The 55,293-nt window shown below is 75.2% G+C and carries 53 protein-coding genes, 1 tRNA gene and 1 pseudogene (2 of these 55 cut by a window edge); 19 read left to right on the top strand and 36 right to left on the bottom strand.

The genetic code is table 11. The annotated features are described in order from the left end of the window. From nadD to HWY08_RS05910, 7 genes are all read right to left on the bottom strand, one after another. Positions 1-198, bottom strand: partial view of a nicotinate (nicotinamide) nucleotide adenylyltransferase gene (gene nadD, locus HWY08_RS05940; RefSeq protein ID WP_263858064.1) — the beginning only. 369 nt of this gene lie to the left of the window's left edge; 198 of the gene's 567 nt are visible here — the first part of the coding sequence; the start codon lies at positions 196-198; its stop codon lies off the left edge, out of view. Next, positions 195-752 (bottom strand): hypothetical protein, encoded by a 558-nt coding sequence (locus HWY08_RS05935; protein ID WP_176063895.1) that lies wholly within the window; start codon positions 750-752, stop codon positions 195-197. The genes nadD and HWY08_RS05935 overlap by 4 nt, the downstream gene beginning before the upstream one ends. A gap of 10 nt (positions 753-762) precedes the next feature. Further along, the gene (locus HWY08_RS05930) at positions 763-1,965 is read right to left on the bottom strand and encodes an exo-beta-N-acetylmuramidase NamZ family protein (RefSeq protein ID WP_235969478.1); all 1,203 of its coding nucleotides are present in this window, start codon (positions 1,963-1,965) and stop codon (positions 763-765) included. After that, positions 1,962-3,311 carry an adenylate/guanylate cyclase domain-containing protein gene (locus tag HWY08_RS21800; RefSeq protein WP_235969477.1) on the bottom strand — a complete coding sequence of 450 codons (1,350 nt, stop codon included), beginning with the start codon at positions 3,309-3,311 and terminating at the stop codon, positions 1,962-1,964. Before HWY08_RS21800 ends, HWY08_RS05930 begins: the two co-directional genes overlap by 4 nt. 588 nt (positions 3,312-3,899) lie before the next feature. Next, complete coding sequence (locus tag HWY08_RS05920) at positions 3,900-4,484, bottom strand: hypothetical protein (RefSeq protein WP_176063893.1); 585 nt, start codon at positions 4,482-4,484, stop codon at positions 3,900-3,902. Positions 4,485-4,650: 166 nt separating this feature from the next. Next, positions 4,651-5,676 (bottom strand): hypothetical protein, encoded by a 1,026-nt coding sequence (locus HWY08_RS05915; protein WP_176063891.1) that lies wholly within the window; start codon positions 5,674-5,676, stop codon positions 4,651-4,653. A gap of 44 nt (positions 5,677-5,720) precedes the next feature. Further along, positions 5,721-7,370 (bottom strand): caspase family protein, encoded by a 1,650-nt coding sequence (locus tag HWY08_RS05910; protein WP_235969476.1) that lies wholly within the window; start codon positions 7,368-7,370, stop codon positions 5,721-5,723. A gap of 123 nt (positions 7,371-7,493) precedes the next feature. Between HWY08_RS05910 and HWY08_RS05905 the strand changes: the two genes are divergently transcribed. Beyond that, on the top strand, positions 7,494-7,895 hold the full coding sequence (locus HWY08_RS05905) for a hypothetical protein (RefSeq protein WP_176063887.1): 402 nt from the start codon (positions 7,494-7,496) through the stop codon (positions 7,893-7,895). A 109-nt stretch (positions 7,896-8,004) separates the two neighbouring features. Here the strand turns inward: HWY08_RS05905 and HWY08_RS05900 are convergent, their stop codons facing one another. From HWY08_RS05900 to HWY08_RS05880, 5 genes are all read right to left on the bottom strand, one after another. Then, complete coding sequence (locus HWY08_RS05900; RefSeq protein ID WP_176063885.1) at positions 8,005-8,811, bottom strand: hypothetical protein; 807 nt, start codon at positions 8,809-8,811, stop codon at positions 8,005-8,007. A gap of 74 nt (positions 8,812-8,885) precedes the next feature. Next, the gene (locus HWY08_RS05895) at positions 8,886-9,506 is read right to left on the bottom strand and encodes an RNA polymerase sigma factor (RefSeq protein WP_176063883.1); all 621 of its coding nucleotides are present in this window, start codon (positions 9,504-9,506) and stop codon (positions 8,886-8,888) included. 12 nt (positions 9,507-9,518) lie between these two features. Continuing rightward, entirely contained in the window at positions 9,519-11,267 is a 1,749-nt protein-coding gene (locus tag HWY08_RS05890) for a lysylphosphatidylglycerol synthase domain-containing protein (protein WP_176063881.1), read from the bottom strand. Beyond that, positions 11,267-12,382 (bottom strand): glycosyltransferase family 4 protein, encoded by a 1,116-nt coding sequence (locus HWY08_RS05885; protein WP_176063878.1) that lies wholly within the window; start codon positions 12,380-12,382, stop codon positions 11,267-11,269. The genes HWY08_RS05890 and HWY08_RS05885 overlap by 1 nt, the downstream gene beginning before the upstream one ends. Positions 12,383-12,431: 49 nt before the next feature. Beyond that, on the bottom strand, positions 12,432-12,695 hold the full coding sequence (locus tag HWY08_RS05880) for a hypothetical protein (protein WP_176063875.1): 264 nt from the start codon (positions 12,693-12,695) through the stop codon (positions 12,432-12,434). Between the two features lie 142 nt (positions 12,696-12,837). On the opposite strand from HWY08_RS05880, the gene HWY08_RS05875 reads away from it, so the two are divergent. Further along, on the top strand, positions 12,838-13,293 hold the full coding sequence (locus tag HWY08_RS05875) for a hypothetical protein (protein WP_176063872.1): 456 nt from the start codon (positions 12,838-12,840) through the stop codon (positions 13,291-13,293). Positions 13,294-13,308: 15 nt separating this feature from the next. Here the strand turns inward: HWY08_RS05875 and HWY08_RS05870 are convergent, their stop codons facing one another. Both HWY08_RS05870 and HWY08_RS05865 read right to left on the bottom strand, forming a co-directional pair. Next, the gene (locus tag HWY08_RS05870; protein WP_176063869.1) at positions 13,309-13,962 is read right to left on the bottom strand and encodes a tetratricopeptide repeat protein; all 654 of its coding nucleotides are present in this window, start codon (positions 13,960-13,962) and stop codon (positions 13,309-13,311) included. Between the two features lie 291 nt (positions 13,963-14,253). After that, positions 14,254-14,475: a hypothetical protein gene (locus HWY08_RS05865; protein WP_176063867.1), complete on the bottom strand. Its 222-nt coding sequence runs from the start codon at positions 14,473-14,475 to the stop codon at positions 14,254-14,256. Between the two features lie 73 nt (positions 14,476-14,548). On the opposite strand from HWY08_RS05865, the gene HWY08_RS05860 reads away from it, so the two are divergent. Together HWY08_RS05860 and HWY08_RS05855 are read left to right on the top strand one after the other, a co-directional pair. After that, entirely contained in the window at positions 14,549-16,948 is a 2,400-nt protein-coding gene (locus tag HWY08_RS05860) for an endonuclease MutS2 (protein ID WP_235969475.1), read from the top strand. Between the two features lie 262 nt (positions 16,949-17,210). Beyond that, complete coding sequence (locus HWY08_RS05855) at positions 17,211-17,570, top strand: four helix bundle protein (RefSeq protein WP_176063863.1); 360 nt, start codon at positions 17,211-17,213, stop codon at positions 17,568-17,570. A gap of 493 nt (positions 17,571-18,063) precedes the next feature. Here the strand turns inward: HWY08_RS05855 and HWY08_RS05850 are convergent, their stop codons facing one another. From HWY08_RS05850 to HWY08_RS05830, 5 genes are all read right to left on the bottom strand, one after another. Beyond that, positions 18,064-18,807, bottom strand: a complete 744-nt coding sequence (locus tag HWY08_RS05850) for an ABC transporter ATP-binding protein (RefSeq protein ID WP_176063860.1) — start codon at positions 18,805-18,807, stop codon at positions 18,064-18,066. Further along, the gene (locus HWY08_RS05845) at positions 18,804-19,562 is read right to left on the bottom strand and encodes an ABC transporter ATP-binding protein (RefSeq protein ID WP_176063858.1); all 759 of its coding nucleotides are present in this window, start codon (positions 19,560-19,562) and stop codon (positions 18,804-18,806) included. The genes HWY08_RS05850 and HWY08_RS05845 overlap by 4 nt, the downstream gene beginning before the upstream one ends. Then, entirely contained in the window at positions 19,546-20,445 is a 900-nt protein-coding gene (locus tag HWY08_RS05840; protein ID WP_176063857.1) for a branched-chain amino acid ABC transporter permease, read from the bottom strand. Before HWY08_RS05840 ends, HWY08_RS05845 begins: the two co-directional genes overlap by 17 nt. Before the next feature lie 10 nt (positions 20,446-20,455). Then, positions 20,456-21,331, bottom strand: coding sequence for a branched-chain amino acid ABC transporter permease (locus HWY08_RS05835; protein ID WP_176063855.1), 876 nt, complete (start codon positions 21,329-21,331; stop codon positions 20,456-20,458). A gap of 98 nt (positions 21,332-21,429) precedes the next feature. Then, positions 21,430-22,545, bottom strand: a complete 1,116-nt coding sequence (locus HWY08_RS05830; RefSeq protein ID WP_176063853.1) for an ABC transporter substrate-binding protein — start codon at positions 22,543-22,545, stop codon at positions 21,430-21,432. 289 nt (positions 22,546-22,834) lie between these two features. Here HWY08_RS05830 and HWY08_RS05825 point away from each other — a divergent pair, with 289 nt between their 5' ends. The 7 genes from HWY08_RS05825 (at position 22,835) to HWY08_RS05795 (ending at position 29,722) form a co-directional block, all read left to right on the top strand. Beyond that, entirely contained in the window at positions 22,835-24,226 is a 1,392-nt protein-coding gene (locus HWY08_RS05825; protein ID WP_176063851.1) for a hypothetical protein, read from the top strand. A gap of 238 nt (positions 24,227-24,464) precedes the next feature. After that, positions 24,465-25,820: a hypothetical protein gene (locus HWY08_RS05820; protein WP_176063849.1), complete on the top strand. Its 1,356-nt coding sequence runs from the start codon at positions 24,465-24,467 to the stop codon at positions 25,818-25,820. A 90-nt stretch (positions 25,821-25,910) separates the two neighbouring features. After that, the gene (locus tag HWY08_RS05815; protein ID WP_176063847.1) at positions 25,911-26,777 is read left to right on the top strand and encodes a branched-chain amino acid ABC transporter permease; all 867 of its coding nucleotides are present in this window, start codon (positions 25,911-25,913) and stop codon (positions 26,775-26,777) included. Further along, complete coding sequence (locus tag HWY08_RS05810) at positions 26,777-27,847, top strand: branched-chain amino acid ABC transporter permease (protein ID WP_176063844.1); 1,071 nt, start codon at positions 26,777-26,779, stop codon at positions 27,845-27,847. The genes HWY08_RS05815 and HWY08_RS05810 overlap by 1 nt, the downstream gene beginning before the upstream one ends. Next, positions 27,844-28,572, top strand: coding sequence for an ABC transporter ATP-binding protein (locus HWY08_RS05805; RefSeq protein WP_235969474.1), 729 nt, complete (start codon positions 27,844-27,846; stop codon positions 28,570-28,572). Before HWY08_RS05810 ends, HWY08_RS05805 begins: the two co-directional genes overlap by 4 nt. 2 nt (positions 28,573-28,574) lie before the next feature. Beyond that, entirely contained in the window at positions 28,575-29,279 is a 705-nt protein-coding gene (locus tag HWY08_RS05800) for an ABC transporter ATP-binding protein (RefSeq protein ID WP_176063956.1), read from the top strand. Between the two features lie 2 nt (positions 29,280-29,281). Further along, positions 29,282-29,722, top strand: coding sequence for a CBS domain-containing protein (locus HWY08_RS05795; protein WP_176063842.1), 441 nt, complete (start codon positions 29,282-29,284; stop codon positions 29,720-29,722). A gap of 140 nt (positions 29,723-29,862) precedes the next feature. Here the strand turns inward: HWY08_RS05795 and HWY08_RS05790 are convergent, their stop codons facing one another. Continuing rightward, entirely contained in the window at positions 29,863-30,615 is a 753-nt protein-coding gene (locus HWY08_RS05790; RefSeq protein WP_176063840.1) for a sulfite exporter TauE/SafE family protein, read from the bottom strand. Positions 30,616-30,712: 97 nt separating this feature from the next. On the opposite strand from HWY08_RS05790, the gene HWY08_RS21795 reads away from it, so the two are divergent. After that, a complete protein-coding gene (locus HWY08_RS21795) occupies positions 30,713-31,045 on the top strand; it encodes a hypothetical protein (RefSeq protein ID WP_235969472.1) in 333 nt (110 codons plus the stop codon). A 100-nt stretch (positions 31,046-31,145) separates the two neighbouring features. Here the strand turns inward: HWY08_RS21795 and rnr are convergent. Continuing rightward, a pseudogene (gene rnr, locus HWY08_RS05785) lies at positions 31,146-33,251 on the bottom strand (ribonuclease R); the annotation flags it as partial. A 208-nt stretch (positions 33,252-33,459) separates the two neighbouring features. Between rnr and HWY08_RS05780 the strand changes: the two are divergent. The 4 genes from HWY08_RS05780 to HWY08_RS05765 all read left to right on the top strand — a co-directional run bounded on the left by HWY08_RS05780 (position 33,460) and on the right by HWY08_RS05765 (position 36,948). Then, entirely contained in the window at positions 33,460-34,674 is a 1,215-nt protein-coding gene (locus HWY08_RS05780; RefSeq protein ID WP_235969471.1) for a molybdopterin molybdotransferase MoeA, read from the top strand. Positions 34,675-34,865: 191 nt separating this feature from the next. Then, positions 34,866-35,072, top strand: a complete 207-nt coding sequence (locus HWY08_RS05775) for a helix-turn-helix domain-containing protein (RefSeq protein ID WP_176063833.1) — start codon at positions 34,866-34,868, stop codon at positions 35,070-35,072. 194 nt (positions 35,073-35,266) lie between these two features. Then, complete coding sequence (locus HWY08_RS05770; protein ID WP_176063832.1) at positions 35,267-35,545, top strand: oxidative damage protection protein; 279 nt, start codon at positions 35,267-35,269, stop codon at positions 35,543-35,545. Between the two features lie 23 nt (positions 35,546-35,568). Continuing rightward, positions 35,569-36,948 (top strand): CUAEP/CCAEP-tail radical SAM (seleno)protein, encoded by a 1,380-nt coding sequence (locus HWY08_RS05765; protein ID WP_176063955.1) that lies wholly within the window; start codon positions 35,569-35,571, stop codon positions 36,946-36,948. Positions 36,949-37,019: 71 nt separating this feature from the next. On the opposite strand, the gene HWY08_RS05760 is transcribed toward HWY08_RS05765, so the two are convergent. Then, positions 37,020-38,285 carry an ATP-grasp domain-containing protein gene (locus HWY08_RS05760; protein ID WP_176063830.1) on the bottom strand — a complete coding sequence of 422 codons (1,266 nt, stop codon included), beginning with the start codon at positions 38,283-38,285 and terminating at the stop codon, positions 37,020-37,022. 113 nt (positions 38,286-38,398) lie between these two features. On the opposite strand from HWY08_RS05760, the gene HWY08_RS05755 reads away from it, so the two are divergent. After that, positions 38,399-38,722 carry a hypothetical protein gene (locus tag HWY08_RS05755; RefSeq protein WP_176063828.1) on the top strand — a complete coding sequence of 108 codons (324 nt, stop codon included), beginning with the start codon at positions 38,399-38,401 and terminating at the stop codon, positions 38,720-38,722. Here HWY08_RS05755 and HWY08_RS05750 read toward each other — a convergent pair. Beyond that, on the bottom strand, positions 38,683-40,764 hold the full coding sequence (locus tag HWY08_RS05750; RefSeq protein ID WP_176063826.1) for a HAMP domain-containing methyl-accepting chemotaxis protein: 2,082 nt from the start codon (positions 40,762-40,764) through the stop codon (positions 38,683-38,685). The two genes, HWY08_RS05755 and HWY08_RS05750, sit on opposite strands and share 40 nt — an antisense overlap. A gap of 280 nt (positions 40,765-41,044) precedes the next feature. Then, a tRNA-Ala gene (locus HWY08_RS05745) sits at positions 41,045-41,120 on the bottom strand. A 168-nt stretch (positions 41,121-41,288) separates the two neighbouring features. Between HWY08_RS05745 and HWY08_RS05740 the strand changes: the two genes are divergently transcribed. Continuing rightward, a complete protein-coding gene (locus HWY08_RS05740; protein ID WP_176063824.1) occupies positions 41,289-42,179 on the top strand; it encodes a hypothetical protein in 891 nt (296 codons plus the stop codon). 19 nt (positions 42,180-42,198) lie between these two features. Here HWY08_RS05740 and HWY08_RS05735 read toward each other — a convergent pair whose 3' ends face one another. The 10 genes from HWY08_RS05735 to HWY08_RS05690 form a co-directional block, all read right to left on the bottom strand. Beyond that, positions 42,199-43,494 carry an RsmB/NOP family class I SAM-dependent RNA methyltransferase gene (locus tag HWY08_RS05735; RefSeq protein WP_176063822.1) on the bottom strand — a complete coding sequence of 432 codons (1,296 nt, stop codon included), beginning with the start codon at positions 43,492-43,494 and terminating at the stop codon, positions 42,199-42,201. Between the two features lie 30 nt (positions 43,495-43,524). Continuing rightward, positions 43,525-43,638: an aminopeptidase gene (locus HWY08_RS05730; protein ID WP_176063820.1), complete on the bottom strand. Its 114-nt coding sequence runs from the start codon at positions 43,636-43,638 to the stop codon at positions 43,525-43,527. A 118-nt stretch (positions 43,639-43,756) separates the two neighbouring features. Continuing rightward, positions 43,757-44,926, bottom strand: a complete 1,170-nt coding sequence (locus HWY08_RS05725; RefSeq protein WP_176063818.1) for a DmpA family aminopeptidase — start codon at positions 44,924-44,926, stop codon at positions 43,757-43,759. 41 nt (positions 44,927-44,967) lie between these two features. Beyond that, positions 44,968-47,085: a D-alanine--D-alanine ligase family protein gene (locus HWY08_RS05720; protein ID WP_176063816.1), complete on the bottom strand. Its 2,118-nt coding sequence runs from the start codon at positions 47,083-47,085 to the stop codon at positions 44,968-44,970. 31 nt (positions 47,086-47,116) lie between these two features. After that, complete coding sequence (locus tag HWY08_RS05715; RefSeq protein ID WP_176063813.1) at positions 47,117-47,677, bottom strand: RDD family protein; 561 nt, start codon at positions 47,675-47,677, stop codon at positions 47,117-47,119. A gap of 6 nt (positions 47,678-47,683) precedes the next feature. Beyond that, positions 47,684-47,896 (bottom strand): DUF4177 domain-containing protein, encoded by a 213-nt coding sequence (locus HWY08_RS05710; RefSeq protein WP_176063811.1) that lies wholly within the window; start codon positions 47,894-47,896, stop codon positions 47,684-47,686. Continuing rightward, positions 47,893-48,918, bottom strand: a complete 1,026-nt coding sequence (hemB, locus tag HWY08_RS05705; RefSeq protein WP_176063809.1) for a porphobilinogen synthase — start codon at positions 48,916-48,918, stop codon at positions 47,893-47,895. Before hemB ends, HWY08_RS05710 begins: the two co-directional genes overlap by 4 nt. A 99-nt stretch (positions 48,919-49,017) precedes the next feature. Next, positions 49,018-50,364: a DUF1015 domain-containing protein gene (locus HWY08_RS05700; RefSeq protein WP_176063807.1), complete on the bottom strand. Its 1,347-nt coding sequence runs from the start codon at positions 50,362-50,364 to the stop codon at positions 49,018-49,020. 65 nt (positions 50,365-50,429) lie between these two features. Further along, a complete protein-coding gene (locus tag HWY08_RS05695; RefSeq protein ID WP_176063805.1) occupies positions 50,430-51,050 on the bottom strand; it encodes an L-threonylcarbamoyladenylate synthase in 621 nt (206 codons plus the stop codon). 6 nt (positions 51,051-51,056) lie between these two features. Next, positions 51,057-52,469, bottom strand: a complete 1,413-nt coding sequence (locus HWY08_RS05690) for a sugar transferase (RefSeq protein ID WP_176063803.1) — start codon at positions 52,467-52,469, stop codon at positions 51,057-51,059. A gap of 86 nt (positions 52,470-52,555) precedes the next feature. Between HWY08_RS05690 and HWY08_RS05685 the strand changes: the two genes are divergently transcribed. Then, positions 52,556-53,500, top strand: coding sequence for a glycosyltransferase (locus HWY08_RS05685; RefSeq protein ID WP_176063801.1), 945 nt, complete (start codon positions 52,556-52,558; stop codon positions 53,498-53,500). 28 nt (positions 53,501-53,528) lie between these two features. On the opposite strand, the gene HWY08_RS05680 is transcribed toward HWY08_RS05685, so the two are convergent. Both HWY08_RS05680 and HWY08_RS05675 read right to left on the bottom strand, forming a co-directional pair. Next, complete coding sequence (locus HWY08_RS05680; RefSeq protein WP_176063799.1) at positions 53,529-54,806, bottom strand: glycosyltransferase; 1,278 nt, start codon at positions 54,804-54,806, stop codon at positions 53,529-53,531. Continuing rightward, positions 54,803-55,293, bottom strand: partial view of an ABC transporter ATP-binding protein gene (locus tag HWY08_RS05675; protein WP_176063797.1) — the 3' portion only. Its footprint extends 274 nt past the window's final position; the window shows 491 of its 765 coding nt (coding positions 275-765); its start codon lies off the right edge, out of view; it ends in the stop codon at positions 54,803-54,805. The genes HWY08_RS05680 and HWY08_RS05675 overlap by 4 nt, the downstream gene beginning before the upstream one ends.

Below are 55,293 nucleotides of genomic sequence, written 5' to 3'. Positions count from 1 at the left end.
CGCGGCGAGCTCGCACATCCGCACCCGGTCCTCGAACGGCGCGAGGGGCTTGCCGAAGGCGTGCTTCCAGGTGGGCAGGAGCCACGCCTCGTCCACGCCCTGCGTGGCGAGCGTCCAGTACGCCGCCATGAGGTGCGCGACGTGCGGCGGGTTGAAGGAGCCGCCGAGGAGCGCCACCTCGCGCCGCCGGGCGGTCACTGGATCTTCACCTGCGCGCCCGGGGGGAGCTGCTCGGCGAGGCGCGTCCGCTCCGCGCCGTCGGCGCCGTGCACCACCAGGCCGACCCGCGGGCCGTCCACCTCGAGCAGCGCCCAGCTCCCCGCGCCCGGCGCGCCCTGAGGTGGCGCGAGCCGCCCCGGCGTCACGAAGAAGCGCGGCCCGATCCGCACCAGCCCGGCCTCCCCGGCCCCGCCGTGGAGGAGGAAGGTCGCGCTCTCGATCTCGTCGCGGGTGAGGTCGGCCTTGTCGCTCACCAGGTAGCCGAGCGCACCGCCGATGAGCTCGATCACCTTGCCCGGCGCCCCGGCGGAGGCGCGCTCGGGGCAGCTCCGGCTCGCCACCCGCACCAACCGCGCCCGGATCCGGGCGGCGCCCGGCGGGGCGAGGGGCGGCGCAAGCGCCGCGTCGACGTCGGCCCAGCAGCCGCCCAGGAAGAAGGTGCGCTCCGCGCCCGCCTGGTCGAGCGCGGCCAGCGCGCGCGCCAGGAGCGGCGTGTCCCCCCACGAGTCGCTCACCAGGCCGATGCGGACCACGCCCCGCATTCTAACCGCGATAGCGCAGGAAGCGCCGGCGGCGCGCGGCGAAGGCCCGCTCCTCGGGGCGCCACGCCCGGGCGAGCTCGGCCACGGCGAGCCCGCGCTCGATCCCCTCCCGCTCGCGCGCGGACCCGCACAGGAGGTCGAAGGCGGGGATCCCCTCCACGAACTCGTACGCCTCGGTGCGCCAGCGGAACGCCTCCGGGTCGAGCCGCCGGGCGGCGGCGACGCAGGCGACGCCGGTGCGGAACGGGCGGAACGCCTCGCGGTCGGTGACGCACAGCTCGGCGCCGTGGCACCGGACGCCGCGGTGCTTGTCGAAGGTCGGCACGAAGCTCACGGGCCGGAACGCGACCCCGGGCAGCCGCTCCGCCTGGAGCGCCGCCACCAGCGCGTCGCCGTCGAGCCACGGCGCCCCGAAGAGCTCGAAGGGCCGCGTCGTCCCGCGCCCCTCGGAGAGGTTCGTCCCCTCGAGCAGGCACATCCCCGGGTAGACGAGCGCCGCCTCGGGCGTCGGCATGTTCGGCGACGGGAAGACCCAGGGGAGCCCCGTCTCGCGCTGGTGCATCCCGCGGCGCCAGCCGCGGCACTCCACCACCTCGAGGTCGAGGTCGAGCCCCCGCTCGGCGCGGAACAGCTCCGCCAGCTCGCCCACCGTCATCCCGTGCCGCGGCGCCAGGTCGTGCAGCCCGCAGAAGCTCTCGAAGCCGGCGGTGAGCCGCGGCCCCTCCAGCTCGGCGCCGCCGATGGGGTTCGGCCGGTCGAGCACGAGGAAGCGCAGCCCGGCCGCCGCCGCCGCCTCCATGCAGAGCATCATCGTCGCCTGGTACGTGTAGTAGCGGGCGCCGACGTCCTGGATGTCGAAGACGAGCGCGTCGAGGCCGGCCAGCTGCTCGGGCGTGGGGGTGAGCGAGGCGCGGGTGGCGCCGTAGAGCGAGTGCACCGGCAGGCCGGTGCGCCGGTCCCGCTCGTCCCCCACCGCCGCCATGTACTGCGCGTCGCCGCGGACGCCGTGCTCGGGACCGAAGAGCCGCGCCAGCTTCACCCCCGCCGCGCCGTGGAGGAGGTCGGCCGCGTGGCGGAGCCGCCGGTCGACGGCGGTCGGGTTGCACACCAGGCCCACCGCGAGCCCGCGCAGGGGCCGGAACCGCTCCGCCACCAGCGCGTCGAGGCCGCTCTCGACGGCGCGGCCGCGCCTCCGGCCCGTCACCGCTCCTCCTCGAGCGCCCGGAGCGCGTCGCGGGCCAGGTCCCCCGCCCCGCACCGGCCGCCGCCGCCGAAGATCCGCTTCACCTTCTCGAGCGCGTCCTGGGCCTCCGGCTCTTCCGGCTCGGCGGAGGCGAGCGTCCTGAGCGCGCTCCTCGCCTTGGGGCTGTGCGAGTCCGCCAGCGCGCGTGCCGCCAGGCGGCGGGTGCCACAGTCCTTCGACTCCGCCGCCCGCTCGAGGGCGCCTGCCGCCGCGCCGCTGCCGGCGGCCAGCGCGCGCCCGTAGAGCTGGAACGCCTCGCGCGGGCCGCCCTGGCCGCGGTGCCAGCGCTCCTCCGAGAGCCGCCCCTCGAGGTAGAGCACCTCCGCGTCGTCCGACCCGCGCTTCTCCGCCAGCGCGCCGATGGCCTGGCGCGCCTCCTCGAACCGCCCCGCCTCGATGAGCCGCTCCGGCCGCGAGGGCACGACCGCCCACGCCACCGCCGCCAGCGCGAGCAGCCCGGCCACCGCCGCCGCGAGCAGCCGGCCGCGGCGCGGCAGCGCCGCCCCGGCCTGGCCCAGCCGGCCCGCCAGCGCCGGCAGCGTCGCCCCCACCCGGCCCAGCCGCCCCGCCAGGCCCGGCAGCGCCTCGGCGCCGGCGCGCCCGAGCCGCCCCGCCAGGTCGGCCAGGTCGGGCAGGTCGGGCGCCGCGGGCGCCTGCCGCAGGATCTCCCGAGGGTCGGCCGCTCCGAGCCCCTTCACCCGCGAGAGCGCGTGGTTCCCGAAGGGCGGCTGCTCCACGGCCTCGGGCGCGGCGGCGGCCGAGTTGGTGGGGGTGAGCGCGACCGGACCGGGGGCGGCGCGGTAGAGCCGGATGGGCTCCGGCACGCCCTTGAGCTGGCGGTAGCCGACCTCCTGCGCCGGCACCTCCGCCTTGTTCATGGCGAGGTGCACGGCCTCGGTGAAGAGCACCTCCCCCGCCTGTGCCTCGCCCTCCACGCGCGCCGCGATGTTGACCGGCTCGCCGAGCACGTCGGTGGCGCCGAGCGTGCGCGTCACCCGCACCTCGCCCAGGTTCACCGCCACCCGCACCCGGATCTGCTCGTCGCCGGTGACGCGGCGGTTGTAGTCCCAGAGCCGGTCCTGGATGGCCATGCCGCACAGGATGCTGCTCGTGGGCGACCGGAACACCACCAACCACGCGTCGCCGATGCTCTTCACGTGGCGGCCGCCGAACGCGCGCACCACCGGCATGAGCAGCGCGTCGTGGCGCCGCAGCATGAGCGCGTTCTCCTGGTGCGTCTGCCGGCTGGTCCTGGCGGTGAAGCCCTCGATGTCGGTGAACATCACCGCCAGGTTCTCGGTGCGCATGAGGCCGCGAGGTTAACACGCACCGCCGGCGAGGTGCGCTCCGCCGGCGCCGCGTCGCGTCGCGTCGCGGTCGCGGTCGTGGTCGCGGTCGCGGTCGGGGTCGAGGTCGCGGTCGACGTCGAGGTCGAGGTCGGGGTCGCGGTCGCGGTCGCGGTCGCGTCTCCCCTCGCCCGGCCCAGCGGGGGGCCGCTCGAGCCCCGCCCGACCTCGCGAATCGCTGGCGGCGGTTCCGAGCGGGCGGCGGGGTGGCCCGCCGGCGTCGCTCCGGACGACCTACCGGGTTCGTACGGCGGCCGGCCCAGAAACGCGCGGAGGCCGGGCAACGCATCGTGCCGCGCCGGCACGGCGCACGAGGTCCGCGCGTCGGCGCGGCACCGGCGTTGCTGGCGGCAGTACGGCGGGCGGGAGTCTCACGCAGGTCGGCCTCCGCTCCTTCGGAGGGCCACCCCGCCGCCCGCTGGCGGGCGTGGCCGTCCGCAGGTCGCGGTCGGGATCGCGGTCGAGGTCGAGGTTGGTCGAGGTCGAGGTCGAGGTCGAGGTCGGGGTCGCGGTCGAAGTCGCCTCCCCTCGCCCCGCGCGGCTTGGCGCCTAGAAGTGCAGCTCGGGCCCGATGAGGAACTGCACCTGCGTCAGGTCCGCGTCCCCGACCCGCCCGCCGTCGATGACGAGGTCCACCGCCAGCCCGACCGGCGCGTTGGCGAAGAGCGTGAGGCCGCCGCCGGCGCGCAGCGAGGCGCCGCTGTTCCCGCCCTCCGCGAAGAGCAGCCCCAGCCCGACCAGCAGGCGCGGCTGCACCTCGGCCCCGCGCATGAACTTGAAGGTGAGGCCCGCCCACGGCTCGAAGATGTTGGGGTAGCCGCTGGCGTGCTGGGCGAAGAGCTCGTGCGCGCCGATGGTGAAGTTGACGATCCCGCGGCGGCCGAGCGCGAGGTCCACCTCGCCGCCGAGCGCCAGCGCGGACCAGGTGTCCGAGACGGTGCTGCAGTAGTACGGGTCGCACAGGTAGCCGGTCGGCGTGGAGAGCCCCGCCCCGCCGATCTGCAGCCGCAGCGCGTTCTGCGGGGGCGCGTAGTACGAGGGCTGCGGGTAGTAGTAGCCGCGGGGCGCGGCCTGGGCGGCGCCCGCCGCGGAGAGAGCGAGCGCGAAGACGAGGAGCTTGCCGGCGATCTTCATGGTGACCTGACCTCGTGGAGGGCCGCGGCATTCAAACCCGCGCGGCGGGGCCGCGGTTGCGGCCGGCTGCCCCGGCGAGCGGGTGCGGCGCGTCCGGACCAACCGGCGGAGCGCCCCGGCCATTCCGTCCGGGGCGGCCGCAGGCTCGCTCACCTCGCCGGGAAAGTCACCTCACGCAGACGCCGGCCGTGGCGTCGCAGGCGTACGAGGTGGGGCACTGGGCGCCCGTGGCGCACGGCGCGGTGCAGTATCCCACCTCGGCGGCCTCGCCGCTGAGCCCGGGCGCCACCCAGCACCGGCCGCCCGCGAGCGACTGCGCGCAGGTGCCGGGGTAGCCGGGCTCGAACCTGCAGGCGGAGCCGAAGCTCTGCATCCAGGCCGCGCACCCGGCGATGGCCTGGCAGGTCCCGCCGCTGCAGGTCAGCCCGGCGCGGCAGGCGTCGCCGGCGGCGCAGGGCTCGCCGCAGCCGAGCGGCCGGTTCGCGCAGACGTGCTCAGCGCTGCAGACGCCCCCCGCGCCGCAGTCCGCGTCCTGGGTGCACTCGTAGCAGCGGCCGTCGCCGGCGCAGACGAGCCCCACCTCGCACGGCGTGCCCGCGAGGCAGCCGCGGAGGGGAGCGGCGTCGTCGATCTCGAGCTCCACCTCGACCGGCAGCGAGGCGGCCTCCGGCACCGCCACCAGCTTGGCGGAGGTCTTGAAGCCCGGCAGGGCGGCGCGCAGCGAGAACTGGCCCGCCGGCAGCGGGAAGAGCCCGCCCGCCGCGACGGCCGGCACGTCGGCGAGCGCGGTGCCGTCCACCGAGCAGCGCGCCGTCGCGCCGGCGGAGCCGCCCACCGGCCGCGGCACCGGCACCACCCGGGCGGCGAGCGGCATCGCGGCGGCGTCGCGCGCGAGGCGGGATCGCGAGGCGGGCCTCACCTCCACCGCCACCAGCTCAGCCCGCGCCTCGCCGTCGAAGACCACCACCTGCGCCGTCCCCACCGGCACGCGCTCGAGGCGGAACGCGCCGTCCTCGACCGCGGCCCTGAGCCCGGGCGCGCCGAGCACGTACGCGTACGCGCCCGCCTTCGCCCCCGCGACGGTGCCGGACACCTCTCCGGTCTGGAGATCGGGCGAGGCGAGGCCGCCACAGCCGGCGGCGAGGGCGCCCAGGGCGGCGAGGGCGAGCGTCGGGCGGGGGATCGGGCGCACGCCCCCACGACCCCGCCCTCCGGCGCTCCGGCCACGCGGCGCCATCAGAACCTCCACCCGGCGCCGAGGAGCAGCTCGCCGAAGGCGCTCGAGCGGTTCTGCCCGTCCACCTTGAGCAGCATGAAGTCCGCCTGCACCTCCGCCCCGACCGTCACCCGGCCCACCTGCCACGCCAGGCCGGCCACGAGCCCCGGCGTGAGCGTGAGGTAGCTCTGCGGCGCCACCAGGTCGAGCTGGTAGCTGCGCTGCAGCCACAGGAGGGAGAGGCGCGGCCCCGCCAGGAGCTCGAGCCGCTCGCCCAGCCCGATCCCCGTGCGCCAGGGGAGGGACACCCCGGCCGTGAAGGCGGTGTAGCGGTAGCCGGCGTGGACGGGGCCGGCCGCGGTGGTGGCGTCGAGCGCGCCCCGCCCGCCCGTGCCGGCCACGTCGAGCCGCAGGTTCACCCGGTGCGAGGGCCAGTCGCGCGCCACCGCGATGGCGCCGGCGCCGATCGCCGGACCGAGCACCTCGCGCCGGTCGCGCGCGTCGAGGAAGCCCATGACGGCGAGGCGCGGCGCCACCTCCCACGCGCCCTCGGCCCGGGCCGTCAGCGCCTCGAGATCGACGCGCTCGCCGGGGGCGAGCTCCACCGCGTCGTCCACCACGTCCGGCCCCGCGCCCTTGGCGAGCTGGACCCGGTGGCGCCCGGGCGGCAGGGCGGCGCCGCCCGGGAGCTCCGCCAGCGGGCGGCCGTCGACGCGCAGCGTGAAGCCGTCGAACCGGGCGGCGTAGCTGTACAGCTCGGGCTTCCCGCGGCGCTCGACCCGCCCGACCAGGACGATGGCGTCGGCCCCGACCTCGGCCGACTCGGCCGAGGGACGCTGCCGCCCCTTCGTGAACTCGTAGGTCATCCGGCGCGCGTAGTCGTGCGCCTCGGAGACGGTGACGGCGCCGTCGCCGTTGCGGTCGACGCCGAGGCGCAGCGCCTCGACCAGGAAGTGCGTGTAGATGTCGTTCTGGAGCGCCTCGTCCTCGCGCGCCGTCTCGCCCCAGTCGCTGGCCGCCAGCACCACGCTCGCGCGCGAGACCTCCTCGATCGGCCGCACGAAGAAGGCCCCCTTGGTGCCGGCCAGCTCGCGGCTCACCTCGCCCGGCAGGAGCGACTTGCCCCCGCCGGAGTGGCAGGCGGCGAGGACGAGCACCTTGCGCCGGGAGCGGAGCGCGTCGAAGCCGCGCTCGAGCTCCTCGAGCGGGAGCGCGGTCGCCGCCACGTCGGCGAGGCGCGTCTCGCGCGTCACCAGGTACCGGCGCAGCTCGCCGCGGGCGTCCCGGGCGAGCGTGCCGTGCGACGAGACGTAGACCACCACCGTGTCGCGGTCGTCGCGCACCTGCGCCGCGAGGCGCGCCAGCGCGCTCCGGACGTCGGCGCCGCTCGGCCCGGCGGCGAGGACCTCCACGGCGTCGAACGCCCCCTTCCCCGGATCGCGCAGCACCTCGGCCAGGTCGCGCGCGTCCTTCTCGGGGTAGCGGAGGGTGGCCCACGCCCCGTCGTCGAACCGCTGGATGCCGATGAGCAGCGCCAGCCGGCGCGGGGCGTAGCTCGCGTCGAGCCGCTCGGGCGCGACGTCGAGCGGGACGAGCCGCCCCTTCGCGCCGTCCGCCGGGGCGCCGCGCGCGCTCGCGCAGGCGGTCGCCAGCGCGGCCAGGGCCGCCATCGCAAGGCGCGCGCTGTTCCCGGGGAGAAGCATGCTCGTCGGCCGGATTGGTCCATATCCGCGAGCGCCTGCCCCTCACACGCCCTGCTGGGGTCCTGGCGAGCGGTCGCTCCTTGGCCGGGCGTGCGATCGCTGTCGGGCAACGTCGACCGCGACCTCGACCGCGACCTCGACCGCGACCGCGACCTCGACCGCGACCGCGACCGCGACCTCGACCGCGACCGCGACCGCGACCTCGATCGCGACCTCGACCGCGACCTCGACCGCGGCGACGGCGGCGGCGGCGACGGCGACTCCGACAGCGCCCCCCACTCCGACCTGCGGACGGCAACGCCCGTCAGCGGGAGGCGGGGTGGCCGTCCGAAGGAGCGGAGGCCGACCTGCGTGAGACTCCCGCCCGCCGTACTGCCGCCAGCAACGCCGGTGCCACGCCGAAGCGAGGACCTCGTGCGCCGTGCCGGCGTGGCACGTTGCGTTGCCCGGCCTCCGCGCGCTTCTGAGCCGGCCGCCCTACCTACCCGGTAGGTCGCCCGGAGCGACGCCGGCGGGCCACCCCGCCACCCGCTCGGAACCGCCGCCAGCTCGCGAGGTCAGGCAGGGCTCGAGCGGCCCCTCTCCTCCGCGGAACGCGGCGTCACCGCACCGTCACCTCCACGGCGTCGACCGAGAGCGGCTCACCGGGTACGGCCGCCATCGCCGGGCCCGGCTCGGCGGCGGCGCGCGCGGCCGCGGCGAGCTCCGCGTCCGCCAGCGGTCGGGCCGAGGCGACCAGCGAGAACCGCTGCGCGCCCGCCAGGCCCTGCAGCGGGAACGCCGCCGCGCGCCCGCCCTCCGCCAGGTCGAGCGCGCCCGCGCGCTCGGCGCGGCCGCGCCACACCACCTCGAGCTCCCCTCCCCCGGCGTGGACGAGCGCCAGGAAGGTGGGGCCGCCCACCTCGGCGCGAAAGGCGAGGCGGGCGGCCTGCGGCAGCACCGCCCCGCTCCGGCCGCGCTCGAGCCGCGGCGCCTCCCCGGCCCCCTCCACCACCGCGAAGCGCAGGCGTGCCGGCACGCCGAAGGGCGCCCCCTTCTCGCCGCTCCAGGCGCGGTCGTGCACCGCCCGGAGCCTCGCCACCTGCACCCCCACCCCCGCCACCAGCGCGACGGCGGCCGCGATCGCCACCAGCCGCGCCGGGCCGGGCCGCCACCGGCCGCCGAGCGCGCGCCGCACGCGGGCGAACTCGAGGTCGCCGCCGGCCTCCTCCGCCGGGGCGGGCGCGAGCGCGCCCAGGGCGGCGTCCACCGCGCCGTCGAGCGCGTCCGGGGGGAGCGCAGCGAGGAACGCCTCGCAGGCGTCGCAGCTCCGCTCGAGGTGCTCCGCCAGCGCCCGCGCGCGCGCGGGCTCGAGCGCGCCGGCCCGCAGGCGGCGGTAGGTGTCGCGGTCGAGATGCGGTCCGTCCATGATCGTCCTCGGCGGGGGACGAGCCCCCGCCCTACCGATCCCCGCGCCAGGTGCGCGGAGGGCCTCGCCCCTCCCTAGGACCCCTCGCCCCGCGCCCTGGCCACCTCGGCCAGCACGCGCCGCTTCACCTTGGCCCGGAAGCGCTCGAGCCGCATGGTGATGGCGCTCTTCCCGACCCCCATCCGCTCGGCGATCTCGCGCGCCGAGAGGCGCCCCTCCAGGTAGAAGAGGCGCACCGTCTCCTTCTCGGCGCCCTCCGGCAGCTCGGCGATGACCCGCCGCACCACCTCGACCTCGGCGGCGACGCCCTCCTCCAGCGGCTCGGCCTCGGGCGCGGCGGCCTCCGGCTCCTGGGCCAGCTCCTCCGCGAGCTGCCGCGAGGCGCGGTGCCGCGCGAGCCGCGTCAGCGCCCGGTTGCGGGCGATGGCGAGCAGCCACGCGCCGAACCGCGCCCGGTCGGCGAGGCGGGCCAGGCTCCGGAACGCGCGCACGAACGTCTCCTGCACCACGTCCTCGGCCTCGTCGGGGTCGAGCTCGGCGAACCCGCGGGCCAGGCGGTGCACCGCCGGCCGGTGCCGGTCGTAGAGCGCGCGCAGCGCGGCCGGGTCGCCGGCGACGGCGCGCTCGACCAGCGCCGCCACCGCGAGGGCGTCGGGCGCGGCAGGGCGCGGGGGACGGAGGGGGCTCCCGGGCACCGGAGGAGGTTACTACGACGGTTCGCGCGCGAGGCTGCCGCGGTGCCCCTGCGCGAGGAGCCAGCCGCCCCCGATCAGGGCCACGGGGACGAGGTGCACCGCGTGGTACCCGAGCGCGAACGCCAGGGCGGGCTCGCGGGCGACGCCGGCGCTCGAGAGCGCCAGCACGCAGGCGAGCTCGAAGGCGCCGGCGTTGCCCGGCGAGACCGACGCCGCCGACGAGAGCGTGGTGGCGAGCACGACGAGCAGCGCGAGCTCCATCGTGGCGGGCAGCCCGAAGGCGCGCAGCGAGAGCCACCCGATGAGCCCCTCGGCGCCCCAGCCGCCGAGCGCGAAGCCCCAGGAGAGGAGCAGCGCCCGGGGACGCCCGACCGCGGTGAGCCCGTGGCGGAGCCGCGCCAGCATCGCCCGCGGGCCGTGGCTGGGCGCGTCCGCCGCCTCGCCGCGCGGCCGCAGGAGCCACAGCGCGGCGAGCGCCCCCACCGCGACCGCGAAGGCCGCCGTGCCCGCGCTGCGCAGCCACAGCGGGAGGCCGGAGAGGGCCGCCATGAGGCCCAGGACGGCGAAGAGCGCCACCGAGCCGAGCAGGTGGTCCACCACGGCGGTCGCGGCGAGGGTGGCCATCGAGGCGCCGGTGCGCCGCGCCATGAGGTGCGCGCGGGCGAGGTCGCTGGCGCGCGCCGGCACGACGAGCCCCACCGCGTACCCCGCCACCAGCGCGAAGAAGGCGTCCCGGGCCCGGGCGCGCGGCTCGACCGGGTGGACGACGGCGAGCCAGCGCCCCGCCTGCAGGGCGAGCGCGGCGAGGTTCGCGCAGGCCGCGGCGGCGAGGAGGCCGGGGCTCGCGGCGGCGAGCGCGCGCCGCAGCTCGGCGGGGTCGAGGTTGCGCCCGGCGAGGACCACCAGCGCCGCGAGCGCGGCGAGCCCGAGGAGGCGCGCCAGGCGCCCGCGGGCCGGCGCCTCGCGGCGCGCGGCGAGCGCGTCGATGGTCACGAACTCGAAGCCCGCCTCGCGCCAGCGCCGCACCAGCTCGGGCAGCGCGGCCGCCGTCTGCTCCCGGCGCGGGTCCCGGCCGGCCGTCCCACACCCGTCGTGGAGGAGCAGGATCTCCCCTCCCCGGGGCCGCGCGGCGGCGCGCGCCGCGATGGCGTCCGCACCCGGGAGCTCGGTGTCCCACACGCCGCGCGTCCAGCCCACGAGCGTGAGCCCCCGCCGCCGCAGCGCCCGCTGCAGCCAGGGGCCCTTGAAGCCGTGCGGGGCGCGGAAGAACGGCGCCGGCTCGACCCCGGCCGCCCGCACCGCCGCGCGGCCGAGGTCCACCTCCTCGGCCACCGCCCGCGGGCCGGCCAGGTGGAGCTTCCTGTGGCGGTGGCCGTGGAGCGCCACGAGGTGTCCGCGCCGCGCCACCTCGCGCACGAGCTCGGGGTGGCGGAGCGCGTGCTCGCCCAGGACGAAGAAGGTGGCCCGCACCCCCGCCCCGTCGAGCGCCTCCAGCACGGCCGGGGTGTCGGCGGAGGGCCCGTCGTCGAAGGTGAGCGCCACCTGGCGGAGGTCGCGCCGGCCGCGGCGCAGCGACGCGCCGGTGAGATCGAAGCGCACCCAGCAGGCCTGGAGCGCCGCCGCGCCGCCGGCCAGCGCGGCCAGGGCGAGCGCCGCGCCCACCGCGCGGTGGCCGCGCGCCAGGGCCGCCGCGCCCCCGGCGAGGAGCGCCACCCCGGCCGCGACGGCCAGCGCGAGGAGGAGCCGCTTGCGCCAGGGCATCATCCGGCGACACCGATCGAGCGGTAGAGCCCCAGCACCTCGGAGGTGACCCGCGGCCAGGCGTAGCGCTGCACCGTGCGCCGCCCGTGCTCGCCGTAGGCCGCGCCGCGCGCCGGGTCGCGCGCGAGGCGCAGGAGCGCCCGCGCCCAGGCCTCGGGCTCGCCGGGCGGGAGGAGCTCGCCCTCCTGCCCGTGCGTCATGACCTCGCGGAAGCCGTCGATGTCGGAGGCCAGGATGGGCTTCCCCGCCGCCATGGCCTCGAGGAGCGTGACGCCGAAGCTGGCGATGGTGGCGGGCGCGCAGTACACGTCGGCCGAGGCGTACCAGTCCGGCCGCTCCTCCACCAGCCGCCCGGCGAACACCACGTCCTCGCGGAGCTCCTCCGGCACCAGCGCCTCGTAGCGCGGCCGCAGCGGCCCGTCGCCCACCACCAGGAGCCGCGCCTCCGCGCCGGCGCGCAGCGCCGCGAACGCCGCGAGGAGCCCCTCGAGCCCGTTGCGCGGCTCGAGGCGCCCCACCCACAGCACGTTGAGGCGGCCGTCCGCGAAGCGCCGGAGCGGCCGGCCGCGGCCGAAGCGCTCCACGTCCACGCCGTTCGGGATGATCCGGAAATCGGCCCGGAGGCGCCCTTCGAACGCCCGGAGGCAGGCGCGCGAGACCGCCACGGCGGCGTCGAGGCGGTCGAGGTATCGCTGCTGCGCGCGGCGGGTGAGGGCGAAGAGCGCCCCGGGCCGGAAGTGGGTGTGGAACGTGCCCACCACCGGGCAGTCGGCGTAGTGGAGGGCGACGAAGGGCAGGACCGGCGTGAGCGGACAGTGGACGTGCAGGACGTCGAACCGCTCCCGGGCCAGCGTCTCCCGCACGGCCCGGGCCAGCCGCGGCCCCAGCGAGACGCGCCCGAAGCTGCCGTTCCCGAACAGCGGCCGGCTCCGGGCGAGGCGCAGCACGTCCGGTCCCGCCGCCTCGCCCTCGGGGGCCGGCAGGTCCGGCATGGCGCTGGTGAGGATCTTGACGCTGTGTCCGAGCCGCCGCGCCTCGCGCGCGAAGTGGTGCACGTGCTCCTGCACCCCGCCGATGCTCGGGTAGTAGTACTCGGTGGCGATCCCGACGCGCATGCCGGTGCCTGCTTAACGGGCCGAGCGCCCTCCGTCCGGCCGGCCGCCGCTACGGCGGGGAGGCGCGGCGGCGGGGCGGCAGCGGGATGACCCGCGCGGCCGGGCGCGGCACCTGGGTGCGGTGGCCGACGGGCCCGCGGCGGACGAGGAGCGGGGCCAGCGCGAGGACGGCGCCCGCCAGCGCGAGCAGGTTCGTGAAGAAGATGCGGAGCCGGGCGATCATCGCGCGCAGGAGCTGCAGGGCGCGGGCGCGCGGCGGCGCGTCCGCAGGCGGAGTGTACGCGAGCCGGAGGTGACCGCGCTGACTGCGCATGGGATGGTGCCCCGCGGGTGACACGCCGGCGTTCCTCCTCCCTTTTTTCGAGGTTAGGCACGCCGCTCCGCACCGGCCACCCAGACCGGGTAAGCTCGGCGGCGCCGCGCCCCGCGGCCGGCTTCGAGGAGGCCACCCTCACGTGAACGAACGCCCCGCCCCGCTCGGCCGCGCCCGGCTCGCCGGCCTCGGCCTGCTCGCCGCCGCGCTCCACGCGGTCTTCGACGTGGCCACCGCCCAGCTCCCGGCGACGACCCCGCCCTACCTCCGCACCGCCGACATGCCGGAGGCGTTCCAGGCGCTCTCCCCGGTCGCAGTGGGCATCGCCACCTCCTGCGTGAGCGGGATCATCGCGGTGATCGCGCTCATCGCCACCGAGCACGCGCGGCGGCGCGCCCTCGCGCTCGGGGCGGCGGTGACTGGGTTCTGGCTCTTCTCGGCGGTGCTCATGACCTTCGTGTGGCTCGACACGCCCTGGCCGGTGGCGGCGGTCGCCCTCGCCGCCGGGGTGCCGCGCGGGTTCGCGATCGGCGCCGTGCTGGCGGCGCTCGCCGGCCGGCCCGAGCGCGCCGCCGCGCCGACGCTGGGGCCCCGCTGAGTCCTGGGCGCCGGGTCAACGCCGCGCGGGCAGGAGCGGGCGCAGCTTGCGCTGCCCGCCCTCCAGCGCGCGCGCCCAGCGCTCGACGGCCGCGGCGTGGCCCGACTCGCCCCGGCGCCGGTAGAAGGCGAGGAGGTCGTGCACCGGCGCGGGCTCGGAGGGCGAGAGCGCCGCCATCACCGCGAGCTGGTGCTCCGCGGCATCGCGCCGGCCGGCGCGCTCGAGCAGCGTCGCCAGGGCGCCGCGCGCGGCCCGCTCCGCGGGGCGGTCCGCCACGACCCGCGCCAGCTCGAGCTCCGCCTCCGGCCCCCGGCCGAGCCGCGCCAGCAGGAGGCCGCGGCGGAGGCGCAGGTCGAGGTCGGGCTCGACCTCGAGGGCGGACTGGTAGGCCTCGACGGCGTAGGCATCGTCACCGCGCAGCTCCCCGAGCGCGCCGCACAGCCGGGCCAGGCGCGCCGGGTCGTGGTGCAGGAGCTGGGACTGCCGGAGGAGATCGCCCGCCGCGTCGAGCTCCTTCCCGTCGTCGAGCAGCAGCTCCGCGAGGTCCAGGCGGGGCTCGGCCGCGGAGGGATCGGCGTCGGCAGCCGCGGCGAGGTGCTCGCGCGCCTCCGCCAGGCGCCCCGCGCGCCGGGCCTCGCGGCCGAGCGCCAGCTCGCGCGCCGCGTCCACGGGCGGTGGGGAGGGCTCCACCGCCGGCGGCGCCGGTACGACCGGAGGTGGAGGAGGCTCCGTCACCCGGTGCGCCGCGCAACCGAGCACCACCGCGGCGGCCGCCAGGGCGCAGCCCAGCGCCCGGGCGTGCGCCCGGGCCGAAGGAGAACGTTCGTGGAGCGATCCGGTCGGAGCCTCTACCTGCAAGTCGTCACCGCCGTCGTGATCGGAGCCGTGCTCGGGACCTCTACCCCAACTCGGGGTCGAGATGAAGCGGTCCCGGGCGGCGGGGCTTGCCCGGCGCCTTGCTCAATCGTAATGGTAGAGGCGCTCGCGCCTCCGCCGGGACAGCCCGGCGCGAGGCGCGTCGTCGTCCCGGTACTCCAGCCACAGCGCGCCCGCGGTGAGGAGCGAGATGCCGAAGTAGAAGGCGAGCAGCCAGAGCGGGGAGCGATCGCCGGTGAGCGCGGCGTCGCCGATGCCGCCCGTCAGGAGCAGCCACAGGCTCACGATCACGCTCGCCCGCGTCATGCGATCCTCCTCGCATGGTGACGAGCCGCCCGCCGGCGCGCTCGCCCCCCACACTCTAGCACCCAGACACGACGTGAACACCTCCTCCCAGTCCAGCCTCACCCACCTCGGTTGGCCCGAGGTGGTCCGCGCCCTCGCCGGGGAGTGCCGGCTGCCCGCCGGCCGCCGGCGCGCCGAGGCGCTCTCCTTCCTCGCCTCGGCCGCGGAGGTCCGCGAGGCGCTGGCCCAGGTGGAGGAGGCGCGGCAGCTCGGCGAGGCGCGGCTCACCCTCCCCCTCGGGATGTCGGGCGCGCCGGAGGAGCACGTCGACCGCGCCGGCAAGGGGGGCGTCCTGGAGCCGGCGGCGCTGCGCGAGTGCGCCTCGCTGGTCCGGGCCGCCGCGCGCACCCGGCGCTTCCTCGAGGCGCGCGCCGCCCAGAGCCAGCGGCTGTGGGCCATCGCGCAGGGGCTCTCCGGGGACGAGCGGCTGGCGGACCGGGTCGAGCGCGCCATCGAGCCCTCCGGCGCCGTCTCCGACCGCGCCAGCCCGGAGCTCGGCGCGCTGCGCGACCGGGTGCGGGGCCTGCACCGCGCGCTCAAGCAGCGGGTGGAGGAGCTGCTCGCCGACGAGGGGATGCAGCGCCACCTGCGCGACCGGTACTTCACCATCCGCGACGAGCGGTACGTGCTGCCCATCCTGGCGAGCTCGCGCTCCCAGGTCCCCGGCATCGTCCACAACGCGTCGCAGTCCGGCCAGACGCTGTTCGTGGAGCCCGAGCCCATGGTGGACATGGGCAACGAGCTCACCATCGCGAGCGCGATGGCCGCCGAGGAGGAGGCGCGCATCCTGCGCGAGCTGTCGGAGGGCGTCTCGCGCCGCGCCGCCGAGCTCCTCGCCGACCTCGAGGTCCTGGGGCGGCTCGACCTCCTCGAGGCCGAGGCGCGGCTCGCCGCCGAGCTCGACGCGCACGCGCCCGAGGTGTGCGCCCCCGACGCCGGCTTCGAGCTCCTGTCGCTGCGCCACCCGCTGCTCGTGCTGCAGGGGAAGAAGGTGGTGGCGAGCCACGTGCGCCTCGAGGCGCCGCGCCGCGCCCTCATCGTCTCCGGCCCGAACGGCGGCGGGAAGACGGTCACCATCACGGCGGTCGGGCTCTCGGCCTGCCTGCTCCGCGCCGGCCTGCCCATCCCCGCCGCCCAGGGCTCGCGGCTGCCGTTCTACGCCGAGGTGCGGGCCGCCATCGACGAGCGCGGCGACCTCGCCCGCGACCTCTCCACCTTCACCGCCCACCTCACCAGCGTCCGCGACATCGCCCAGGGCGCCGGGCCCCGCTCGCTCGTGCTGGTGGACGAGATCGCGGCCGACACCGACCCGCGCGAGGGCGCCGCGCTCGCCACCGCCATCCTGGAGGACCTGCTGGAGCGCCGGGCCCAGGTGCTCGTCACCACCCACCTCGACGAGCTCAAGGCGCTCGCCCTCACCGACGAGCGGTTCGCCAACGCGCGCGTCGGCTTCGATGCCGAACGGCTCGCCCCCACCTACCAGCTCCACCTCGGCTCGCCGGGCAGCTCCTCCGCGCTCGAGGTGGCGCAGCGGGTGGGGCTCGCGCCGTCGGTGGTGGAGCGGGCCCGGGCCGCGCTGACCGGCCAGGGCGGCGCGCTCACCCAGGCGCTGCGCGCCCTGGAGGAGGAGCGCGCCCGGCTCGCCGCCGAGCGGCGCGGGGCGGAGGAGGCCCGGGCGGCCGCCGCCGCAGCCGAGGCGCGCGCCCGCGCCAGCGAGGAGGCGGCGCGCCGGGCCGAGCGCGAGGCCGCGGCGCGGATGGGCGAGGCGCTGGCCGAGGAGCTCGAGGCCGCGCGTGGGGAGGTGGCGCGCGTGCTCGCCGAGCTGCAGGCCGCCCCCACCCTGCGCAAGGCGGGCGAGACGCAGAAGCAGCTCGACGCCTGGCGCGCCACCGTCGCGCAGGCCTCGCGCGCCGCGGACGCGCAGGCCCGCGCCGGGGTCGAGGCGGAGCCCGGCGGCGAGCTCCGCAAGGGCGCCCGCGTCCGCATCGTCTCGCTCGGCCAGGACGCCGAGGTGCTGGAGGTGTCCGGGGACGAGGCGCTCGTCCGCGCCGGCGCCCTCAAGGTGCGCCGGCCGCGCGCGGACCTCCTGCCCCTCAAGGGCAAGGCGCCCGCCGCCCCCGGCTTCGGCAAGAGCCGCGCCGAGAAGCTCGACGCCGCCGAGGAGGCGCGCCCCGCCGCCGTGGTCCTGCCCGACCGCCGCCTCGACGCGCGGGGGCTGCGGGTGGACGAGCTGCTCCGTGAGGTGGACCGGTTCCTCGACCGGCTCTACGCGGAGGGGGCACCCGAGGCGGTCATCCTGCACGGGCACGGCACCGGCGCGCTGAAGCAGGCGCTGCGGGAGCACCTGGGGGCGTCGCCGTACGTGGCGAGCTTCGGGCCGGGGGAGAGGCACGAGGGGGGGGACGCGGTGACGGCGGTGAAGCTGAGGAGGTGAGGGGGGCGACCTTCGGCCGTCGACCTTCGACCTCGACCTCGACCTCGACCTCGACCATCGACCATCGACCATCGACCTCGACCTTCGACCTCGACCTCGACCTCGACCTCGACCTCGACCATCGACCTCGACCATCGACCTCGACCTCGACCTCGACCATCGACCTCGACCATCGACCTCGACCATCGACCTCGACCTCGACCTCGACGGCACATGGGGCGCTCGCCATTTCCGCCTCCCTGCTTCGCGTGAGGAGGCGGAAATGGCTCATCTTCCAAATGCCGTCGAGGTCGAGGCGCTCCCGTTTCAAAGTCTCGATGTTTACGTTGCGGCGCGCGAGCTCGCGGCGCTCGTGCACGCTTCGCGCATCGCGGATGCGGAGCTTCGCGACCAGGCCACGCGCGCGGCGAAGTCGGTCTTCCTGAACCTTTGCGAAGGCCTTCCCAGCGACAGCGGCCCCATGCGGCGCAAGCACTTCGCGCTCGCCAACGGCTCGCTGCACGAGGTGGTCGGCGCCGTGGATTTGGCGCACGCCATCGGGGCGCTCGCGGCCGAGCCCGCGCGGCGCGCGCAGGCGCTCGCGGTCCGGGTGAAGCACATGCTGCGCGCGCTGGCGAGGTGAGTCCGGGCGCTCACGTGCGGCACGGCGCACCGCCCGTGCCGCACCGCGCCCGCGCGCGCACGAGGCGCCATCCCTCCGCGCCGGCCGGTGCCGCACCGCGCCCGCGCGCGCACGAGGGCGCCATCCGCGCCGGCCGGTGCCGCACCGCGCCCGCGCGCGCACGAGGCGCCATTGCGGAGCGCCGCCACCAGCGCCAGGTTCGCCGGAACGCGCCGAGTGGCCCGCGTCGCGGCGAGGACTGACCGAAGCACCGCGGCGCGCAGGCGCCGCGGTGCAAGATTCCGCAGCCGCGTCGAGTGGACCGCGGTGCGCGTTCCGGCCTCGGGAGCAGCTGGCGCGGCGCGGAGCACGGGCGCCGACGCGCGCGCGGGCGCGGGGCGGCCAGGGTAGGAACGTGGCGGCACCTCGACCTCGACCTCGACCTCGACCTCGACCTCGACCTCGACCTCGAACCGCGACCTCGAACCGCGACCTCGAACCGCGAACCGCGACCTCACTCCACGTCGCCGCCGAGGTAGGCGGCCTGGACGCGGGGGTCGGAGGCGAGGGTGGAGCAGGGGCCGGAGAGGGCGATCTGGCCGCGCTCGAGGACGTAGCCGTGGTCGGAGACCGCCAGCGCCGTGCGGGCGTTCTGCTCCACCAGCAGGATGGTCGTCCCCTCGCGGTGGATCTCCGCGACCAGGTCGAAGATGCGGTCCACCAGCTGCGGCGCCAGGCCCATCGACGGCTCGTCCAGCATGAGCAGGCGCGGGCGGGCCAGGAGGCCGCGGGCGATGGCCAGCATCTGCTGCTCGCCGCCCGAGAGCGTGCCCGCCAGCGCGCGGCGCCGCTCGCCCAGCACCGGGAAGCGGGCGTACTGCGCCTCGATGGCCGCCGGCCGCTCCGCCGGCGGCAGCGCCTGGGGGCGGCTCTCGGCGGCGAGGACCAGGTTCTCCTCGATGGTCATGCGGGCCAGGATGGCGCGCCCCTCGGGCACGAGCACCAGGCCCGCCGCCACCGCCGTGTGCGCCGGGAGCCCGGTCACGTCGCGGCCCGCGAGCCGCACCGTCCCCCCGCGCGGGCGGAGGAGGCCCGCGATCGCGCCGAGCGTGCTGCTCTTGCCCGCGCCGTTCGGCCCGATGAGGGTCACGACGGCGCGGTCCGGGACGGTGAAGGAGATGCCCCGCACCGCCTGCACGTGGCCGTAGGCCACCTGCAGGTCCACCACCTCCAGCAGCGGCGCTCCCGCCTCGCTCATCGGCGCGTCCCCAGGTAGGCGTCCACCACCGCCGGATCGCGCATCACCTCGGCCGGCGTGCCGTCGGCGATGACGCGGCCGAAGTTCAGCACCGTGACCCGGTCGCAAACCTTCGAGACGAGCGGCACGTTGTGCTCCACCAGCAGCACCGAGTGGCCCAGCTTGGCCACCTCGCGGATGAGCCCCGCCACCTGCTCCACCTCCGCCGGGTTCATCCCTGCCGTCGGCTCGTCGAGCAGCAGCACCCGCGGCTCGGCCCCCAGCGCGCGGGCGATCTCGACCCGGCGCTGCTCGCCGTACGAGAGGGTGCCCGCCCGCTCCCCGGCGCGATCCGCCAGGCGGACGCGCTCGAGCAGCGCCAGCGCGCGCTCGCGGGCCGCCCGCTCCTCGCGCGCCGCCGCGGGGTGGAAGACCATGCGCCGCCACAGCGGCGCGTCGCGGCGCAGGTGCTCGCCCACCAGCACGTTCTCGAGCGCCGAGAGCTGCGGGAAGAGGCGGATGTTCTGGAAGGTGCGGGTCACCCCGAGCGCCGCCACCCGGTGCGGCGCCAGCCCGTCGGTGCGCGTGCCGTCGAGCCGGATCTGGCCGGAGGTGGGGCGCAGGAGGCCCGAGACGATGTTGAGCAGCGTCGTCTTGCCGGCGCCGTTCGGGCCGATGAGGCCGTGCACCTCGCCCGCCGCGAGCCCGAAGGTCGCGCCGTCGACGGCGCGGACGCCGCCGAAGGCGCGCGAGACCGCCTCAACCGAGAGCAGCACGGGCGGCCCTCCGCTCGGCGCGCCAGGCGCGGATCCGCTCCGGCAGCGACACGAGCCCGTTCGGCAGGAAGAGGATCACCGCGAGCAGCACCGCGCCGTTGACGAGGAGCCGCAGCGGCCCCGGCTCCATGCCGGTGACGCGGGAGACCTCGCGCAGCCCCTCCGGCAAGAGCGTCAGGAAGGCCGCCCCCAGGATCGGCCCGCCGAAGTGCGCCACCCCGCCCACCACCGCCTGGACCAGCATGTCGACCACGCGCGCGAAGCCGTAGCCGCTCGGCGCCACCATGAAGGTGAGGTGCGCCTCGAGGCCGCCGGCCAGCCCCGCCAGCCCGGCGCCCAGCGCGAACATGGCGAGCTTGTGGCCGGTGGTGTCGATGCCGAGGGTGCGCGCCGCGGGCTCGTCCTCTCGGATGGCCTCGAGCGCCTGCCCCGCCCGCGACCCGCGCAGCCGCCAGAAGACGAACGCCGCCAGCGCCAGGCACACGTACACGATGCCCGGCCCGGCGCGCTGCGGGATGGCGACCAGGCCCAGCGCGCCGTTCGTGTAGTCCCAGTTCACGAGCGCCAGCCTCACCACCTCGCCCCAGCCGATGGTGGCGATGGCGAGGAAGACGCCGCGGAGCCGCAGCACCGGCAGGCCCAGCGGGACCGCCACCAGCGCCGGCAGCGCCGCCGAGGCCGCCAGCACGAGCGGGAACGGCCACCCGGTGTTCAGGGTGAGGAGCGCCCCGGCGTAGCCCCCGAGCGCCATGAAGCCGGCGTTGGCGAGGGAGAGCTGGCCGCAGGAGAGCGTCGCGTACACGGACAGCGCGAGGAGCGCGTTCACGCCGATGAAGGCGACCGCGGACTGGTAGGTGAGCCAGAGCTCGGCGAGCTGGTCCAAGCCGGTCCCTTCAGGCGAGCCGCGTCGCGGCCTGGCCGAGCAGCCCGCGGGGGCGGAGGAGCAGCACGAGGAACAGCACGGCGAACGAGACGCCGTCCCGCCACGAGGAGCCGAGCTTCGCCACCGTGAACACCTCGATGACGCCGAGCCCGTAACCGGCCAGCACCGCGCCCGGCATGCTCCCCATCCCGCCCAGGATGATGACCGCCAGCCCCTTGAGCTCGACGCTCCGGCCCATGTCGGCCGAGACGTCGTTGAAGGCCAGGCCGAAGAGCACGCCCGCGGCGCCGCCCAGGGCGGAGGAGATCGCGAACGAGGCGGCGATGACGCGGTCGACGTCGACCCCCAGGATGCGCGCCGCCAGCGGGCTCTCCGCCACGGCCCGGATCTCGCGCCCCAGGCGCGACCGGCGCAGGAGCCAGGTGAGGGCCAGCATCATCGCCACCGAGATCCCGATGATGACCGCCTGGACCTCGGAGACGACCGCGCCGCCGAGCTGGAGCCGGCGGTCGGGCACCGCGCCGAAGGGGAAGCGGAACTGCCCCGGGCCCCAGGCCGTGAGCGCGATCGCCTCGAGGATGGTGGCGGCCGCGAGCGAGCTGATGAGGCCCGAGATGTTGGAGTCGGCCCGGCCGCGCAGCGGGCGGAAGGCGACCCGCTCGAGCACGACGCCCACCACCGCCGCCGCCCCCACGGCGAGGGGCAGCGCGAGGAGCGTGTGGAGGTGGAGCGTCCCCACCAGGGCCAGCGCCGTGAAGGCGCACAGCATGAACACCGCCTGGTGCGCCAGGTTGAGGATGTCGAGGACGCCGAAGACGAGCGTGTAGCCGAGCGCGAACAGCGCGTAGATGCTGCCCAGGAAGAGCCCGTTGACGACCTGTTGCATGCCGCTCCGCCCCTCCGTGCCGCGGCCCGCCTCGGGGGCCGTCCAGGGCGACCGGTCGGGGCGCCCTGGACGACCTTATCACCAGACGATCGCTCGCCTCACTGGAGGATCTCGAACTTCCCGTTCTTCACGATCTGGACGGCGGGCTCGTGCTCGCCGTCGCGCGACGGGTTGAAGGAGAAGGCGCCGAGCGGCGTGTCGAGGTTCTTCACCTTGGCGAGCCCCGCCTCGATGTCCTCGCGGCCGGTCTTGCCCCCCGCCTGCTTCATCGCCTCGGCCAGGACCAGCACGCCCGTGTAGGCCTGGGCGGCGAACTGGTCGGCGGTGAAGCCGCGGGCCGCCATCTCCTGCTTGAAGCGCTGGTTGGCCGGCGCGGGGCTGGCGGAGTTCCAGGCGGTGCCGACCAGCACTCCCTCCGCCGCCGGGCCGGCGTTCTTGATGAAGGCGGGGCTGTTGAAGCCGTTGCCGCCCATGATGGGCCCGGTCCAGCCCAGCTGCCGCGCCTGGGCCACGATGGCGGCGGCGTTCTCGGCCAGCGCCGACACCACCAGCAGGTCGGGGTTCTGCGACTTGAGGGCGGTGATCTGAGCGTTGAAGTCGCGGTCGGCGCGGGCGAAGGTCTGGGTGCCCAGGATCTTGACCCCGAGCTGGTCGAGCGTCGCCTTCATCACGTCGTAGCCGGCCTTGGTGAAGACGTCGTCGTTCCCGTACAGCACGCCGGCCGTCTTGAAGTGGAGGCGCTGCTGGGCGGTCTTCATCGCGCCCGGGACGACCTGCTTCTCCATGAGCGACACGCGCCAGATGTGATCGCCGATGTCGGTGATGCCCTTCGCGGCCGTGTTCGAGACCGCCACCACCGGGACCTTGGCCATCTGCGCGATCGGGTCGGCGGCGGTCGCCATGGTGGAGAGCGTCGGCCCGATGATGGCGCTCACCTTCTGCTGATTGATGAACCGCTGGTAGACGCTGATGGCCTGCTGCTTGGAGGAGCCGTCGTCGTCGATCACCACCTCGAGCTTGACGCCGGGCACCCTCCCCGTGCGGTTCACCTCCTCGACGGCGAGCTGGAGGCCGTTCCGCTGGGTGGCGCCGTAGACGCCCGCGTCGCCGGTGAGGCTGAGCGCGGCGCCAATGCGAGCCGTGCGATCGGCCCCGAGCGCCGTGCCCCCTGAAAGGATGAGTACCGCAAGGAACGCATGACGGAACGTGGACATCGTCGACCTCCTCCATCGCGGGGATCCCGCTCTATTCGGTCCGGCGCGGGCCGGCAAACTAAAGCGAGGAGTGACGCGGGAATGCCCGCGGCCACGCCCCAATCGGGCACACGAAACAATCGCTCGCTTCACGCACAGCATTACGCCGTGCGTCAATCAGCTCCGCTCCGGATCGTCAGGAACGTTTCGCATGATTGAAGCAAAAATGGTATTGAATCGACTCACCCCCTCGGAGCCCCGTTGGGGCCCAAAGCGGCAATCCAACATCAAACGTGCCGGAGGTACCGACGTGAGAATTCATGCACTGGCGGGCGCGCTGCTCCTGTGCTGGACAACGGTCAGCCACGCCGAAGAGCCCAAGCCCACCGACCTCGGCAAGACGCCGACGGAGGAGGCGAAGGCGGAGGCGCCCAAGAGCCCTCCCTTCACCTTCGCCCTGCACGGGTTCGTGTCGGGGTCCGTGTACATGCAGGACGCCAGCCTCGGCCCGAGCGAGGGGCAGCAGTCGCTCTTCGTCAACTCGCAACCGCCGAAGCAGCCGAACGCGGACAAGATGATCTTCGGCGGTGACGTCCGCCAGTCGCGCTTCAACTTCTCGGTGGCCGGCCCGCAGCTGCCCGCGTTCGGCGGCGCCACGCCGCGCGCGGTGCTCGAGATCGACTTCTTCGGTGGGTTTGGGTCGGGCAACTACGGCGACGTCTCGGTGACGCCCCGCCTGCGCTGGGCCTACGCCGAGCTCGACTGGGGCGGCGGCAACCGCGTCCTCTTCGGCCAGACCAACGACCTCATCTTCACCATCGCGCCCGCCTCGCTGGCGCACATCGCGTTCCCGTTCGGCTACGGCTCCGGCAACATCGGCTGGCGGCGCCCGGGCATCTTCGGGTTCCACACCCTCGGCGACAAGAAGGCCATGAACCTCGAGTTCGCCTGGGAGGTCGGGCGTAGCCAGTGGGCCGACGCGGGCGGCATCGGCAACAACACCGTGACGTCCACCGCCGGGACCAACACCGCCGGCGGCGACGCGTACGGGTTCAGCAACGGCGTGGCCTCCGGCATCCCGGCGGTCGAGGCGCGGCTCATGCTGGCGAGCGGCGGCGACTGGAGCCTCTTCTCGACCGGCCACTACCAGCGCATCGATCGCTCCGGCGTCGGCGCCCTCCCCACGACCACGGGCGGCATCTCCTCCGACCTCGACGTCATCGCCGTGAACGCCGGCGGCAAGGCCAAGGTCGGCCCGCTGCAGCTCGCCGCGACCGGCTTCGCCGGCAAGAACCTGGCGCCGCTCGTCGGGAACTTCCTGCAGTTCAACCCCAACAACCGCGGCGACATCCACGCGGTGGGCGGCTGGGTGCAGGCCGGCTTCAACCTGACCAAGCAGCTCTCGATCTGGGGCTACGCCGGCATCGAGCGGCCGGACGAGGCCGAGGCCATCGCCAGCGGCTACACGAAGCTCCGCAACGTGACCACGGTAGGCATGCTCCAGTACCGCGACAGCGTGAAGGTGGGAGGAGCGTCCTCCGACTACGCCATCGGGTTCGAGTGGATCCACATGGTCACCCGCTCCCGCCAGTACGCCACCGCCGCCGGCGTGACGCCGGTCGTCACGGCCGCCACGGCCGCCGGCAACTCCGGCGACCTCGACGGCAACCAGTGGATCCTCTCGGGGAACTACTTCTTCTAAGGACCGGCGAGCCGGACGAGGGCGGGCCGGGCACCCCGGCTCGCCCTTCTATTTTGCCGCGTCGCAGCACTCACCGTGACGCGCCGTGTCGGGGCGGAAACGCTCGTGTGACCCCGAGGTGAATTCCACCCAGGCTCGTGCTGGGGGAGCCCCGTTTGTGGCCGCCTGCTCGCCAGCTGTGCTAAAAGGCGAGCAACCCCGCGAGACTTCAATGAGCTCGCACCTGGGAGGCCAAGCAATGAGAAGTGCTTATGCAGCGTTTCTCGCCGCCGCGATGATGGTGGCGCCGGCGATCGGTTCCGCGCAGACCGCGGAGCCGCAGCCCTCCGTCCCCGCACCCGTTCCGGCCGCGCCCTCGGAGGCGCAGCCCGCACCGTCCGCCGTCCCGGCCGCGAAGCCGGCGCCGGCCAAGGTCACCATCACGCCGTACGGGTTCATCCTCCTCCAGTCCTTCTGGAATGACGGCCCGTTCTCGGCCAAGGATTACCCCGGGCAGGTGCTCCAGAACCACGACGGCGGCGCGTTCCTGATGAGCGCCCGCGGCTCGCGGTTCGGCTTCAAGGTGGCGCTGCCGGACGACCCGTTCACCGGCGCCCAGCTCTCCGGCGTGATCGAGGGCGACTTCAAGGGCGGCTTCGCCAACAACACCACCACCAGCGCCAACTGGTACAACAGCATGTTCCGCCTGCGGCTCGCGTACATGACCGCGAGCTGGGGCGACGCCAGCAACAAGTTCTCCTTCGTCATCGGCCAGGACTGGAAGATCGTGGCCCCGCTCGCGCCGACCAGCATCGCGTTCGGGTACGATCAGATGTTCACGCAGGCCGGTAACCTCAACAACCGCGACCAGCAGATCAAGGCCATCTACGACATGGTGTCCGGCGGCGTCGGCCTGAACGTGTCCGCGGCCATGCTCGGCCCGCAGGACACGGCGGCCATCACCGGCACGGGCACTCCCGTCGTCGGCGTCACCACCGCCGACTACGGCGCGGGGAACCGCTCCCGCATGCCGAACTTCGAGGGCCGCCTGGCCGTCAACATGCGCGACGGCAAGAAGAAGGTGGCCGAGGTCGGCGTGGCCGGCGCGGTCGGCTGGCGGCGCTACGACAACGTCAACACCCCGAACACCACCGTCGACACCACCACCAAGCTCGGCGCGGTGGACGCGGTGTTCAACTTCCCCTTCATCACGCTGCAGGGTGAGGGCTACGTCAGCGACGGCATGGAGGACTCGTACACCAGCCTCCTCTCGTCGGCGGTCATCGTGAACTCGACCGGCGCCGGGGCGGCCGCTCACGCCAGCAGCGCGGTCAACATCCAGTCGCAGGGCTACTGGGCGCAGGCCATCCTGAAGCCGCTCGACTCCGTCCAGATCCCGGTCGGTTACGGCATGGCGCAGGTCCGGTACCACGGCGCCGCGGCGGCCGTCGGCACGCGCTTCCGCAACGCGCAGTTCCACACCGGCCTGCTGTTCAACATGACCAACCCCTGGAAGTTCGGGTTCGAGTTCACCCGCACGACCTCGGGCTACAACAACAACCAGGGCCCGGCCACGGCGAACCAGTACGTGCTCGCCTCGAAGCTCGACTTCTAAGCCGCGCCGTAGGACGCTCCAGGGGGCGCTCGCAGCTTCGTGCTGCGGGCGCCCTTTCTTTTGGGTTAACGTTCCACGGGGAGGGACCTGATGGCCGTCTTCCTGCAATCGGTCGTGAGCGGCGTGCTGGTGGGCGGCGTCTACGCGCTCATCGGCATCGGCCTCACGCTCATCTTCGGCGTGATGCGCGTCATCAACTTCGCGCACGGCGAGCTGCTCATGGTGGGGATGTACCTCACCTACTACGCCTTCACCCTGCTCGGCGTGGACCCCTTCGTCTCGGTGCTGCTGGTCGCGCCGCTCATGTTCCTCTTCGGCGTGCTCCTGCAGCGGGCGGTGATCCAGCGCGTGCTGGGGGCGCTGCCGCAGAACCAGATCCTGCTCACGATCGGCGTCGGGCTCATCCTCTCCAACGCGGTGATGCTGGTCTTCACCTCCGACTACAAGATCCTCTCCACCAGCTACTCGTCGGGCTCGGTCATGCTGGGCGGGATCTCCGTCTCGCAGCCGCTCTTCTTCTCCTTCCTCATCACCGCCGCCGTCACCGCGGCGCTGTACGCCTTCCTCATCAAGACGGACATCGGGCAGGCCATCCGCGCCACCGCCCAGGACCGCGAGGCGGCCCAGCTCATGGGCGTGAACGTCGGCCGCATCGGGCTGCTCGCCTTCGGGCTCGGCACCGCGCTGGCCGGGACCGCCGGCGCGCTCGTCTCGCCGACCTACTACATCTTCCCGCAGGTGGGCAGCGCCTTCACCCTCAAGGCGTTCGTGGTGGTGGTGCTGGGCGGCATGGGCAGCATCATCGGCGCCACGGTGGGCGGGCTCGTCATCGGCACGGTCGAGTCGCTCGCCGCCTCCTACTTCTCCTCGGGCATCAAGGAGATCTTCGTCTACCTGCTCTTCCTCTTCGTGCTGCTGGTGAAGCCGTCCGGCCTGCTCGGGAAGTCGAGGATGTGATGCGCGCCCTCCCCGCACTCCTCTCGCTCGCCGCGCTGGCGGCCCTCCTCGCCCTCCCCGCGGCGGTCACGAGCCCGTACGCGCTGCACGTCATGATCCTGCTCTTCCTGGCGGTCATCCAGGGCGAGAGCTGGAACGTCCTCGGCGGCTACACCGGGCAGTACTCGGTGGGCCACGCCGCCTGGTTCGGCCTCGGCGCCTACGGCACCTTGATGCTCATGCAGTTCGAGCACGTCGCGCCGTGGTGGGGCGTCTGGCCGGCGGTGGCGCTGGCGGTGGGGGCGGCGCTGGTGGTGGGCTCCATCACCTTCCGCCTGCGCGGGCCCTACTTCGTGCTGGCCTCGATCGCGGTGGCCGAGATCTTCCGGCTGGTGGCGCTCAACTGGAAGGACATGACCAACGGCGCCGAGGGCATCCTCACCAGCGACCTGCCGCCGCTCCAGGTGGCGGGGCACGTGGTCACCGACTTCGCGACCAAGGTGCCCTTCTACTACGCGGGCCTCGCGCTGGCGGTGCTCACCATCGCCGCCAACTGGGCCGTCCAGCACTCGAAGCTCGGGTACTGCTTCCAGGCCATCCGCGAGGACCAGGACGCGGCCCACTCGCTCGGCATCGCGCTCACCTTCTACAAGAACGTGGCGCTCGCCATCTCGGCCTTCTTCACCGCCTGGGCGGGCGCGTTCTACGCGCTGTACGTGGGCTTCATCGACCCCGGGACGGTGCTCTCCACCGAGGTCTCGGTGCAGTTCGTGCTCATCAGCATCATCGGCGGCATCGGCACCATCGGCGGGCCGGTGGTGGGGGCGCTGGTGCTGGTGCCGCTCTCCGAGGCGCTGCGGGCGAACCTGCTCTCCGACGCCATCTTCAAGCTGCACCTGGCCGACGAGACCTCGCCCACCGGGCTCTTCCTCAAGGACAACCTGGCGCACGCCCACGCGCTCATCTACGGCATCCTGATGGTGGTGGTGATCCTGTTCATGCCCGACGGCGTGCTCGGGTTCGCGCGGGGGCTCGTCGCGCGACGCCGGCGCGCCGCGGCGGCCGCCCAGGCCGAGGGGAGCGCCTCGTGAGCCCCACCCCGATCCTCGACATCCGGCACGTCTCCCGCTTCTTCGGCGGGCTGGCCGCCAACTCCGACGTCTCCTTCGCCATGGAGGAGGGGATGATCATGGGCCTCATCGGGCCCAACGGCGCCGGCAAGACCACGCTCTTCAACTGCATGACCGGCTTCTACCCTCCGTCGCGCGGGGAGGTGCTCTTCGCCGGCCACCGCGTGAACGGCCTCACCCCGGACAAGGTCTGCAAGCTGGGCATGGCCCGCACCTGGCAGAAGGTGCGGCCGCTCGCCAAGATGACGGTCCTCGACAACGTGATGGTCGGGGCGCTGGCCCGCACGAACCGCCTGGCGGAGGCGGCCGAGGTGGCGCTGCAGCAGCTCCGGCACGTGCGGCTCGACCACAAGGCGGACGCGCTCGCCGGCGGGCTGCCCATCGGCGAGCGCAAGCGGCTGGAGGTGGCGCGCGTGCTCGCGACCCAGCCCCGGCTGCTCCTGCTGGACGAGGTCATGGGCGGGCTCAACCCCGCCGAGAGCGAGGAGATCATCCAGCTCATCCTCGACACCAAGCGGCGCGGGGTGACGCAGATGGTGATCGAGCACGACATGAAGGCCATCATGCGGATCAGCGACCGGATCGTGGTCCTCAACTCCGGCGAGAAGCTGGCCGAGGGCCTGCCGCGGGAGATCGTGGCGAACCCGGCGGTCGTGGCCGCCTACCTGGGGGAGGCCGCCGAGTGAGCCTGCTCGAGATCCGCAAGCTGTCCTTCGCCTACGGCGACCTGCGCGTCCTCTGGGACGTGGACCTCGAGGTGCGCCAGGGCGAGATCGTGACGGTGGTCGGCGCGAACGGCGCCGGCAAGTCCACCACGCTCCGCAACGTGTCCCGGCTGGTCCGGCCCGCCGCCGGCCAGCTCCTGTTCCAGGGGCAGGAGCTCACCCGGCTCGAGTCTCACGACGTGGTCGAGCTCGGGATCGTGCAGGTGCCCGAGGGGCGCCACATCTTCCCCGAGATGACGGTCCTCGAGAACCTGCGCATGGGCTCCTACGCGCGCGCGACGCGGCCCGATCGCGCCCGGAACATCGAGCGGGCGTTCAGCCTCTTCCCCCGCCTGGCGGAGCGGCAGCGGCAGCTCGGCGGGACGATGTCCGGCGGCGAGCAGCAGATGCTCGCCATCGCCCGCGGCCTCATGGCGAACCCGAAGCTCCTGCTCCTCGACGAGCCGTCGCTGGGGCTCTCTCCGCTGTTCGTGAAGAACATCTTCGACATCATCGCGGAGATCAACCGGCAGGGGACGAGCATCCTGCTGGTCGAGCAGAACGTCTTCCAGTCGCTCCGCATCGCGCACCGGGCCTACGTGCTCGAGACCGGGCGCGTCGTCCTGACCGGCACCGGCCAGGAGCTGCTGGGCAACGAGCACGTCAAGAAGGCCTACCTGGGGCTCTGATCATGATGACCAAGACGAAGGTGCGGGACTGGATGACGCCGAACCCCATCACCATCGACGCCGAGGCGACGGTGGTGGAGGCGATCCACCTGCTGAAGGAGAAGAACGTCCGGCGGCTCCCGGTGATGAAGCACGGGCGCCTGGTGGGGATCGTGACCGAGCGGATGCTGCTCTCCTTCTCGCCCGGGAAGTCCACCTCCCTCGACACCTGGGAGCTGCACTACCTCCTGGCGCGGACGCCGGTGACCGAGGCGATGAACCCGAAGCCGCACACGGTCACGCCCGAGACCGAGCTCGCCGACGCGGCCCAGCTCATCCGCGACCGCAAGCTCAACGGCATCACGGTGGTGAACGAGCACGGCGACCTGGTGGGGATCCTCACCACCACCAACGCGCTCGAGGCGCTCATCGCGTTCGCGAAGGACGCGGCGGCGCAGAAGTAACCGACGCCCGAGCCGACGCAGGGTGCGGCCCGCTCTCCCTGGCCCTCTCCCCCGGTGGGGGAGAGGGGGTGAGGCTCACCTCGCCCCGCGCAGCGGGGAGAGGGGCCGGGGGAGAGGGGCCTCTCTTCCACGCCGCCCGTTCACTTGAAGAAGAGCAGCTTCCCCGCCACCACCACGCCGTACAGGATGACCACCAGCCGCAGCACGCCTCCCGGGAGGCGCTGCGCGATGTGGGCGCCGACGAGGCCCCCGGCGATGGAGGTGGCCGCCATCAGGCACGCCTCCGGCAGGCGGACGGCGCCCACCGCCAGGAAGTAGACCATCGAGATCCCGTTGATGAGGGTGGCGAACAGGACCTTGAGCCCGTTCGCCGCCTGCAGGCCGTCCGGGATGAAGATGGCCATGGCGGACAGCATCAGGATGCCGATGCCGGCCCCGAAGTAGCCCCCGTACACCGAGATGAGGAGCTGGAGCCCGACGAGGACCAGCGGGACGCGCGACGGCGTCTCGCCGGCCCGCCGGGCGACGAAGGCGGCCACCCGGCCCTGCAGCGCCAGGAGCGCGCAGGCGAGCAGGATGAGCCACGGCACCACCGCCGTGAAGGCCGCCTCGGAGGTGTGGAGCAGCAGCCACGAGCCCGCCAGCCCGCCCACCAGGGAGGGCCAGGCGAGCACCTTCGCGCGGTGCCCCTCGGCGGCGATGATGCGGCGGTAGGGCCAGACCGAGGCGGCGCTCCCCGGCCACACGGCGGCGGTGTTGGTGGCGTTGGCGATGCGCGCCCCCATCCCGGTGTGGAGCAGCGCGGGGAAGGAGATGAGCGAGCCGCCGCCGGCGACGGCGTTGATGACGCCGGCCGCGAAGCCGGCCAGGGCGAGCAGGACGAAGGTGAGCACGGGCCCCGGATGTTAGCCCAGGTGCGGCGTTCCGTCCGCTGCCGCGGGCCGTGCGTGCGCGGCGCGTGCGTCCTACATCTCGAGCGGAGGCCAGACCATGCAGCGCGTCACCACCGACCGCGGCGAGATCGTGCACTTCGCCGGGTCCCAGCTCCTCTCGCCCGCGCTCGACGCGGCCGGCGCGCCCGCCTTCTCCGCGGGCCCGGGCGACGGGCTCGCGCGCTGCGGCTGGGAGCCGTTCTTCCGCGCCCTCGGCGCGCGCCGGCTCGGGGTCGTCCTCGACCCGGCCGGCGGCGCCGGGGTCCGCTTCACCGCCCCCGGCGGGAGCGGCGCCGGCGCGGAGGGGGGGCTTTCCCGGGCCGTCGCCCACTCGCGGCGGTTCTGGCGGGCGCTCTTCCCGCCGGCGGCGCCGCCGGGCGCGGCCGCCTAGGCCGCTCGACGCGGACGCCCGGCTCGCGCCGGACGCCCTTCTCCACCAGCAGGAGGTCGATCTGCCGCCGCGCCGGGCTGGCCGCGGCGACCTCCACCTCCACCCGATCCCCCACCCGGAAGGCGCGGCCGGTCCTGCGCTGCACCAGCGCGTGGAGCTCGGGGTCGAGCTCGAACGCCTCGCCCAGGTCCTCCGCCTTGACGAGCCCCTCCACGAACCAGGGCTCGATCTCGACGAAGATCCCGAACTCGACCACGCTCGCCACCACCCCGGGGAAGCGCTCGCCCACCTTGTCCTGCATGAAGAGCGCGGCGTAGAAGGCGGCGATCTCGCGCTCGGCCTGCATGGCGGCTCGCTCGCGCTCGGAACAGAGGGTCGCGATCTCCTCCAGGCGTTCGGGCGACGGCGGCCGCGGGGCGGCGTCGCGGGCGCTCCTGGGCGCGCCGCGCTCGGGGCGGCCCTGCCGCCGCTCGGACCGCGCGGCGTCGCCGCCGCCCCACTGGGCCCGCAGGAGCCGGTGCACGATGAGGTCGGGGTAGCGCCGGATGGGCGAGGTGAAGTGGAGGTAGTGCTCGGCGGCGAGCCCGTAGTGCCCGATGTTGTCCGCGGTGTAGACGGCCTGCATCATCGCGCGCAGCAGGAGCTGGTTCAGCGCGCGCTGCTGCGGGTGGCCCTCGAAGCCGTGCAGGAGCCGGTTCAGCTCCTTCGGCCCGAGCGCGCCCTCCGGCACCTCGAACCCGTGCGTGCGCGCCAGCTTGCGGAACGCGTCCAGCTTCTCCTCGTCTGGCAGGCCGTGGACCCGGTAGACGGTGGGGAGGTCGCGGTGCGCGAAGTGGCGCGCCACCGCCTCGTTGGCCGCCAGCATGAGCTCCTCGACGATGCGGTGGGCGCGGTTGCGCGGCCGCCGCTCGATGCCGGTCACCCGGCCGTCCTGTCCGAGGACGATGCGCGACTCGGGGATGTCGAAGTCGATGGCCCCCCGGCGCGCGCGCATGCCGGTGAGCTTCTCCTGCAGCTCGGCCATGAGCTCGAAGGCGGGGCGGAAGCGCTCCCGGTGCGGCAGCTGCTCGCCGTCGAGGACCCGCGCCACCTCGGTGTAGGTGCACCGCGCCGCGCTGCGCATGACGCCGGCGTACAGCTCGGCCGAGACTGGCTCGCCGCGGTCGTCGATGAGCAGGTCCGCCACCATGCACAGCCGCTCGACGTCCGGGTTGAGCGAGCAGATCCCGTTGGAGAGCCGCTCCGGGAGCATGGGCAGCACCTGGGCCGGGAAGTAGACGCTCGTCCCGCGCCGGAGCGCCTCGGCGTCGAGCGCGCTCCCCGCCCGCACGTAGTGCGAGACGTCGGCGATGGCCACCACCGCCCGGTAGCGCGCCTTGCCGCGCCCCTGCACCCGCTCCACGAACACCGCGTCGTCGAAGTCGCGGGCGTCCTCGCCGTCGATGGTGACGAGCGGCAGCGCGGTGAGGTCGCGCCGCCCGGCGCGGTCCTCGGGCCGCACGTGGTCCGGGACCTCCTCGGCCGCCGCGCGCACCTCGTCCGGGAAGAGGTCGGAGAAGCCCTTCGCGTAGGAGACCTTGAGCACCTCCACGCGCGGGTCGCCCGGCCGCCCCACCCGCTCCACCACCTCGCCCCGCAGCGGGTCGGCGCCGGGCTCGAGCCGCACCTTCACCACCTCGCCGTCCTGCGCCAGCCGCGTCTCCGGCACCGCCACGTACCCCTCGAGATCGTCGTCGGAGGGCACGACGAAGCTGGAGGAGCCGCGGGCGTGGAACGTGCCGAGCACCCAGCGCCGCCGGCGCTCCACCACCTCCACGATGCGCCCCATGGTGCGGCCGCGTGGGGCCGGGACGATCTCGATGCGGACCAGGTCGCCGTCGAGCGCCTTGCGCGCCTCGCCGGGCGGGACGAACACGTCCTCGCCCTGGCGGTCCATGCGGGCGACGAACCCGTACCCGTCGCGGTGCCGGGTGAGCGTGCCCACGATGCCGCGGGCGCGGCTCCCCTCCCCGCCTCCGCGGAGGCTCGGCCCGCGGTCGGTCCGGCCGGCGGCGCGCCCTGCCGGCTTCTCGGGGGCCGGCAGCGCCGCGGCGCCCGGCACGCTGAACCGCTTCCCGTCCTTCTCCACCTCGCCCTCGCGGGTGAGCTCGCGCAGGGCGCGCTTCACCTCGGTGCGCTCGCCGGGGTGGAGCTGGGCGCGCTGCATGATCTCGCCGAGGCCGAGGGGCTTGCCGCCAGCCTCGCGGAGCTGGGCGAGGATGAGGGCGGTGCGCCGGTCGCGCCGGCTGTTCGAGGCGTTCATTGGCCCGGAACATGGCACGCGCGTCACCGCCGGTCGAGCGAATCGCCCGCGGAGGGCGGGCCGCGGCGCGGGGGCCCTTGACACCCGCGGACGCGGGGGCGATGAACCCTCCGTGCTCGAACCGGACGCGGCGCGCGCGCGCATCCTCGCAGCCCTGGAAGACGTGGCGCCGCTCCCGCCCGAGCGGGTGAGCCTGGCCGAGGCGCTGGGCCGCGCGCTGGCGGAGCCGGTCCTGGCTCCCCGCGCCCTGCCCCCCTTCGACAGCTCGCAGATGGACGGCTACGCGCTGCGCGCCGCCGACGCGCGCGCCCCGGGGGCCCGGCTGCGGGTGGCGTTCGAGGTGTACGCCGGCTCGGTGCCGCCGCCGCTGCCCGAGGGCGCGTGCTGCCGCATCTTCACCGGCGCGCCGGTGCCGGCGGGCGCCGACGCGGTCGAGATGCAGGAGGAGGTGGCGCGCCAGGGCGCCTTCGCGCGCTTCCGGCGCGCCGCCGAGCCGGGCCGCTTCGTCCGCCCGGCGGGCTCCGACCTGGCCCTGGGCGCGGTGGCGCTCGAGGCCGGCGCCGCCGTGGACGCGGGCGCCACCGGGCTGGCCGCGGCGCTGGGGCGGACCGAGCTCGCGGTTTACCGCCGCCCGCGGGTGGGGCTGCTCGCCACCGGCGACGAGCTCGTCCCGGTCGACCGTCCCCCGGCCGCGGGACAGATCCTCGACTCGAACAGCCACGCGCTGGCCGCCGCCTGCCGCGAGGCGGGCGCCGTCCCGCTGCTGCTGCCCTTCGCCCGCGACGAGCGCGGGTCCCTGCGCCGCGCCCTGGCGGCGGCCAGGGGGCTCGACGCGCTGGTCTCGACCGGCGGGGTCTCGGTGGGGGAGAAGGACCTGGTGAAGGAGGCGGTCGAGGCCGCCGGCGCGCGCCTCGACTTCTGGAAGGTGGCCATGAAGCCGGGCAAGCCGGTCGCCTTCGGGCGCTGGGGCCGGACCGCCGTCTTCGGCCTGCCCGGCAACCCGGCCAGCGCGCTCGTCACCTTCGAGCTCTTCGTGCGTCCGGCGCTGCGGCGGCTGGCCGGGCTGCCCGGCACCGGCCGCGTGCGGCTCCCGGCCCGCCTGGCCGAGCCCGCCTCGAAGCCGGCCGGGCTCACCCACTTCCTGCGCGCACGTGCGACGGTGCGTGCGGGGCAGCTCTGGGTCGAGCCGCTCCGCTCCCAGGCGAGCGGTCACCTCACCTCGGTGACGGGGTTCGAGGCGCTGGCGGTGCTCCCCAGCGCCGCCACCCGGCTCCGCCGCGGAGCGGCCGTGGAGGCGATCCTGCTCGCACCGCCCCGAGAGCCTTGAGCTTTCGGTGAAAACGTACCTTTTGTCGCAGTCCGCCCGGACCGCCCGTCCATCGAATCGGAGACTGGATCGCCCTCGCTCTGGGTGTTAAGTACGCGCGCTGCGAAGGCGGACCGCGCTCGCGGACGAAGCCGCCAGACGCCAACCGGAGGTCACCAGCAGTGGGATCACTCGCCAGGAGCAAGCACAACATGGCTGGACTCGCCGACAAGTTTGCCGTCAACCTGAAGAACGAGCGGCTGCGCAAGAAGCTCTCGCAGGAGGCGCTCGCCTCGAAGGCCGGGCTGTCCGTCTCGTACATCTCGATGCTGGAGCGCGGGCAGCGCACGCCGCCGCTCGACACGCTCGAGTCGCTCGCGAAGGCGCTCAGCGTCTCCGCGACCTCGCTGCTCTCGTAACGCTTCGCAAGCCCGCCTTCGGCGGGTTCGACTCGGCGGCGGCCGCGGGGGCCACGCCGGGGCGGTTTCCCCCCTCACTTCGACGAGCGTCCCGGCGCCCCTCGGCGCGGGAAAGGTGCGTGCGCCAGCGGCGGCGTTCGCTTATCTTTCGCCCCCACGGCGCGCTCGAGCGCGGCGTCTCCAGGAGAGTCCTCATGGCGCGCATGGTGATGTGCAAGAAGCTGAGCAAGGAGCTGCCGGGGCTGGCGTTCAAGCCCTTCAACAACGAGCTCGGCCAGCGCATCTACGAGAACATCTCCCAGGACGCGTGGAAGATGTGGCTCGAGCACTTCAAGATGATCATGAACGAGTACCGCCTCTCCCCGGCCGACCCGCGCACCAACGAGATCCTGTTCCAGCAGGCGGAGCAGTTCTTCTTCGGCGAGGGCGCCCAGCTCCCGCCCGACTACCAGCCGCCGCCGTCGAAGGGGTAGCGTTGCCCGCCGCCGGCGGCGGGCTGCGCGCGCCCGGCGCGGTCCTGCTCGTCTCGACCTATGAGCTCGGGCACCAGCCCGCCGGCCTGGCCCAGCCGAAGGCGTTCCTGGAGCGCGCCGGCTTCCACCCGGCGGCGCTCGACCTCGGCGTCGAGCCGCTCGACCCGGCGCGGGTGAGCGCCGCGCGCCTGGTCCTCTTCTCGGTCCCCATGCACACGGCGCTGCGCCTCGCGCTGCGCGCGGCGGAGCGCGTGCGCGCGCTCGCGCCCGAGGCCCTGCTCGCCTTCCACGGGACCTACGCGCTGCTCCACGGCGCGCGCCTGCTCGAGCGCGGCGCGGCGGCCGTGCTGGGCGGCGAGTGCGAGGAGGACCTGGTCGCGCTGTGCGAGGCGGTCGAGCGCGGCGCGGAGCTCGCCCCCTTTCGCCGCCCCGGGCCCGCGGCCGCGGCGCTGCGCCGGCTCGACTACCCCGTCCCGAGCCGGCAGGGGCTACCGCCGGCCGAGCGCTACGCGCGGCTCGACGACGGCGCGGGCGGCGAGCGGCTGGCCGGCCACGCCGAGGCGAGCCGCGGCTGCAAGCACGCCTGCCGGCACTGCCCGCTGCCCGCCGTGTACCGCGGCCGGTTCTTCGCGGTGCCGGTCGAGGTGGTGGTGGAGGACGTGGCCCGGCAGGCGGCGGCGGGCGTCCGCCACGTCACCTTCGGCGACCCCGACTTCCTGAACGGCCCGACCCACGCGTTGCGGGTGGCGGAGGCGGTCCACGCCCGATGCCCGGAGATCACCTTCGACTTCACCGCCAAGGTGGAGCACCTCGTCCGGCACGCCGCGCTCCTTCCGGCGCTGCGCCGCGCCGGGGCGCTCTTCGCCGTCTCGGCGGTGGAGTCGCTGTCGGAGGTGGTGCTCGCGCGGCTCGACAAGGGGCACCGGCGCGCGGACGTCGCGCGCGCGTTCGAGGTCTGCCGGGAGGCGGGGATCGCGCTCCGGCCCTCGCTGCTCCCGTTCACGCCCTGGTCGACGCTCGACGACTACCTCGACCTCCTCGACACCTTCGCGCGCGAGGGGTGGGTCGCCGCGCTCGACCCGGTGCAGCTCTCGATCCGGCTGCTCCTGCCCCCGGGGTCGCTGCTGCTCGAGGACCCGGCGCTGGCCGGCGCGCCCTACGACGACGACGCCCTCGGGGTCGTGTGGCGGCACCCGGACCCGCGGATGGACGCGCTGCAGGAGAAGGTGGCGCGCGCGGTGGAGGAGGCCGCCCGGCGGGGCGAGGCGCCCGAGGCGACCTTCGAGGTGGTCCGCCAGCTCGCCCTGGCCGCCGCCGGGCTGCCGCACCGCCACGTCCCCGCGGCCGTGGCCGCCGACACCGGCCGCCGCGCGCCGCGGCTCACCGAGTCCTGGTTCTGCTGAGCGGAGCCGACCGGCGAGCAGGTGGCTCGCCAAGGGTGACGCAGGGGTGAGGCCCCGCCGAGGAGGCCGCGCTAGACCAGCGGCAGCGCCTCCCGGATGTCGATCCGCAGGCGCGCGTGCGCCGCCCGGAGGGCCGCCTCCACCTCCTCCGGGCGCTCCCCGCGCGCGAAGGCGAAGCCGAGGTAGGCGTCGCCCTCCGGCAGCGGCTCCACCTCCCGCCCCTCGGGGATGGTGATGACCACGTCCTCCACGCCCGGGACCGCGCGCGCCTCCTCGATGCCCCCCACGCCGCGCAGCACGCCGCGGTGTGGGATGGGGAGCATCATGACGCCCGCGGCGCGGCGCTCGCGGTCGAGCGCCGGCAGCGGCAGCCCCATCGCGTGCGCCACCAGCACCTCCTCGAGCGACACCCCCGCGCCGAAGCGCAGCGTCCGCGCGCACAGCCCGCCGATGCTGCGCGCGGCCACCTCCAGCACCACCGGCCCGGCGGGGGACAGGCGCAGCTCGGCGTGGAGCGGCCCCTCGGAGAGCCCGAGCGCGCGCGCGCTCGCCTCGACGAGGCGCGCCACCTCCGCCTGGAGCGGCGCCGGGTGGCGCGAAGGGGTGACGTAGAGCGTCTCCTCGAAGAACGGGCCGTCGAGCGGGTCGGGCTTGTCGAAGAGCGCCAGCACCTCCAGCCGCCCCCCCCGAAGCAGGCCCTCCAGCGCCACCTCGGCGCCGGGCACGAACCCCTCGACGAGCAGGAAGCGCGCCGCCTCAGCGTCTTGCGGCCGGCGCTCGGCGCGGGCGCCGTGGAGGATCTTCTCGATGCGCCGCCAGGCCGCGACGAAGGCCGCCGGGTCGTCCGCCCGGATGACCCCGCGGCTGGCGGAGAGGACGAGCGGCTTCAGCACGCAGGGGTACGCCACGGCCGCGGCGGCGCGCTCGGGGCCCCCGGCGAGCGGGTGCAGCGCGAAGGGCGGCACCGGCAGCCCGGCCGCGCGGAGCGTCTCGCGCTGGAGGTGCTTGTTGCCGGCGCGGCGCGTCGCCTCCGGCGGGTTGTGGCGCAGGCCGAGCCGCTCGGCCGCGAGCGCGGCCAGGATGGCGGTCCCCTCGTCGGTGGGGACCACGCCCGCGATCGGGCGCTCGACCGCGAGCGCCGCGACCCGCTCGGCCGCGCGCCCGGGGCGGCGGAAGTCCAGCGACACCTCGTCCGGCCTGGCGCCGAACCGCTCCTCGACGCTGTGGCAGAGGTCGCTCCCCACCACGACCGGCACGCCCAGCTTGCGCGCCGCCGCGAGGAAGTCTTCCGTGCGGTAGCTGCGCGTCGGCACGAGGAGGAGCAGCGCGGGATCCATGGCGCTCTTCTACCAAGACGCGGGCGCCCGGGCTGCGCGGGTCGGGTGCCCGGCGCCCCAACACATGAAGGGCGATTGCAGCGCTTGCGCACATGCCCCTACCTTCCGGCGCCATGGTCGGGTCGATCGTCGAGGCCTGGGAGTACGATCCCTGCTGCGAGCTCTCGGACGTGATGCAGCTCGCCGCGGCCCGGGTCGCGGAGCCGACCTTCGCCGGTGCGCTGCTCTCGACGCGCGGCGACGCGCTCACCGTCCAGGTGCTCGTCGGCTCGCCCACCGCCGATCCCCGCTCGCTGTTCTACGTGGGGGGCCACGGCGCCTTCGCGCTCGCCCGCCTGGAGGCGTGGCCCCCCCTCCCCGGGGGCTCCGGGAAGCGGTTCCTCGTCACGCTGGTCGCCTACCCCCCGGCGCGCGCGGAGGTGCCCGCGTCTCGCTGAGCGGCGCGGCGGCGCGCCGCACTCGAAGGTGCCTGCTCTCCGAGGCGGAAGGAGCCGACCAGCGCGGAGAGCTCCTGCGCCTGCGCCGACAGCTCCGCCGTGGCCGAGGAGGACTCCTCCGAGCTGGCGGCGTTCTGCTGGGTGACCTTGTTCATCTGCTCGACGGCCGCCGTCACCTGCTCCACCGCCCGGCCGTGGTCCCGCGAGGACTCGGCCAGCTCGGTCACGATCCCCGTCACCTTGGACACCTCGGCCGCGATGCGGGCCAGGCTCCCCGCCACCTCGCGCGCCGTCCGGTCGCCCTCGGCCGCGTGGGCCACCGACTCCCGGATGAGCGCCTCGGTCTTGCTCGCCGCCTGCTTGGAGCGGAGCGCGAGCGAGCGCACCTCCTCCGCCACCACCGCGAAGCCGCGGCCCGCCTCGCCCGCGCGCGCCGCCTCCACCGCGGCGTTCAGGGCGAGGAGGTTGGTCTGGAAGGCGATCTCCTCGATGTCCTTGATGATCTGCGAGGTGGCCTCGGCCGAGGTGCGGATGTTCTCCATCGCGCCCCCCATGCGCTCGGTGGCGCGCTGCCCGCCCTCGGAGAGCGCCTGCGCCGAGCCCGCGAGCGCGCTTGCCGCCGCGGCGTGCTCGCCGGCCACGCGGATCAGGCCGGCCATGGACTCGAGCTGCGACGACGTCTCCTCGATCGCGCTCGCCTGCTCCGAGGCGCCGCTCGCCACGGCCTGGCTGGAGGAGGCGATCTGCTCGGTGGCCGAGGAGAGGTCCTGCGCCGCGCGGGACACCTGCGCGAGCGCCTCCTCCAGCGCCCGGGCGGTTGCGTTGATGGCCTCCGTCACCGCCGCGTGCTCGCCGGCGTAGGCGCCGGTGACCCGCGCCCCGAGGTCGCGCTGCGCGAGCCGCGCCAGCACGCGCGAGGACTCGGCGATGGGCGCGAGGAGCGCGTCCAGCGTGGCGTTGACGCCCGCCACCACCTGGCGGAAGTCGCCCTCGTGCCGCGCCGGGTCGGCGCGGGTGTCGAGCTTCCCCTCCAGGGCGGCCCGCGTGAGCGCGTCCATGTCGGCGACGAGGCCGCGGACGGTGGCGATGCAGCGGTTCATGGCGTCGCGCGTGCGCAGGTACTCTCCGTGCGCCTCGGCCGTGACCAGCTCGGGCAGGTCGCCGTGCGAGAGGCGCTCCAGGGCGCCGCTGACGTCGCGGAAGCGCTCGGTGAAGGTCGCCGCCACCTCGTTGAGGCCATCCACGAGCGGCCGGAACTCGGCCGGGACGGCCCCGGCGTCGCCGCGGACGTCGAGCGCGCCGGCGCCCACCGCCTCGCGCACCTTGCGCGCCTCGTCGCGGACCCGGCGCAGCGTCCGCTCGACGCTGGCCGCCACGTACCACCCGTAGAGCGCGGTGAGGAGCCCGCTCGCCACGATCGCCGCCAGGAGCAGCAGCAGGGCCGAGCGCGCGCCGGTCTCCCCCGCGGCCTGCTCCTCGCGGGCGAGCTTCACGGTCGCCTCCTCGATGAGCCGGATGGGAGGCTGCACCGAGCGGATCGCCACCCGGGCCCGCTGCCACGCCTCGTCCGCCTGGAGCTCGAGCTGCTGGACCCGCGGGAGGTCCCGCGCGGAGGTGGCGCGGTCGCGCTCGAGGGAGAGCGCGACGATGCGCTCGACGCTCCCTCGGAACTCCCCGTACGACGCCTGCCAGGCGTCGCGCATGCGCTGGAGCTCGGGCGGGTGCGGGAGCGCGTCCCAGCGCGCCATCGCCTCGTCGATGGTCCGCAGCGCGGTGGCGGCCATCTCCTGCGAGAAGCGGCGCGTCTCGGCGGGCGCGTTCGGGACGAGCAGCGCGTTCGCCGCCCGCATGGCGCGGTCGTGCGCGTCGTGGACGTCCGCCATCGCCACCAGACCGGGGATCCGCAGGTCGCCCATGGAGGCGATGTTCCGGCGCACCCTCGTCAGCGCCACGTAGCCGATGAGCCCGGTGAGCGCGACCACCGCGAAGCCCGCGGTGAACCCGGCCACCACCTTGTGGGCGATCTTGATGGAACCGAGCATGGGTGCGTCCTCTCGCGGGGGCGGCGGATCAGCCCCGGGGCGAGTTGCGGCGCCCGTGCCAGCGGGGGCGGCGGGGCAAGACGCGACATTCCGCCGCATTTCGAGGACTCCCCGGAGTCGGCGCCGCGCCAGGGGGTGCTGGGCACAGGGGTCAGCCGGCACCTCGACCCGCCGGCGGGACGAGCGCTACCCGGGCCTCGCTCGAGGGGTGATCGGCGCCGCGAGCCCGGACGAGGAAAGGGCGGCTAGGTTGCCCTAGCCGCCCTCGTCACTCGATGCGTGGTGGACCCGACCGGGATCGAACCGGTGACCTCTTGAATGCCATTCAAGCGCGCTCCCAGCTGCGCCACGGGCCCGAGGTCTTCGCGCTGCGTCTCCCTCCGCCGATCCGGCCGAAGGGAGGGCAGTGCTTATCGCGGGGGCGCCCGCCGCGTCAAGAGGCTTTCCTCCAGCGCCGGCGAGCCTTCCCGGCGCGCCGCGCCGCGCGGCGCGCGCGGCATTATGTTCGGAGCGAGGTCGCTGCCGTGCCGAAGCGCCCGCTCGCAGTCGCCGTCATCCTGGCGCTCGCCGCCGCGCTCCCGCGCGGCGCGGCGGCGGAGCCGGCGGAGCCCGCGCCGCCGCGGTCGAGCGACGCGCCGCCCCGCGCCGCACCGGCCCCGCCGCGCCCTCCCGGCCCCGCTCCGCTCGCGCCGCGCCACCGGCCGCGCCCCGCGCCCGCGCCGAGGTATCCGCCGGGTGGATTCCCGCGCTGGTACTGGGACCCGTACTTCTACGGCGAGGCCCCGGGCTGGTGGGGCTGGGGGTGGGGGTTCGGGTACTACCCGCTCTACCCGCGCCCGGAGTACGGCTACGCCCCCGAGGACGTGAGCCGGGTGACGACGCGCCTCACCCTCACCGGCGGGGGCACGCTGCGCCACGGCGGCGGGGCGGCCGGCCTGGCGCTGGGGCTGGAGGGCGAGCGGCTCGGGTTCCACCTCGGGGTGGACGGGCTCTACCCGGGAGGCCGCGGGAGCACCTTCGACTCCCTGAGCACCTTCGCCCTGCTCACCGCGCACCTCACCGTGTCGCTCGTGACGGCGGACGTGGGGCGGCTCCGCGGCGAGGTCGGGCTGTCGGTGCTCACCTGGCCGGACTTCTACGGCCCCGACGCGGGCGCAGCGTCGCTCGGCCCGGACGTGGGCCTCTCGGGGCAGCTCGGCCTCGTGGGACCGCTGGGCGTCGAGGGGTACGCGCGCGTCACGCCGGTGCCGGTGCCCATCGTGGACTGGCAGGCCGCGCTCGCCGTCCACGTCGGCCCCGCGGCGGTCACCGCCGGCTGGCGGGAGCTCGCGGTGCACCGGTCGCACGGGGGGAACAACAACGTGGCCTCGTTCGACTTCGCCGGCCCGCAGGTCGGGGTGGGCGTGCGGTTCTGAGCGCGCCTTCCCCGGCGGGTCAGCGCGCCCGCCGCAGCCGCGCCCAGTAGAAGCCGCCGCCGGGGTCGCGGTGGGGCCAGCGGCGGCCCTCCTCCTCCAGCGCGAAGCCCCCGCGCGCGAGCAGCGCCGCCACCCGGTCCTCGCCCTCCTCGCGCAGGAGCGAGCAGGTGGCGTAGACGAGCGCGCCGCCGGGGCGGACGCGGGCGGCGCCGGCGCGGAGCACCTCGTCCTGGGCCGCGGCGAGCCAGCGGAGCGCCGCCTCGTCGATGCGCCAGCGCGCGTCCGGCTCGCGCTGCAGCGCCCCGGAGCCGCTGCACGGGGCGTCCACCAGCACGCCGTCGAAGGTGCCGGCGGGCGGCTCGGGCGCGACCTCGACCTCGAGCCGGGCGCGGCGCGCCCGCCGCGGCAGCTCGGCCAGGCGCCGCGCGCTCGCGTCGTGGGCGGTGACGCGCGCGCCGAGCGCCGCCAGCGCCAGGGCCTTCCCGCCGCTGCCGGCGCACAGGTCGAGCCAGCGCTCGCCGCGGGCGGCGCGGCAGGCCACCACCACCGCCTGGCTCCCCTCGTCCTGCACCTCCACCAACCCGGCGCGGAACGGCGGCGCGTCGAACAGGCCGGCGCGGTCCTCGACCTGGATGGCGAGCGGCTCCTCCCCGGGCGAGGCCGCGACCCCGGCGGCCGCGAGCGCCGCCAGCACCTCGTCGCGGGTGGCGCGCGCGGCGTGCACCCGCAGCGCCAGCCGCGGCTCCTCGTTCATGGCGGCGAGGCAGGCCGCCGCCTCGTCCGGTCCGAGCTGCCCGAGGAGCTTCGCGGCGAGGAGGTCGGGGACGCTGTACCGGAGCGCCAGCGCCACGGCCGGATCGCGTGCCGGCGCCAGCTCGCCGCCGCCCGGCCGCACCGTGGCCGGGCCGCGCGGCCCCGGCCGCGGCAGCGCCCGCGCCACCTCGGCCAGCTTCGGGTCGGAGATCGCGCGCGGCCGGCGCGGCCCGGGCAGCGCGAGGTCGCGCAGCGCCGCAGCCTCGTCCTCGCCCAGGACGGCGAGCCGCCAGGCGAGGTAGCGCAGGAGCGCGCGGTCGGCGGGGAGGCTCTGGGGGGCGCGCGCCGCCGCGAGGGCGACGTCGCAGCTCCGCAGCCAGCGCGCGACGCCGCGCGCGGCCACCGCGGCGTGGCGGCGCTCGCGCGGACCGAGCTTGCCGGCGCGGGCGAGCGCGTGCGACAGGGCGAGCCGGAGCGGCCGCCCTTCCCCGAGGTCTTCGATGGCGGCGAGCGCCGCCGCGACCGCGCGGCGGGAGCGGAGCTCGCGAGCCTGGGGCGCCACCCGGCGAGCCCGCGGCGGGACGAGCCCGCCCTACTTCTTGGCGGGAGCGGCCTTCTTCGCGGCCTTCTGGCGCTTCACGCGGGCCTTCCAGGCCTGGCGGCGCTTCATGATGAGGCGGACGTGCTTGCTCTTGGAACGGGCCATCTCTTCTCCTGTGCGCGGCGGGGAGCCCCGCCCTGCGGGTTCGGGTGCGCCATCCGGGGACGACCCCCCGGTCGTCCGGGGGCGGCACTCTACTCCACGCGGCGCCGGGGCAGAAGCCTCACTCGACGCGCCGCGGGCCGGGGGGCGGCCGCCGCCGGGGGTCCACCTGCCGGTACCAGGTCTGCACGAGGTCGCGCACCTCGCCCACGGGCAGCGCCCGCGAGACGTGGCCGTTCACGCCGTCGAGGTCGCGCGCCTGGCAGAGCGCGTTGAGGATGGCCTCCTCGGTCGCCTCGATCACCGCCTCGTAGAGCGGGTCGAGCCGCTGGTCGAGCAGGAGCTTCATCCGGTAGACCATCTTCCGCGTCTCGCGCGGCACCATGTTGGCGGTGGAGAAGGCGAGCACGATCTCGCCCGAGCCGTGCATGGCCGACGAGCCGACCCGGCCGATGCCCAGCGCCGCCCGCTTCGCCAGCCGGTTCAGCTGGTGGGTGCCGAGCGGCGCGTCGGTGGCGAGGACCGCGATGATGGAGCCGTAGCTCCGCTCGCGCCGGGGCACGGTCCGGTACCGCTCCTCGAGGATCTCCCCCACCGGCAGCCCGCCCACCCGGAGCTGCCGCATGAGGCCGAAGTTCGACATGACGAGCACGCCCACCGTGTAGCCGCCCAGGCTCTCGGGCAGCTTGCGGCTCGAGGTGCCGATCCCCGCCTTGAAGTCGCAGGTGATCATGCCGGTGCCGCCGCCGACGTTCCCCTCCGCCACCGGGCCGTCGCTGGCGGTGGAGATGGCCTCGTAGACGTGCTCGTGCTTCACGTGCCGGCCGGCGACGTCGTTGAGCCACGAGTCGTCGCACTCGCCCACGAGCGGGATGATGACGTCGTGCACGCCGCCGATGCCGGGGAACTTCTCCACCATCCACTGCACCGCCGCGTCGGTGACCGCCCCCACGCTGAGCGTGTTGGTGAGGAGGATGGGCGTCTCGATGAGCCCCCACTCCATGAGCTGGGTCATCCCCGACACCTCGCCGGCGCCGTTCAGGATGAACCCGCCGCCCACCACCCGCTGCTCGAAGACGTTGGCGGGGTTCGGCAGGATGGCGGTGACGCCGGTGCGCACCGGGCCCTTGCCCACGACGAGCGGCCCCGCCCCGCGGATGATGGTGGAGTGTCCCACCTTCACGCCGGCGACGTCGGTGATGGCGTTCCACCGCCCGGGCTTGAACCGCCCGAGCGGGATGCCCAGGTCGCGCGCGCGGCAGCGGGGCTCGGGCAGGGAGGGATCGACCATGCGTGTGTATGTAGGGCCGGAGGCCCCCTCCCGCCGCTCTGTCAGGCCTCGGCCTTCTCCGGGCCGGGGACCCCGTTCCCGGCCGCCACCTCGCGCCCCGCGGCGATCTGGGCCCGCCGGGCGCGCTCCCGCTCGCGCTCGCGCTCCTGGTAGCGCCGGATGGCGAAGCTGAGGATCTCGCCGATGAGCGCCCGGTAGTCGATGCCGGCCGCCTCGGCGATGAGCACGAGGTCGGACCAGCCCGGCGCGAGGCCCGGCAGCGGGTTCGACTCGATGAAGTAGATGCGCCCCTCCGGATCCATCCGGAAGTCGATGCGCGCCACGTCGCGGCAGCCGAGGGCGGCGAAGCACTCGCGGGCCGCCTTCTCGAGCCGCTCCAGCTCGCGTCCCTCCAGCTTGGCCGGGACCTCGTAGCGGATCTTCTCGTTCCAGTCCTGCTTCATCTCGAACGAGTAGATGGGGGTGGGGTCCTCGCGGTCGAGGAAGACGATCTCCATGGGCGGCAGCACCCGCGGCCGCCGCTCGCCCAGCATGCCCACCGTGAACTCGCGCCCGCCGATGTACTCCTCGACCAGCGCCGGCTGGCGGTACTTGCCGATGAGGTCGCGCGCCACCTCGCGCAGCTCGAGCTCGTCGCGCACCACCGACTTCTTGGTGACGCCCTTGGAGGTGCCCTCGGCCACCGGCTTCACGAGCAGCGGGAAGCCCAGCTCCTTCGGCAGGCGCTCCTTCCCGGTGTGCATGACGAGGTAGCTCGGCGTGAGGATGCCGTGGGTGCGCACCATGCGCTTCGCGAGCGCCTTGTCGAGCGAGACCGAGAGCGCGGCCGGGTCCGAGCCGGTGTACGGGATGTCGAGCAGCTCGAGCAGCGCCGGTACCTGCGACTCGCGGTTGCGGCCCTTGAACCCCTCGGCGATGTTGAAGACCACGTCCACCGGCGTGGAGGCGAGCTGGATGGGGAGATCGCTCGTCGCCTCCAGGTCCACCACCTCGTGCCCGTAGCTCGCGATGGCCTCGCGGATGGCCTGCAGCGTCTTCGGCGAGTCGTACTCCGCCTCGTCGTCGGCGTCGCCGGAGGGGTCGGGCGTGACGCGCTTCACGTTGAAGGCGAAGCCCACCTTGAGGCGCTCGGCGCGGCGCGGGCGGCCGCGGCGCGAGCGCGGCTCCTCGGCGATGGCGTGGCGCACCACCGCGCTCTCGATGACCGCGCCCAGCACCCCGTCGGCGTGCAGCCCCTCGAGCGCGGCCGCCACGTAGATGCCGGCCCCCGGCTCGAGCGAGGGGAGCGCGTTGATCTCGAGGAAGTACACCTGCCCGTCGTCGCCGACGCGGAAGTCGATGCGGCCGAGGTCGCGGACGCCGAGCACGCGGAAGACCGACGCCGCCTGCTCCTGGATGCGGTCCTTCTGCGCCCGCGAGAGCTTGGCCGGCGCCCGCACCGAAACCGCCTTGTCGAGCTTCGTCTTGAGCTCGTAGTCGTAGATGGCGTGGCGCCGCTCGCCCGCCAGGGCCGCGTCCACCACGTACTCGACCGGCTGCAGCACCCCGCCGCGGTCCGGCGCCGCCTTCTCCAGGAAGGGCACGGTGACGTCGCGGCCGGTGATGAACTCCTCCACCAGCAGGCCGGCCGGGTACCTCGCCAGCGCCGCCGCCACCGCCTCGTGCAGGCGCAGCGGGTCCTCCACCACCGAGTCCTGGGTGATGCCCTTCGAGCTGCCCTCGAAGTTGGGCTTCACCATCACCGGGTAGCGGAGCGCGTTCACCTGGAGCTGCTCCGCGCGCTCCACGTACTGCCAGCGCGGCGTGGTGACCCCGTGCTGGGCCAGGACGAGCTTGGTGAGCTGCTTGTCGAGGGTGAGCGCGAGCGCGTAGGCGTCGGAGCCGGTGTACGGCATCCCCAGCTCGTCGAAGAGCGCCGGGAAGAACGCCTCGCGGAAGCGGCCGCGCCGCCCCTCGGCGGTGTTGAAGATGAGGTCGGGGCCGAACGCCTCGAGCCGCGCCACGGTGCGGGAGGCGGGGCCGGAGACCTCGATCCGCTCCACCCGGTGGCCGAGCCGCTCCAGGGCGGAGGCGAGCGCGTCGACCGTCTCGCGGGTGTCGAACTCGGCCTCCTCCTCGGAGTCGGTCAGGCGGAGGTTGTGCGTGAGGGCGATGCGCATGGCGGAGGAGGGCCGGCGAGGGGTCGGGGGTTCAGGCCGCGGAGCGGCCCCGCCGCACCGCGCCGGCGGCGGGGCCCGGCGGCGGAGCGGCGGCGGTGCGGAGCGGGACGTCGGGCGGGACGAGCTCCGCCTTGGAGAGGACCTTGCCGTCCACCACCTGCGTGTCGGCGAAGATGTCGCCGATGCGGTGCCCGAACGGATCGCGCCAGGCGAGGTACGCCTCGAAGGCGACGATGGGGACGCCGACGACGAAGAGCAGCACCCAGCCGACCAGCGACAGCCCGTAGAACAGGCCCACCAGCGCGAAGGGCGCGTTGCGCAGCACGGACTCGCGGTAGCCGGCCGGGCGGCCGCGGGTGCCGCCGCGCGCCGGCAGCACCATGGCGCGGACGCCGAAGAGCCGCTTGCCGAGCGACTGGCCCTGCAGCAGGCCGTCGGCGAAGAGGAGGTAGAGGGCGGCGAGCGGCGGGCCGGCCTCGCGGGCGGCGTTCGCCAAGGCGAAGGCCAGCGCCAGGTCGACCACACGCGCCAGGCCGCGCAGCCGGAGGTCGGCCTTGGGGTACGGCGATCCCTCGCGCCGGGCGTCGCGCATCGCGAGCTAGCCGGGCGGCTGCCCCGGCCCCCCGTCCTCGCGCACGCGCGTGAAGAAGAGGTAGGCCATGGCCGGCCGGTGCGAGCCCTCGCGCGTGACGAAGTGCACCGACTCGATCCCCCACCCCTCCGCGGCGCGCTCCTCGAGCGCCTTCTCCAGCGTCTCCTCGGCCACCGGCGCCACCTCGACCACCTTGTAGCGCAGGCGCGCGGCGGTCAACGCCGGACCCCGGAGAGCAGGCCCGCGACGTGCTTCGCGTAGTAGGTCAGGACGAGGTCGGCCCCGGCACGGCGGCAACAGAGCATGGTCTCGACCGCCACCCGGTCCTCGTCGATCCAGCCGCGCTCGGCGGCGGCCTTGATCATCGCGTACTCGCCGGACACGTGGTACGCGGCGAGCGGCAGCTCGAAGCGCTCCTTCACCGCCCGCACGATGTCGAGGTAGGGGACGGCCGGCTTCACCATGAGCAGGTCGGCGCCCTCGGCCACGTCGAGCGCCACCTCGCGCAGCGCCTCGCGGACGTTGGCGGGGTCCATCTGGTAGCCCTTGCGGTCCTTGGGGATGCCGGCGCCCTCGCGCGGCGCGCTCTCGGCCGCGTCGCGGAACGGGCCGTAGAACGCGCCCGCGAACTTGGCGGCGTAGGACATGATCGGCACGTCCTGGTAGCCGCTCTCGTCGAGCGCCTTGCGGATGGCGCCGACGCGCCCGTCCATCATGTCCGAGGGGGCGACGACGTCGGCGCCCGCCTTCGCGTGCGCGACCGCCTCCTTGGCGAGGAGCGGGAGGGTGAGGTCGTTGTCGACGACCAGGTCCGTCCCCGGCGCGCCGACCCGGGCCGGCTTGAGGACGCCGCAGTGGCCGTGGTCGGTGTACTCGCACATGCAGACGTCGGTCATGACGACCAGGCCCGGCACGTCCTTCTTGAGCGCGCGCACCGCGCGCGGCACCGGCTCGCCGTCGTCCCAGGCGCTCGTGCCGGTGGCGTCCTTGCGCGTCGGGATGCCGAACAGGATGACGCTGCGGACGCCGGCCTCGTAGCCGGCCTGCGCCTCGGCCACGAGCTCGTCCACGGAGAGCTGGAAGACGCCCGGCATGGTCTTGACCGGGTTGCGGACGCGCTGGCCGGGGGCGGCGAAGAGCGGCCAAACCAGGTCGCTCGGCGCCAGCTCGGTCTCGCGGACGAGGGCGCGCAGCGCCTCGGTGCGGCGGAGGCGGCGGGGACGTTCCTGGGGGAAAGGCATGGCGAGGGTTTACCGCAAAGGGACCGATCGGGGAAGGAGCCGAAGGGAGCCAGGGCGGCGGGCGGACGGATGGCCCCTTTCCGGAAGCCGCACGGAGGGTTACCTCAGCTCCTCGTGGATCTTCCGCAGCACCAGCCCGCTCGCCAGCTTCGGGTAGAAGAAGGTGCTCTTCTGCGGCATGGTCTCGCCCGACTCGGCCACCGCCTGGACCTGCCACATGGGCGTCGGGTTCACCAGGAAGCCGAGCTGGAACTCCCCGGCGAGCGTGCGGGTCACCACCTCGCCCGCGTCCATCTCGTAGCGCACGTTCTCCCCCAGCTCCTGCGAGCGCGGCGACAGCCCGAGCAGGTGCTGGAAGAGGACGCTGTGGAGCGCGGTCACGTCGAGGTCGCGCAGGGTGACGTTGTCCGGGAGCGGCACCCCCGCCATGTCGGCGTCGTCGCGCAGGGTGAGGATGCGGCCGCGCCCGTCCTCGGCGCTCACCATGAGGAAGGTGGTGGCCTTCCCGGCGTGCTCGGCCAGCTTCGACACCGCCCAGGCGCGCCCCGCCGGGCGGCGCACGTCCTCGAGCAGGGTGTCCACGGTGAAGAACCGCCCCAGCTCCTCGAGGAACCGGCCGAGCCGGAAGTCCTTCAGCCCGGTGAGCAGCCGGTGGGTGGGGTAGATGACGAGGCCCGGGTCGGACATCGAGCAGAGCGTCATCATGATGTAGCGGTGCCCGGCGCGGTCGGGCAGGCCAGGCTGCTCGGCGTCCACCAGGTCGCGGTAGACGAGGGCCGACTCGTACCGGTGGTGGCCGTCGGCGATGAACACCTTCCGCGCGGCCAGCGCCGCCTGCAGCTGCGCCACCGCCGCAGGGTCGACCACCCGCCAGATGCGGTGGTGCGTGCCGTCGTCCGAGTCGGCCTCGGCGGCCGCCTCGCCGGCGGAGGCGATGGCGGCGTCGAGCGCGCGCTGCCCCTCGCCGCGCTCGTCCTCGTACAGCGCGAAGATGGGCGAGAGGTTCGCCTTCACGCGCTTCAGGATCTCGAGCCGGTCGGCCTTGGGCCCGCTGAGCGTCTTCTCGTGCGGGAGGACCACGCCCTCGTCGTACCGGTGCAGCCGGCAGGCGACCACCAGGCCGCGCCGGACGCGCCGGCGCCCGTCCGGGCCGGTGAAGCCCTGCTCGAGCAGGTAGAAGCCGGGCTCGGCGTCCTGGCGCAGCGTCCCGTCCGCCAGCCAGGCCTCGAAGGCGCGGCCGGAGCGGACGTAACGGTTCTCGACCGCGTCGTCGCCGGGGCGATCCTTCTCCAGGACCACGTGGATGATGTTGTGCGGGCTGCGCGCCGCCAGCTCGTCGCGGTAGGCCGGGGAGACGGCGTCGTACGGGGGCGAGATGAGCTTGGAGAGCGTCGCCGGCCGGGTGGCTGCGTACCGGATGCCGCGAAACGGGAGCACCTCGGGCATGAGCGCGCGAACCGTACAGCACGACCCTGGGCCCCGCAAGGACCGGGGGGGCCCCTGCGACGACGTCAGCCGGCGCGCGCGGCGGCCTCCACCTCGGCCCACGGAACGGCGCCGTCCCGCACGCGCCGGAGCGTGTCCCCGGACACGGCGACGAGGGTGCTGGGGAGGCCTCCCGGCGCCGCGCCGCCGTCGAGGACGCCGTCGAGCCGCGCGCGCAGCGCCGGGGCGAGCGCGCCGGCCTCGGCCGGCGGGGGCTCGCCCGCCAGGTTCGCGCTGGTGGACACGAGCGCGCCCCCCGCCGCGAGCGCCAGCGCGCGCGCCACCTCGGACCCCGGGATGCGGATGGCGACGGTGGCGTCGCCGGCGGTGACGAGCGGGTCGAGCCCCGGGGCGGCCGGGAGGACGAGCGTGAGCGGCCCGGGCCAGAACCGCGCCGCGAGCCGGCGCGCCAGCGGCGCGGCGAGCGACGCGACCGCCTCCACCTGGGCGAGATCGCCGGCGAGGAGCGGCAGCGGCTTCCCCTCCGGGCGGAGCTTCGCCTCGGCGAGCCGGGCGAGCGCGCCGTGGTGCGAGGCGAGGGCGCCGAGCCCGTAGAACGTCTCGGTGGGATAGGCGACGATCCCGCCCGCGCGCAGCAGCGCCGCCGCCTGGGCGATGCGCGCCTCGAGCTCCGGAGCGAGCGCCACCCTGCCCTACCGCGCCCCGCGCCCGAAGAGGACGGCCGGGATGGTGCGCAGCACGATGGAGAGGTCGTGCCAGAGCGACCAGTGGTCGATGTAGTGCAGGTCGAGCTCCATCCAGCGGTCGAAGTCGACCTCGCTGCGGCCGGAGACCTGCCAGGTGCAGGTGAGCCCCGGGCGCACCGACAGCCGCCGGCGCTGCCAGCGCTGGTACTCCTTCACCTCCGAGGGGATGGGCGGGCGCGGCCCGACCACGCTCATCTCGCCCTTCACGACGTTCCAGAACTGCGGGAACTCGTCGAGCGAGGTGCGCCGCAGCCAGCGCCCGACGCGGGTGACGCGCGGGTCGCCGGTGGCCTTGAAGGTGGGGCCGCCCGTCTCGTTGAGCGCCGCCAGGGCCGGCAGCATGGCCTCGGCGCCGACGCACATGGAGCGGAACTTCCACATCCAGAACTCGCGCCCGTTGAGGCCCACCCGCCGCTGCCGGAAGAAGACCGGCCCCGGCGAGTCGAGCTTCACGGCGAGCGCGATGCCGAGGAAGAGCGGCGCCAGCAGGACCAGCGCGGTGAGGCTCACCGCGAGGTCGAACACGCGCTTGGCCGCCAGCGGGGCCACCTCCGTGGGCGCGGTGGCGAAGGAGAGGACCGGCAGCCCCTCGAGCTCCTCGACCGCGATGCGCGAGGTGCTGTTGGGGAAGAAGTCGAGCAGCACCTTCACCCCCACGCCCTGCTCCTCGCACAGCCGGACCGCCTCCTCGATGCGGTCGAGCCGGGCGCTGCGCGCGCCGATGACCACCTCGTCGAGCACCTCGCGCTCGAGCACCTGGCCCAGCTCGTCGAGGCGGCCCAGCACGCGCGCGCCGCCCGGGGCGGGCTCGCCGTCCTCCAGCACGTACCCCGCGAAGACGTAGCCCCACTCCGGGTGGCCGGCGATGGTCTGGATGATGCCCTTCGCCATGTCGCTCGTGCCGACGACCGCGAAGGTGCGGGTGTTGAACCCGCGCCGCCGCGCCGCGCGCGCCACCAGGCGGAGCGTGATGCGGTTGCCCGCCAGGAGCGCGAACGAGACCCCGTAGTAGAGGCCGAAGAAGAGGCGCGACAGCTCGCGCTCCGGCCGCTTCCAGACGAACTGCGCGGCGGCGACGATGAGCGCGAGGACGACGAAGGCCCGCAGGAGCCGGCGGAGCTCGGTGAGGATGCTGAAGGTGCGGTAGCGCCCGTAGAGGCCCGAGACGCGCGACGAGAGCTGCCACACGAGCAGGGTGGCGGCGAAGAGCGGCCAGTAGGAGGCGATGGGGTAGAGGTGCCCCTGGCCGGTGAGGTACTCGTCGCGCAGGCCGTAGGCGATGGGGAAGGCGACGCCCAGCATCGCCATGTCCACGGCGCGCAGGCCCCCCGAGACCAGCCGTGCCCGTTCCTTGAGCATTCCGGCGTTCTTTTACAACGGCGTCCTGCTCCCGTACACGTCGAGTCGCCTTGACCCCCCTGGGGCCGCGTGCTACCGCCGCCGCGGTGCCGTCCGACGTCTGGATCGTGGTGGTCAACTGGAACGGCGAGGCGCTCCTGCCCCGCTGTCTCGGAGCGCTCGCCCGGCTCTCGCGCCCGGCCCACACGGTGGTGGTGGACAACGGGTCCACCGACGGCAGCGCGGCGGCGGTGGCCCGGTTCCCCTCGGTGGAGTGGCTGCCGCTCGGCCAGAACACCGGCTTCGCCGCCGCGAACAACGCCGCCCTCCGGCGCGCGCTCGCCGCCGGCGCGCGCTTCGTCGCCACCGTGAACCCCGACGTCGAGCTCGCCCCCGACTGGCTGGACCAGCTCGTCGCCGCCGCCGAGGCGCACCCCGAGGCCGGCCTCCTCGGCGGGACGCTCCTCTTCGCCGACGACCCCTCGCGCGTGAACTCGACCGGGCTCGTGCTGGACCGCTACGGCCGCGCCTTCGACCGCGACTTCCAGGTGCCCCTCGCCGAGCTCCGGCGACCCGACGGCCCGGTCGCCGGGGTCACCGGCGGCGCCGCGCTGCTCCGAGCGGACATGCTGCGGAAGGTCGGCCTGTTCGACCCCGGCTACTGGGCCTACTACGAGGACGTGGACCTCTCGTTCCGCGCCGCCGCCGCCGGTTTCGGCTCCTGGTACGCCGGCGCCGCGCGCGCCCTGCACGGCTTCGGAAAGAGCTTCGGCGCCGACTCTCCCCGGCGGCGCCAGCTCCTGGCGCGGAATCACCTGCGCTTCGCCGCGGCGCACCTCCCCGCCTGGCGCGCGGCGCCGGTGGCGCTCGGCTTCACCGCGCTGCGAGCGCTGGTGCGCGCGCCGCTCGAGCTCGCCCGCGGCAGGCCCGCCCACGCGCTGGCGCACTGGCGTGGGGCGGCGGAAGGGGCGGTGGAGGCGCTGGGGGCGGCCGCGCGACGGGTGCGCGGCGGATCCGGGGTGCCCAGCGGCGCGGAGACCACCGATCCGTAGGGCGGGGGCTCGCCCCCGCCCGCCGGGATCACCCGCGTCGCACGATGCGCCTGAACGCCTTCGCGGCGAACGCGCCCGCGACCGCGAAGGGGCTCTCACCGGCGAACTCCCCCGGCTCGAGCAGCGCCGGGCGCGGCGGGGGCGGCGCGTCCAGCAGGCGCAGCACCGTCTCGGCGGAGCGCGACCAGCGGTAACGCTCGCTGGCCTGGCCCGCGGCGGCGCGCGCCCGCTCGCGACTGGCGGGATCGAGGAGCGCCAGCATGGCGCGCGCGAGGCCTTGCGCGTCCCCCGCGTCCGCGGCGGCGCCCCACCCTTCCCGCTCGGCGTCGAGCGCCAGCGTGTCGCCGCGGGTGCACGCCACCGGCAGGCGCGCCCACAGGCAGTCGAGGAGCCGGGTGCGGAAGGCCAGCTCCGCCTCGAGCGACGGGCGGTGCGCCGTGACGGCGAGGTCGGCCTCGAGGAGCAGCGCGCCGCGCTCGGCGTACGGCACCCAGCGGTCGAGGAAGTGCACGCGATCCTCGAGCCCGAGCGCGCGGACCGCCTCGCGCGCCTCGGTCGCGGCGGCGCGCATGGTGTCTCCACCCGGGCGAGCCCCGCCGAGGAAGACGAGGTGGAGCTCGCGCCCCTGGTCGCGCAGCGCCGCGACGGCCTTCACCGCCAGCGCCGGGTCCATCCAGTCCCACAGCCCGCCCCAGAAGAGCGCGACGGGGGCCGAGGCCGGGATGGAGAACGCCCGCCGGAGCGGCCCGTCGCCCGGCTGCGGCGGCGCCTCGGGCAGGCCGAAGGGAACCACCGCGAGGAGCTTCCGCGCGTCGGGGTCCTCCGCCAGCGCCGCCGGGCCGAGCCGCCCCACCGCCCCGAGCCAGCCGAGCCAGAAGGCGCGCTGGGTGGGCGAGGCGCACAGGACGTGGTCGGCGCGGGCGAGGAGCGCGCGCAGGCGGGCGCGGACGTAACCGAGCGAGAGCCGCTGGCTCGCGGTGGGGCTGGGGCCGAACTGGGCGAGCTGCTCCAGCTGGACCGGGTCGTACAGGTCGAGGACGAGCCGACCGCGCAGGCGCAGCGCGGTGGCGAGGGGGAAGCCGAACCCCTGGGTGACGAGCGCGTCGGCTTCACGCGTGACCTCGCGGAGCGTCGCCGGCGCGTACTCGGCGGTGCAGAAGGGCTCGCCCGAGAGCGAGGTGGCGCCGGCGGCGACCAGCGTGACCTCGTGCCGGGCGGCGAGCCGGCGCGCCAGCTCGACGACCCGGATCCCGGGGCCCGCCATCTCGGCGCCGACCCGGTCCGCGCAGTGCCAGACGACCTTCACGCGGTCCGTGCCTCGGGCGGCGGGTGGAACCCCTGCAGCTCCCGGTAGCGCGCGATGGCCGGCTCGGGCGCGCCGTCGAACACGAGCTGCCCGTGATGGAGCACGATGACCCGGTCGCAGAGCTCGGTCACCGACCCCATCGTGTGCGAGACGTAGAAGATGGTGCAGCCTCCCTGGCGGATGGAGCGGATGCGCTCCATGCACTTCGCCTGGAAGCGCTCGTCGCCGACCGCGAGCACCTCGTCGATGATGAGGATCTCGGGGTCCACGTCGGCGGCGATCGCGAAGCCGAGCCGCGCGTACATGCCGGAGCTGTAGTTCTTGACCGGCTGGTCGATGAACTCGCCGAGCTCGCTGAACTCGACGATGCGGTCGAGCTTCCGCGCCATCTCCTTGCGGCTGTGGCCCATCAGGGCGCCGTTGAGGAAGATGTTGTCGCGGCCGGTGAGGTCGGGGTCGAAGCCCGCCGCGAGCTCGATCATGGGCG

Origin of the sequence: Anaeromyxobacter diazotrophicus (assembly GCF_013340205.1) — a bacterium.
In the GTDB taxonomy this organism is placed as follows: Bacteria; Myxococcota; Myxococcia; order Myxococcales; family Anaeromyxobacteraceae; genus Anaeromyxobacter_A; species Anaeromyxobacter_A diazotrophicus.
This window is presented reverse-complemented; position numbering and strand designations above follow the sequence as displayed.

What these genes read in the sequence shown, in the direction of transcription:
- HWY08_RS05850 (WP_176063860.1), bottom strand. Translation starts at nt 18,807, where the DNA reads ATGAGCGAGGCGGGAGCGCCGCTGCTGGAGGTGGTGGACCTGCAGGTG.
- HWY08_RS05700 (WP_176063807.1), bottom strand. Translation starts at nt 50,364, where the DNA reads ATGCCCGAGGTGCTCCCGTTTCGCGGCATCCGGTACGCAGCCACCCGG.
- HWY08_RS05920 (WP_176063893.1), bottom strand. Translation starts at nt 4,484, where the DNA reads ATGAAGATCGCCGGCAAGCTCCTCGTCTTCGCGCTCGCTCTCTCCGCG.
- HWY08_RS05715 (WP_176063813.1), bottom strand. Translation starts at nt 47,677, where the DNA reads ATGCGCGACGCCCGGCGCGAGGGATCGCCGTACCCCAAGGCCGACCTC.
- HWY08_RS05885 (WP_176063878.1), bottom strand. Translation starts at nt 12,382, where the DNA reads ATGCGCGTCGGGATCGCCACCGAGTACTACTACCCGAGCATCGGCGGG.
- HWY08_RS05760 (WP_176063830.1), bottom strand. Translation starts at nt 38,285, where the DNA reads ATGGATCCCGCGCTGCTCCTCCTCGTGCCGACGCGCAGCTACCGCACG.
- HWY08_RS05855 (WP_176063863.1), top strand. Translation starts at nt 17,211, where the DNA reads ATGGCTCATCTTCCAAATGCCGTCGAGGTCGAGGCGCTCCCGTTTCAA.
- HWY08_RS05720 (WP_176063816.1), bottom strand. Translation starts at nt 47,085, where the DNA reads ATGCGCATCGCCCTCACGCACAACCTCCGCCTGACCGACTCCGAGGAG.
- HWY08_RS05730 (WP_176063820.1), bottom strand. Translation starts at nt 43,638, where the DNA reads ATGGCCCGTTCCAAGAGCAAGCACGTCCGCCTCATCATGAAGCGCCGC.
- HWY08_RS05890 (WP_176063881.1), bottom strand. Translation starts at nt 11,267, where the DNA reads ATGCCCTGGCGCAAGCGGCTCCTCCTCGCGCTGGCCGTCGCGGCCGGG.
- HWY08_RS21795 (WP_235969472.1), top strand. Translation starts at nt 30,713, where the DNA reads ATGCAGCGCGTCACCACCGACCGCGGCGAGATCGTGCACTTCGCCGGG.
- HWY08_RS05820 (WP_176063849.1), top strand. Translation starts at nt 24,465, where the DNA reads ATGAGAAGTGCTTATGCAGCGTTTCTCGCCGCCGCGATGATGGTGGCG.
- HWY08_RS05880 (WP_176063875.1), bottom strand. Translation starts at nt 12,695, where the DNA reads ATGCGCAGTCAGCGCGGTCACCTCCGGCTCGCGTACACTCCGCCTGCG.
- HWY08_RS21800 (WP_235969477.1), bottom strand. Translation starts at nt 3,311, where the DNA reads ATGCGCACCGAGAACCTGGCGGTGATGTTCACCGACATCGAGGGCTTC.
- HWY08_RS05865 (WP_176063867.1), bottom strand. Translation starts at nt 14,475, where the DNA reads ATGACGCGGGCGAGCGTGATCGTGAGCCTGTGGCTGCTCCTGACGGGC.
- HWY08_RS05835 (WP_176063855.1), bottom strand. Translation starts at nt 21,331, where the DNA reads ATGCAACAGGTCGTCAACGGGCTCTTCCTGGGCAGCATCTACGCGCTG.
- HWY08_RS05775 (WP_176063833.1), top strand. Translation starts at nt 34,866, where the DNA reads ATGGCTGGACTCGCCGACAAGTTTGCCGTCAACCTGAAGAACGAGCGG.
- hemB (WP_176063809.1), bottom strand. Translation starts at nt 48,918, where the DNA reads ATGCCTTTCCCCCAGGAACGTCCCCGCCGCCTCCGCCGCACCGAGGCG.
- HWY08_RS05795 (WP_176063842.1), top strand. Translation starts at nt 29,282, where the DNA reads ATGATGACCAAGACGAAGGTGCGGGACTGGATGACGCCGAACCCCATC.
- HWY08_RS05725 (WP_176063818.1), bottom strand. Translation starts at nt 44,926, where the DNA reads ATGGTCGATCCCTCCCTGCCCGAGCCCCGCTGCCGCGCGCGCGACCTG.
- HWY08_RS05750 (WP_176063826.1), bottom strand. Translation starts at nt 40,764, where the DNA reads ATGCTCGGTTCCATCAAGATCGCCCACAAGGTGGTGGCCGGGTTCACC.
- HWY08_RS05910 (WP_235969476.1), bottom strand. Translation starts at nt 7,370, where the DNA reads ATGGCGGCCCTGGCCGCGCTGGCGACCGCCTGCGCGAGCGCGCGCGGC.
- HWY08_RS05900 (WP_176063885.1), bottom strand. Translation starts at nt 8,811, where the DNA reads ATGGACGGACCGCATCTCGACCGCGACACCTACCGCCGCCTGCGGGCC.
- HWY08_RS05770 (WP_176063832.1), top strand. Translation starts at nt 35,267, where the DNA reads ATGGCGCGCATGGTGATGTGCAAGAAGCTGAGCAAGGAGCTGCCGGGG.
- HWY08_RS05830 (WP_176063853.1), bottom strand. Translation starts at nt 22,545, where the DNA reads ATGTCCACGTTCCGTCATGCGTTCCTTGCGGTACTCATCCTTTCAGGG.
- HWY08_RS05690 (WP_176063803.1), bottom strand. Translation starts at nt 52,469, where the DNA reads ATGCTCAAGGAACGGGCACGGCTGGTCTCGGGGGGCCTGCGCGCCGTG.
- HWY08_RS05755 (WP_176063828.1), top strand. Translation starts at nt 38,399, where the DNA reads ATGGTCGGGTCGATCGTCGAGGCCTGGGAGTACGATCCCTGCTGCGAG.
- HWY08_RS05815 (WP_176063847.1), top strand. Translation starts at nt 25,911, where the DNA reads ATGGCCGTCTTCCTGCAATCGGTCGTGAGCGGCGTGCTGGTGGGCGGC.
- HWY08_RS05810 (WP_176063844.1), top strand. Translation starts at nt 26,777, where the DNA reads ATGCGCGCCCTCCCCGCACTCCTCTCGCTCGCCGCGCTGGCGGCCCTC.